The sequence below is a fragment of the Actinoallomurus oryzae genome, from assembly GCF_039541955.1.
GTDB classification, from domain to species: domain Bacteria; phylum Actinomycetota; class Actinomycetes; order Streptosporangiales; family Streptosporangiaceae; genus Actinoallomurus; species Actinoallomurus oryzae.
On record NZ_BAABHF010000050.1, the window covers coordinates 57,318 to 114,244 of the forward strand.

The window sequence follows — 56,927 nt, forward strand, 5'->3', positions numbered from 1 at the left end:
CCTCCTCCGCTCGCCGTGCGGTACCCGGTCGAAGGAACTCCGGATCCGGACTGTCGGTGGACCGGTGCGTTGTCGATCAGCGTCCCCTGTCCGCTGGGCAGCGTAAGCCCAGCCGGTCAGACGGCGGGCCTGTACGCACGCCACCTAAACCGAGGGCAGCGTCGGCTTATGAATTCGGACATAGCGGACATCAAGTATCTGGGCTGTCCGCGCAAGCGGCATCCGTCACAAGCCGTCGCCGGATCGGCGAGACCGTCGCCGATCGAAGTCCCGTCCATGGAGAGAGGTAGACGAGCGCGAGCTAAGAAACCAGTCCCGCAGCTCCAGCCGCGTTGCTTTCGAAGAGAGGGCCGGGCAACAGGAGCTCAGAGATTGTGGATGAGCCAGACGGAACCAGCGAACGTCAGCGACCGTCGCATCGACGAGACACCGTAGCCGCAGAACTCTTCAGGGCTTGCTTTGGCTGGTGTGTCCGTGGATCTCGGTGGTCCACTGCCGCGACGGCTGAGGTGATCACGATGCGTGACTTCCTAAGCGAATACCGCTATGGCTGACCAGAAGCTGACCGAATAGGCCGGACACCTCAAGAAAGATTTGTAGTCCACGCGAAAAGGAGTGGTGATGTCAGACGTCATCGGCGGCAGCCCGGAACAGATGCGAGAGCTTGCCCGTATCTTCGACAAGCATTCGGCTGGTCTTCAGGCCCTGATCAAGGACCTGAACGGCCGCACAGTCAACAGTACCGCCATCTGGAAGGGCGACCACGCCAACAAGTTTCGCGGATCGTGGCATGAGGCGAAAGCGTCGTTCGACAAGATGGCGCTCGCCCTGCAAGAGGCGCACAAGTTCATTAACAGCAAGGCGCAGAGCCTGGACGCCTGGCAAAAGTAGCTAGCCTTTAAGGGGGCCCGACATCAACGGGCCCCCTCGCAGGCTCGCTTTCCATCGAGACCGGCCTTCTGGAGAAAACGGTCAATGCCCAGCAAAGCGGAGATTGAGCGCTCAATTGCAACCCTAAAGCATCTAAAGGCGCAGTATGGAAATAGCCTGAAAAATGTCTCCGGTCAAGTTGGTGCATCATGGATGGGTGGCGGATCGATGAACTTCATCCAGTTGCTGAGCTATCATGACGGCCGAATAAATCGGGTTATTGATAGTGCCCTATCTGAACTGCAGCGCTTGAAAAAAAGCGCCTCCTAGTCTTCGTTCTGCTAGCTATCATAATTGCTCGAACCTATTAGTGGGTAAAGGCGATGGTTGCCAAAAACGACGGCGGCGCAAGCGACGAGGTCGATGTAAATATTGACGGCATGCGTGCCGTAGTAAAAAGGCTGCAAAGCGTAGAGGCGAAACTGCAGGCTCTCGGGCCGAAGTTCACTGCGGCGGTGCAGGGAACGGGGGTTGCAGATCCTGGTGGGCCAGTCGCAGCTGCCGCTGTGTGGCTGGCTAGCGAGATACCCGGCCTTGAGCAGAGAATTCGGCTGGCTACAGGAGATCCAGGGGCCAATGATCCTCTTGGCGGTATGGTTTCCGGCTGGGCAAAAATCGATGAATCTCTGATTACCAAGGAGACGGCACAACAAATCGCCAACAGGGGCGCTAATCTAGCCGACCAGATCTGGCAGCACTCCGACTCCCCGCAGGGGATTCCTAAGTCTCTGACAGATCAGCTAAAGAAGCAGCAGCTTAACCCCGATTTTGCGGCTGGCTTCTGGGCCAGACTAGGCCCGGAAAAAGCGGCAGACCTCATGGCAAGGCTGGCGCGCGATGGCCAGACCTGGCACGATGGCGGACGCAATGGCGATACACGTTCGCCGAAGCAGTATGACGCGGATCAGCAAGAAGCGCTCGAGGCATTGAGTGTCTCGTTGGGAACAGCGAGTCGAACTGCCGGGCAGATCCACCTAACCTCAGATTTTGGGCAGCGGATGGCTAAACACGGCCCCGAGGCGGCCGGCCAACTACTCCGCTCTGGGAAGTTCGACAAAAACTTTTTGTTGCAGGCGGCAACAGAAATCTATAATTGGCGCGTCCAGGGGGTTCGTAATCACCAGGCAGAGCCTAAAGCAGATACAGCGCTCCTTGTAGGTTCGGATAAACCGCCTGGTTCCTATGACCCCATGGTCAATGCACTGGCCGCGCTATCGCGCAACCTCGATGCGTCCCAGGCATGGTTCACGCCTCAACGTCTTCGGACCTTGCTCGGTGGTACTGGCAACAAAGATGAGAATGACACGGGACGCTCACATCTCCACCTTGGCGACGATGGGAAATCTCTGGGGGATTTCGTATCGGTCGCTGGCGCAGGAGTCAGGGACCGCGGCCCAAGAGGCCGACGTTCTGCTGAGGTAGCCGCTCAGACCGTTCATGAGGCGGCTAAATTGAACAACTTGCTCGAAGGTTTCAAACCCGGAATGGGTGAGGTTCTTTCCTCATACATCCACGACGTCGCACGGGCTTCGTGGAGTGGTGAACGAGGTCCCAATAATCAGACAGTGGCCCAAATGCTCGATCTAAAATCAGGACATCCGCACTGGACTACGGATGATCAGGGCGTGCAGGCTGGGGATCCTATCGGTGCGAACTTCGATATAAACGATCTTAGGAAAATACTTCCGCAAGTCGAAACAAATGACGACGCTTGGCGCTCCATATTGGCCGGTGCACGCCAGTACAGCGCAGGCTATCTGGGATATGCGGCGCGGCAATCCAGAACCGATGGCTCGGCGGTATTCCAAGAGGCCGAGAACAGGGTAGGTAGTGTGTTTGGCGTCCTCGGCTCGAAGCACGCTCTCGGAAAGATCGGTGAGGCCGCCGCCAGGGACCAGCGTCGTGCCGAGCTGCTCGGCTTGATAAAGAGCACGGTAGACATATGGAGCGTCACGGATATAGTTGGCAAGCTTCCTGGCGACAAAACAGCTGATTTCGTTGGGCTTGCTCGCGGTCAAATTGAAGATGCCGTGGTTAGCGGGCTTCTGCATCCCACAAAGTCAGGAGAACAAGCCAAGGCGGATACGACTGACGATGACCTGATTCAGCAGCTCCAAAATATGGCTGCCGGGGCGGCCAGCGACGGTGGCCTCCTCCATACTAAAAAGGACCGTAGTAAGTCCGGCCTCAACCTTGACCCAGCAAAATGGTTCAAGCACTACAGCAAGTTTCATCCTTTGCACGCGAAAGATGAAAAGTTCTTCGATGATCAAGATGTGATTATGCCACCCGAGGCCATGACTGCGGCGCAACGTGCAGCGTACAGCGAGTACCTGACTACAGCTCTCACGGGCCACAGCAGTAACCTTGAGAACGCTTACCGCAGCGCTTCGCAGAGTTGGACTAACTAATACGTAGGCGTACGACTGTCCGACACTCGGCGTTCGTCATGTAGATGGCCGAATTATGTAGCGCGATATCGCCGTAATCTCCGCTCTTTGGCATTCCGTAGCATGGAGGAAGCGTCGCTATGGGCGATATGTGGCCATCTTTGGTCATCCTGTAAAGCGACGTGTTCATGCGCACGATGTAGCCGTAGGTGCCAGCGGATATGATGTACGAAGCCGGGTTGTTCAGCTTTTTACTCAGAGCCTCAAGCGGTGCAGTCCCCGGGAGTGGCTCGAGTTCCGTGCCGTTTAGTCGCAGAAGCTGCTGACCCAGGATGAGAAGATGACCGTCCGCTCCGATGGCCAACGATGTAGAGAGGCGAATTGGGACGTCCGTGGACTTGGTCGCCTGCCTTATGGGTTTGGTGCTGCTTCCACCCACTTTTCCGGCGATAGTCCTGATCGCTCCAGAGCTATCTACTTCTCTTACGATGGACCGGTCTTCTTCTACTTTAACGGCAACATAGATCTTCTTGTGATCAGGCGTGACCGCAATCGAGATCGGATCGCCTAGTCGCACCTCTGTCGCCGGTCGTCCGTCCCCCTCTCGAACATCGTTCTTGCCATGTGCTATATCGACGCTCTTGTCGTCGGTGCCAGCGATGGTGAGTCTCTTTCCATCCACCGTAACTTCGCGTATGGCCTGGCGTTCTTCATCGGCTATGAACAAATTTCCCCGTGCGTCTGTCGCAATGTCCACCGGCTGTACCAATGGCGCCACCTGCGATTTGCCGGGCTCTTGGAACATTGTGTTTTTGTCGACGGCGATGCTTATAGGGCCGCCAGGAGGGAGGCGGTAGATTGCCGGCCGAAAAGGCTCACCAATGTATATGGTGCCATCCGGTGATACGGCGAGCATATTAGGGGAGTTGAACTGGGCCTCGGTGGGACGGCCGGTTTGCTCAGGCTTTATGTTGTAACCACCGCCCGCAATAACTACGAACTGTCCGACCTTCGCTTTAGGAGAGGAAGTCTTTTCGCTACTGCCCCCGCCTGTGCATGCAGCAGGCGATAGTCCGCAGATGAGCGCGGCGACGGCGTAGCGTATGACCCGAGAGCTGGTGGTAGTCATGGGGACTATTTTACGGATTTCGTCAACCACGTGCACTACAGGGAGGTCGTAGTTAGGCTCCATGCTTACCGATGGTTCCCCTGAGTGAAGGTGGTCGAGCGGAGACCTCTCCTGTGCACACTGAGGCCCTTGCTCCGGCAGGCAAGCATGGCTAAGCTTGCCACAGATCCTCTTCCTCTAATGATCGGCATGTGTCGACTTACGGCCAAGATGTGACATGTGCGCTGGTTTGGCAAATGCGGACGTCAGGTGGGTCTGAAGGTGGCCCCGATGTCCTAAAGAGGGACGGCGGCCTGAATAGGTGTCGTCTGTCCCGTGTTGGCGAGGACTCCTCTTCCTACGCTGCTGACGACGGTGTTATTTCGCGGAAGAGTTATGCCGAGAAGATCCCCGTCGTCCGCCGATCTCACCCCAAGAAGGAGCCCCGACCTTGATCGCCGTATGTCTGCGAGCAAACCGTTAAATACCCTCGCAAGATCGTCGCTGCTTCCAGCGATGATGATGCCCTGTTCGGCATCCCGGGCGCCTCGGAGGCGCATTGCCAGGGCGTCGTCCAAATCGCTGTCCCCGATCAGCTCGGCATCATCGACGACCAGTACATGGCGTTCCGTCCCGTACACCGCCGCCGCCACGGCACCGTCGCTGGCTTTTTCGTCGAGGACCGCCAGCACACCAGGCTTCTTTTCGAGATCTCGCAACGGGGAGCGGCGAGGACAGATCAGCACGACGGGTACGAGCCCCTCGCCGATATCGGGATCCAGAAGTGACTGCACCATCGTCATCAGGACCGTGGAGCGGCCGGAGCGCGGCGGGCCTGCCACTGTGAAGCCGGGGCCGTCGGCGAGAAGGTCCACGCCGATCGGTCCGAGCTCGTCTCCTCCCACGCCGACAAGGGCCCACAGCGGGGACGGTGCTTTGAATTCGGGATCGAGTGCCAAGGCCGATGCGAGAGTGGCGCGCACAGGTAGCTCGTCCACGTGCAGTGCCCGAAGGCTGCGCGGCGGGCGACCGTAGGTCTCCTCCGCGTCACGCGCGAGCCGCTGCAGGGCCGCCACCTGGGCGGTACCCGAGAGTTCGCCGTCGAGAAGGGCGATCTGTGACTCTCGGAGCGACGAGAGCCCAGGACCGACGACCTCCAGCGCGCGGCCGGATGGCATCTCGCCGGGCACATGACGTTCGTTGATGCCTGCGTAGTTGTAATCGTTGGGATCCGACATGCGCAGGATGAGGCGGTCATCGAACACGGTGGACACCTGGCCGGCCAGGCCAGAGCGGTCGCCGGTGAAGATCGCTCGTAGGCCGACGGCGGCGCCCTCGCGCAGCAGGCGAAGGATCGTGTCGATCAGGCGGCCGAAGTCGTAGTTCTCGAAGGTCGCGACGAAGCCTTCCCACCGGTCCAGCATCAGGACCATCCAGGGCAGGCGGTCCGGCGGTGCCGCCGCCGCGCGTTGTTCCGCCAGTGACGCGAATCCCGTCGCTGCCAGTACCTGCTGCCGCCGGGCCACCTCCGCATGCAGCCGGGCCAACAGTCGTTCCATGCGTTCGATCTGGTCGCGGCTCACCACCGCACCACAGTGGGGTAGGGCGACCAAAGGCAAAAGCGCGTTCGCGCCGCAGTCGATGGCGTACAGGTGGACGTCTGACGGTGCGCATGTCGATGCCAGCGAACCGGCCAGCGTTCGCAAGACGGTTGAGCGGCCTGAGCGGGCCGAGCCGGCCACGTACAGGTGACCGCCGTGCACCAGGTCCAGCGTCAGAGCCGACCGAGACTGCGACGACGGTAGATCCGTCAACCCGAACGCGAGCGGCGGCACATCGTCGGTATCGGCAAACACCGCCGGCAGGTCGTCAAGGGTCACGACCGGCGGCAGCGATGGCAGCCACGGTGCTGGCTGTTCCTCGATGCCCGCGTGGTAGCAGGCCTCGCCGATCGCCTCGACCAGGACCTTCAGGTCCGTCACCATGGTCGACTCGTCGGTCGGTACGTCCACCGGTAGCGGACGGCCTAGGCGGGGCCACGGCAGTGGCGTGACGCGCGCCGGGATCGACGACGTCGCGCTTCCCGGCCGTCGGCCGCCGATACGTGCTGCCTGGACCATTACCGGCGAACCGACGCCCGACCTCACGTAACACCGGCCCGGTGACGACTTAGAAATCCGTGCGGCCGCCGGATCGTCCAGCACGTCCGATGATTCGTCCGGATCCGTCACGCGCAGCGCGATGCGCAGGTTCGTGTTGGCTCGGATGTCGCCGGTCACCACGCCCGCGGGCCGCTGAGTGGCCAGGAGCAGGTGAACGCCCAAAGAACGGCCACGGCGGCCGATGTCCACCAAGCCCTCCACGAAGTCCGGCAGTTCACCCACCATCGCCGCGAACTCGTCGATCACCAACACCAGCCGCGGCATGCGAGTAGAAGCCCGCCGGTCGCCCGCGTCGAACAGTTCGCAGTAGTCCTCGATGTCCTTGGCGCCCGCGTGTAGCAGCAACTCCTCCCGCCGTCGCAGCTCGGCCCCCAAAGACTCCAGCGCACGCTCCGTCAGGTGACCGTCAAGATCCGTCACCATCCCCACCACGTGGGGCAACGACGCGCAGTCGGCGAAGGCGGCGCCGCCCTTGTAGTCGATCAGGACGAACGTCATCTCGTCCGGGCGGTTCGCCACCGCCAGGGACGCGATCAACGTCTGCAGGAGCTCCGACTTGCCCGCGCCCGTCGTCCCCGCGATCAGTCCGTGTGGCCCGTCCAAACGCAGGTCGACCGAGAACACCCCGTCAGAAGACACCCCGATCGGCACCACCGTCGTACGACCCCCGGACTGCCATGCCGCCTGGATCTGGGCCGCCGACGGTGTCGGCATGTGCAGAAGCTCCAGCAGGCGGGCCGACGACGGGATCATCGCCTCCGTGTCGTCGCGCGACACGTCTCGTACGGGCGCCAGAGCGCGGGCCAAACGGTCGCACCACGCCGGTGTCACCTGGTCGGCCAGGACCGCGCCTACCGAGTCCAGACCATTCCCGTGCAGACGTACGTGCGTCGGGCGGTCCCAGTCCCACACCGCGACCGCCGTGCACTCCTCCGGCAGCAGGCGTTCGTCGTCGTCGATACAGATCGCGTGCAGGCCGACCGACGGGCCGCCGCTCAGCACCTGCGGCATGCCCGGGACGCGGCGTAGCTGGCGGGCGCCGTCCAACACCAGCAGGATGTTGTACGGCCCGTCAACAGGAGCGCCGCCGCCGAAGCCCAGGCTGAGCGACGCCGACGGCTCAGCCGTACGGCGGCGCTCGGTGATGCGGATGGCCAGCTCCGTCACGCGGCGCGCCACCGTGTCCGGGTCGGCGCCGACCAGGGCGACGCAGTCCTCGCCCTCGCGCGGGGCGCAGTGCGGCAGCCAGCGCACCCAGTTCCAGTGCGCGCTGGCGGAAGGGTCCGCCGACAGTACGACGATCGCCAGATCGCGCGGGCTGTGCAGCGCGGCGGCCTGGGCGACCAGCCAGCGGGCCAGAGCCCGGGAACGGTCGCGGGCGCCCGACAGGCCGACCACGCCCAGCTCGGCCAGCGGCAGGGGGACGGGTACGGCATGGGCGACCGGGGCCGGCGGCATGACCGGCTCGTCGCCGCCGCCACGGCCGGGCTTGAGCTCGATGCGGGCGGGCAGGTCGGCCAGGCCGATGCGCAGGTGGAGGGTGTCCGGGTCGCCGACGCGGCGTTCCCACAGGCGGCGGCGCGGGCCGGTCGCGGTGAGCAGGACCTCGGCCGGGTCGGGGGCGAGGGCCCGCCACTCGGCCTGGTCGGCGCGGCGCATGCTCTCCAGCGCGCCCTCGAACTCCGCCTTCTTCGCGCGGTACTCCTTCAGCGCCTTCTTGTACGACTTGCGGCCATAGAGCCGGTCGGCGATCCACTCGCCGACCTGGATGACCGGGTACGCCAGCGCCATCAGCGCCCAGTACCACTGCCCGGTGAAGACGACCATGACGACGCCGGTCGCCGCGAACAGCAGCGAGCCCAGCAGCCGCAGGCGCTCGCGCTGCCCTTTTTCGGGCTCCTGCGGCACCTCGATGCGGCGCGGTCCGGACTGCGGGCGGATGCGCGGCGGCCGGTTGTAGGCGAGGCCGCCGTCGTCGAGCGGCGACAGGTGGGCGTCCGGCGCGGCGGTGAGGGCCAGCGTCAGCACGGTCGTGCCGACCGAGAGCACGCCGCCGGGCGGCCACTCCACCGTGCCCTCGAGAGGCACCTGATCGAGGACGCCCGAGCCCGACACGGTGACCCGGCGGGACTCGACCGTGACCGTGAGCGCGTGCGGGGGCACGGACGGGTCGGCGAGGCGTACGTCCACGTCGGGCGAGGTGCCGATGGTGGTCTGGCCGATGCCGAGGCGGTGGACGGGGCCGGCCGCCGGGCCGCCGCTCACGCGGATCTCGGCGATGCCGGTCGGCTCGCCGAGCACCGTCGCGGGCGCGGCGCCGGGGTGCACGGCGACGAGGGCGCCGTCGCGGAGGACCCGGCTCGCCGGGGCCGCGGGGTCGAGCATCCGGCCGCCGGCCCAGAGCGGCTGCGGCGGATCCTCCACCCAGCGGGCGCTCGGGAGGCGTACGACTTCCGCCATCGGTTCCTTGGCGGTGTCGGCGTTCAATGTGGCAATAAGTGACCGCGCAACGGTTCCGACCGTCATATCGGAATCGCCGTTGACGACTACGTCACGGGGACCTTGATCGGTCAGCGCCGTGAGCGAGATTCGCATTCACCCCTCCACATCCCCAGCGTGCGGGACCAGGATAGAGAGGAGGCAGGATGGGAGACAGCGGCTCGGGTCGAGTCGTTTCTTGATCACTTGACAAGCCGCAGGACTCGCTGCGCAAACAATCTGTCGTTCCCACATTGACGCGCGGCGTTATGAGGCGGAACGATGGTTCGCCGCGTCCCCGTCGAACGCGATCAGCCCCCGACAGCCGAATTGGCGGAGAGCCTGTGACCACGAGCAGTGATCGCAAGACCGACGGACGTCCCTCGCTCGGGACGGCCACCGGTCAGCGCATCCCCGTTCCCCGGCGGGAGCGCAAGCCCGCGATGGCGGCACTGGCCGTGCTGCTCATCGTCGGTGGTGCGCTGATCAGCGCGTACCTCGTCATGGCGAGCGGCCAGCGCGTCCCGGTGATCAGCATCGCCCAGCCGGTCGCGGCGGGTCAGCGGATCCCGGCGTCGGCGCTGCAGGAGGTGCAGGTCTCCTCGACCGGCGGCCTGGACTACATCCCGTGGGGTGACCGCACCAAGGTGACGCAGACCTTCGCGACGGTGACCCTGGTCAAGGGCGCGCTGCTCACCAACGGCATGATCTCCACCGGCTCCTCGGTCGCCAAGGGCACCGTCGTGGTCGGTCTCGCGCTGAAGCCGGGCCAGCTGCCCGCGGGCGGCCTCCAGCCGGGCGACCGCGTCGCGCTGTACGCCGTCTCCTCCCAGGGCGGCCAGAGCGGCACGCAGAGCGGCACCGTGCTCGCCCCGGTCGCCACGGTGTACGACGTGGTGCAGCCGGGCCAGAACGACATCCAGGCCGACCAGGTCGCGGTCTCGGTGACCGTCCCGGTCGACCAGGCGCCCCAGGTGACGCAGGCGTCCTCGGCCGGCGCCGTGGCGGTCGCGCTGCTGCCGGCCGGGGAGAAGGCCCCGCAGACGCCGCCGCGGCAGACGGCGCCCCGGCAGTCGACCACGCCCTCCGCGGGTGAGTCGCCCGGAAATCCGCCCGCGTCGCCGCGCGACCGATCGACGGGTAATCCCTGATGGGGCTTATCGCCCTCGCGGCGGACAAGGGGGCGCCGGGCGTCACGACCGCGGCGATCGCGCTGGGGGCCGTCTGGCCCCGCCCCGTCCTGCTCGCCGAATGCGACCAGGCCGGCGGCGACCTGGTGTACCGCCTGCCCGCCGAGGGCGGTGGCATGCTCAACCCGGCGCACGGCATGCTCAGCCTCGCCGCGACCGCGCGGCGCGGGCTGCGGGCCGAGCAGGTCTGGGAGCACACACAGCGGCTCGAGGGCGGGCTCGACGTCCTCGTCGGCCTGACCCGCGCCGAGCAGGCACAGGGCCTGACCTGGCTGTGGAGTCCTCTGGGCCGGGCCTTCGCCAACCTGCCGGGTGCCGATGTGGTGGCCGATTGTGGCCGTCTGGGCGCCGGAGCGGCCTTGACCGATCTGCTGCGTGAGGCGTCAATGATCGTGCTGTTCACGCGGGCGACGCTCGAACAGGTCGCTCACCTGCGTGAACGCATCGGTTCATTGTCGAATGACCTCGGTGGGCACTCCGCACCGCCGATCGGCATTGTCGTCGTCGCCGATCCGAGCGAATACCGCACCGCCATAGCGGAGGTCGGCCGGATCATTTCGAACGCGAAACTTCCCGCCGCCGTCCTCGGGGGTTTCGCGATGGATCCCAAGGGTGCTGAAATGCTGAGGGGCCAGTGGGGCGGGCGGCTCGACCGTTCACTGCTGATCCGTTCGGCACGACAGCTCGCGGGCGGACTCGCGACGCGGGTCGCGCCCACATCGGGGGTTGATCGCGAAGCGCAGGGAGTGGCAAGTGGACCACAGCCTCGTTAAGCGCCTTCGCCAGGACGTCGGGGCCCGGCTCGCCGACCAGCGCCGGCTCGACGCCGCGAACGGCGTCGCCCCGATGAATCCCGAGGACGAGCGGCAGTTCGCGCGCGCTCTCATCGGGCAAGTGCTGGAGGAGTTCGCACGGGCGGAGATCGCGGCGGGCCGGCGTCCGCCGAACGCCGAAGAGGAGGAGCAGCTCGCCGCCGGCGTGCACGCCGCGCTGTTCGGCGTCGGCCGCCTCCAGCCCCTTCTCGAGGACCCCGAGATCGAGAACATCGACGTCAACGGCTGCGACCGGGTGTTCATCGGGTACGCCGACGGCCGTGAGGTGATGGCCGAGCCGGTCGCCGAGTCCGATGAGGAGCTCGTCGAGCTCATCCAGATCCTGGCGGCCTACAGCGGTCTGTCCAGCCGGCCGTTCGACTCCGCCAACCCCCAGCTCGACCTGCGGTTGCCCGACGGTTCGCGGCTGTCGGCGGTCATGGACGTCACCGTACGTCCCGCGCTGTCGATCCGCCGCGCCCGGCTCGGCAAGGTGTTCCTCGCCGACCTGGTCGGGAACGGCACGATCAGCACGGAGATCGGCCTGTTCCTGCGCGCCGCGGTGGCCGCCCGCAAGAACATCATGATCGCCGGGGCCACCAACGCCGGAAAGACGACGCTGCTGCGGGCGATCGCCAACGAGATCCCGACCGCCGAGCGGCTCATCACCGTGGAGCGCGCCCTGGAGCTGGGCCTCGACCAGTTCGCCGAGCTGCACCCCAACGTCGTCGCGCTGGAGGAGCGGCTGCCCAACTCCGAGGGCCAGGGCACGATCACGATGGCCGAGCTCGTCCGCCGGTCGCTGCGCATGAACCCCTCACGCGTGATCGTCGGTGAGGTGCTCGGCGACGAGATCGTCACCATGCTCAACGCGATGACCCAGGGCAACGACGGCTCGCTGTCGACGATCCACGCGAACTCCTCCTGGGAGGTGTTCAACCGCATCGCGACGTACGCCCTGCAGTCCGACGAGCGGCTGCCGATCGAGGCGACGCACATGCTCATCGCGGGCGCCATCGACTTCGTCGTCTTCATCGAGAAGCGCAACGACTACGCGCACGGCGGGCGGCTGCGCCGGTTCGTCTCCAGCATCCGCGAGGTGACCGGCTGCGACGGCCGGGTGCTGTCCAGCGAGATCTTCGAGCCCGGCCCTGACGGCAGCGCCCGCGCGGCGGCGCCGATCGCCTGCGTCCAGGAGCTCGTGCCGTACGGCTACGACCCATCGCATGGAGCGGTCTGGTGACAGGGGCGTTCTCGGGGGGCCTCGCACTCGCGATCGTCGCGGGCGCGCTGATCGGTGGCGGCGTGATGCTGCTCATCGTGGCGATCCGCGGCGTACGCCCGCGGCCCGGCCGGCCGTCGGCGCGCAGCCGTGAGGAGATCGTCCGTACGCTGACGACCCGTACGGCGCTGGCGGTCGTCGCGGGCGTCCTCGTGCTCATCGTCACCCGGTGGCCGGTCGCCGGCATCGGCGCGGCGCTGCTCGTGCTCGGGTGGAACAGCATCGGCGGCGGCGCGGCCGAAGAGCGCCGCTCGATGGCGCGCCTGGAGGCGCTCGCCGCGTGGACCGAGTCGCTGCGCGACACCATCGCGGGCGCGGTCGGCCTCGAACAGGCCATTCCCTCATCGCTGCGCGCCGTGGCGCCGGCGCTCCGCCCGAAGGTGCAGGCCCTGGTCGACCGGCTGCACACGCGGGTGCCGCTCGCCGACGCCCTGCGGATGTTCGGCGACGACCTCGACGACGCGTCCGCCGACCTCGTCGTCGCCGCGCTGATCCTCAACGCGCGGCTGCGCGGTCCCGGCCTGCGCGACATGCTGGGCGCGCTGGCCGACTCCGCGCGGGCCGAGCTCGACATGCGCCGCCGGGTCGAGGCGAACCGCCGCACCACCCGCCGCAGCGTCCAGATCGTCGTCGGGGTCTCGGTGGGCACCGCGCTGCTGCTCGCCGTCGTCAACCGCACGTACGTCGCGATGTACGACTCCGTGACCGGACAGCTCGTGCTGGCGGTCGTGGTCGGGCTGTTCGCCGTCGGGTTCATCTGGCTGCGGCGCCTGGCGAAGTACGAGACGCCGCACCGGTTCCTGGCCGCGGCCGATTCCGATAAGCCGGATGTGCAGGACAAGCCGGGCGTGCCGGGCGAGGTGCCCGAGACCGTCGCGCGCTGGCAGGGGCAGACGCCCGCGGGCGGCAGCCCCACCGTGCCGGGCCCGCGAGGAGGTACCCGATGACCGTCGCCCTGCTGGCCGGCGCCTTCTTCGGACTCGGCGCGTACCTGCTGTTCCGCGCGCTCTTCCCGCCCCGTCCGGGCCTGTCCGCCCGGCTGGCCGCCTTCGACGCCGCGCGCCGGCGCGGGGAGGCCGAGCCGACCGGGCGCGGCGCGAGCACGGCCGAGCGGGTCACCGGGCTGCGCGCGCGGTTCGGCCGGTCGCTGGCCGCCTTCTACGAGGCGCGGGGCTGGCAGCAGCGGTCCGTACGCGCGGACCTGACGCTGCTGGACCGATCGTTCGAGGCGTTTCTGGCCACGAAGTTCCTGCTCGCGATCGGGGCGATCGTGTTCATCCCGATCCTCGTCGCCTACTTCGCCGTGCTGGGGCTCCACGTCGTGGTCGCCGTACCGGTGTGGCTCGGCCTCTTCTTCGCGCTGATCTTCTTCCTGCTGCCGGACATGCAGCTCCGTCAGGAGGCGGGCTCCCGCCGGCGCGACTTCCGGCACGCGGTCAGCGCCTTCCTCGACCTGGTCGCGATGAACCTCGCCGGCGGCCGTGGCGTGCCCGAGGCGCTGATGACCGCGGCGAACGTCGGCGACGGCTGGGCCGTACGCCGCATCCGCGACGCCCTGTCGAACGCCCGGATCACCGGGATCACGCCCTGGCAGGCACTGGGCCGGCTCGGTGACGACGTCAACGTCGACGAGCTGCGCGACCTGTCCGCCGCCCTGGCCCTGGTGGCCGACGACGGTGCGAAGGTGCGCCAGTCACTCTCCGCCCGCGCGGCCAGCATGCGCAGCCGTCAGCTCGCCGACATCGAAGGAAAGGCCGGTGAACGCTCCCAGTCCATGCTCGTCGCCCAGCTCCTGCTGTGCGCCGGTTTCCTGGTCTTCCTCGCCTACCCGGCGGTGATGCGCGTGGTCGCCTCATGACCGAGCGAGGGAATCAAAAGACTCGCACCTGTGGTCACCCCCTCCACGAAGGAGGATTCATGACACGTTCTCTGGCTGTTCCTTTCCCCCGACTGCGAGGTGAATCATGCAGTGGCTGAATCCGATGAACGACCCCCTCGTGACCTACATCCGGTCACACGTTGAAATGCGAATTCAACGGTTGCGTCAGGAGACCGACCGCACCCGTGGTGCGTCCGCCATCGAGTGGGCGATCATCACCGGAATTCTCGCTCTCATCGCCATCACCGTGGGCTGGGTCATCTACCGGCGCGTCACGGCCGCGGCGAACAAGATCAACGTCAACAACGGCCCCGGTAACTGACGCGGGGGCCACCAGATCACGGGGGCGCGCGGACGTGCGCGTCATGGCGGCGCCGTTCCTCCCGGCCGTTCTCGGGTCGGGGCGCCTGAAATGTGCGTACGCCGATATGCCGGTGTTTCCACGCTGAGAACGGCCCGTACCGGCGGCCGGTCACGGCCATCGGTAAATGGTTGACAGCTTTTAGAGCTAATTCGTAGGATTTGATGTGACAAGAATGCGCGGCAAGCATGGGGGCGGGAAGTACGGGGTGCGTACGGCCGGCCGCGCGTCGACCCGCGGGCGGCGCGATCGGGGTGCGAACACCCTCGAACTCGCCCTGCTGACGCCCGTTCTGCTTCTCGTCATTCTGTTCGTCGTCCAGTTCGCCCTCGTATTCAACGCCCGGCACGTCGCGCTCGCCGCCGCGCAGTCGGCCGCGCGGGTCGCCCGCGAGCAGCGCACGGGTGACTGGCGGTCGGCGGCGAGGTCGGAGGGGATCGACTACGTCAACAAGATCGGCCCGCAACTGCTGACGAAGGTGGATGCGGTCCCGGAGGAGAACGTGGGGGAGCACGTGCGCGGAGTCACCGTCGGCGGTTACGCCGTACCCGTCGTGCCGTTCTTCCGGTTCTACGTCAGCGAGCACTCGAGCGGCCCGGTCGAGTGCTACCGGCCCGACAACGGTCTCGACCAATGCGAATAGCCAAGAGACGCGACGCGGGGACGATGGCCCTCGAGCTGGCGCTGCTGACGCCGGTGCTCGTGGCCTTCATGATGGTCATGGTCGGGCTGGGCCGGGTGGTCGAGGCGCAGAGCCAGGTCGACGGCGCCGCCCGCGACGCCGCGCGGGCCGCCTCCCTCGCCCGTACGACCGCGGGCGCGAACAAGGCCGCGGAGAACGCCGCAGGCGAGACGCTCAGCGGCCGCAAGTGGTGCCGCCGGCTGCCGGACACCACGGTCGACTTCTCCCAGTGGCGCCGGGGCGGCCAGGTCTCGGTGGCGGTCCACTGCGACATCGACCTGACCGGCCTGTCGCTCATCGGCTTCCGGCCCTCCCGCACGATGACCGGCACCGCGACGGCGCCGATCGACACGTTCCGGAGGATCGAGTGAAAGCGCGAGGCGACCGGGGAACGGTCGCGCTGTTCACGACGATCTTCGCCGTGTTCGTGCTCGTCCTGGCCGGGCTGCTCGTCGACGGCGGCCTGACCATCCACGCCCGCCAGCGCGCCGCGGACATCGCCGAGCAGGCCGCCCGCGCCGCCGCGGACGACATCGACGTCGCCTACCTCCGCCGTACCGGTAAGGCGCGAATTCTGGCCACCGACGCCCCGTGCCGCCGTGCGCGGCTGCTCGCGAGCAAGTATCCCGAGGTGACGGGCCCGATCCAGTGCGACACTTCCGGCGGCGAGGCCGCGCGGGTGATCGTCCACATCCGGGTGAAGTTCCAACTGCTTAGCGCTTTCGGCTTCTCGGACATGACAATGTCCTCAGCGGCATCGGCCCATCCACAGGAGGGGATCTGACATCCCGGCCCCGCCCGGGCGGGGCTCGCCATCCGGTCCTACGCAGAGGAGTGAGCAGGTTGAGGTTCGCGGTTCGCCGGCCGGCCGTCCCGCGCGGCCACCGCCCGTCCGAGGGCGGCCTTCCCGTCTTGCGCGACGGGCACCTGACCCCGGCCCCGGCGGCGGACCGGTCGTGGCCCCGCGACGACCGCGGCCTGCCGGTCGCCGCTCCGGGCGGCGGGATGCTCGCGGCTTCGGCCCGCCGGGTGCTCGCGGCTTCGGGCCGCGGCACGTTCACCGGCCCGGGCCGCCGGACGCTGGCCCGTCTCCTTCTCACCCCCGCCGCCGGCCAGGAGACCTACGCCCCGGCCTCCGGCCTGCCGTGGGCGGCGAGCGTGCCGGCCGTCCGGCCGCGCCGTGTCCCGGCCGGCCTCCTGGAGCCCGCTCCGACGGCACGGCCCGTCCACGGTCCGCGCACGGCGGCCGTCGAAGAGGCGGAACCCGCGATCACGGGAGCGGCCGACCCGGAGGCGGCGTCGTACGGTCCGTGCTCAGTGGCCGTGGTGGAGTCGGACCGCGGGTCGCTCGCGGGTTCGGGCGGTGGGTCGCTCGTGGCTACGGGTGGCGGGTCGCTCGTGGCTTCAGACCGTCGGATGCCCGCAGGGCCAGGTCGTCGGACGCCGGCCCGTTTCCTCGTCGCTCCCGCCGATGACGTCGAGCGTCCTGGCGACCGGGGAGCGTACGCCTCGCGTGTCCTGGTGGGGCGGCCGGTGGTCCGCCGTGCCGAACCGGGCGTTCTTCACCTGGGTGAGGTCACCGCCGGGCTGCTGGCGCGGCATGTCTCCCGAGGGCGGCCGGCCGCTGCCCGGCGTCCGGCGCTGAGCACGCCTTCGGCGGCTTCCGAGCTTCCACCTTCGGCCGTCTCCGAGATTCCGAGGAGGGAGCGGCGTTCTCTCCCCGGCCGGCGGGCCGGAGTCCTGACGCCGCGCGTCCGATGAGCTCGATCCAGCGGCCCCCGGTCCGCATCGACCGCGGGCGGAGCGCCGGTGACGTCCTGGCCGGGGTCCTCGCGATGGCCGCGCTCGCGGCGTTGCTTCTCGGGGTCCCCTTCGCCCTGCTGACCTTCTTCGGCTCGCCCATCCCGCACAAGCTGCCCTCGACCGAGACGCTCACCCAGCGGCTCGACGCGACGGCGCTCATGCACGTGCTGGTCATCGTCGTGTGGCTCGCCTGGATCCAGCTGACCGCGTGCGTGCTGGTCGAGGCGTACGCCGGGATCCGCGGTGTCGGCGTGCCGGCCCGTGTGCCGCTCGCCGGTGGCCCGCAGGCGCTCGCGCACCGGCTGGTCGTCGCGGCGCTGCTGCTGTTCACCGCGACCACGGCGGTCATGCCGGTGATCACCGGTGTCCGTTCGACGCACATCCAGCAGCACGTGACGCCCCAGCACCGCGAGCCCCCGCGCACGGCCGAGCCCGCGGCCGACCAGGACCAGGGCCAGAGCCAGAGCCAGGACAACCCGGCCCTGATGGAGAAGAACGCCGTCCGGAAGATCTACCGCGTCCGCCCGCCGGCCGGACGGCACCACGAGAGCCTGTGGGAGATCGCCGAGAAATGTTTGGGCGACGGCCGGCGCTACCGCGAGATCTACTCGCTCAATAAGGGCAAGCTGCAGCCCGACGGCACGCGTCTCACCATGGCCAGCCTGATCCGCCCCGGCTGGGTGCTCGACATGCCCGCCGACGCGACCCACGTGGAGATCATCGATAAGGGCCCGCACGACGGGCAGCACGAGCACGGCGTCCCGCACTCGCAGGTTCCGGGCGGCGTCCACCACCACGGGTACGTCGACACCGAGCAGCAGGCCGTCGAGGCCGCGCGGCACGCCGCGCAGCAGGAGGCCCGCGACGACCGCGCCGACCGCGAGGCCGGCCGGCCCCCGATCGACGAGGGACCGGACGTGACCGTCCCCGGCGATCCGGCGCAGGAACCGCCCGCCCAGCAGCCCCCGGCGCAGCAGCCGCCCGCGCACACGCCGCGGCACGAACGGCCGCCGGAGCAGGAGCCGACGGGGCAGCCCTCCGTCCACGCGCCCGCGTTCGGCTGGCCGCAGGAGCTGGCCGTGGCATCGCTCCTGGCGGCCGGCCTGCTCGCCGGGCTCGGCCGGCGGCGGCGCGAGCAACTCTGGCGGCGCGCCTTCGGCACGATGATCGCCCGCCCGGAGGGCGAGGCGGCCACGGCCGAGCACGCGCTGCGCCTCGGCGCCGACACCGAGGCGACCCGCCTGCTCGACCTGGGCCTGCGGCAGATGTCGGCCGCGCTCGCCGCCGACGACCGTACGCTGCCCACCGTGTACGGCGTGCACCTCGGCGCCGACAGTCTCGACCTGTGGATCGCCCCGGCCGACCGCAACCCGCCCGCGCCCTGGCAGGAGTACGACAACGGCCAGGTGTGGCGGCTGAGCGCGACCGCGCTCGACGGCATGGCCACCGCCGACTTCGCCGACGTGCTCGCGCCGTACCCGGGTCTGGTCTCCATCGGCACCAACGAGACCGGCCGCATCCTCGTCGACCTCGAGGCGGCGCACGGCCTGATCGCGCTGCACGGCCCCGACGACGTACGCCGCGCGGTCCTCGCCGCGGTCGCCGTCGAGCTCGCCACCAACCGCTGGTCGGACCACATGCGGATCACGCTGGTCGGCTTCGACGAGGAGCTGGCGCTGGTCGCGCCCGACCGCATCCGCGTCGTACGGTCGCTGGCCGAGGCGCTGCCCGAGCTGGAGGGGCGGAGCGAGGAGGTCCGTCAGGCGCTCGCGGCCTCGGGCGCCGACTCCGTGCTGACGGGCCGCTGCCGCGGAGTGTTCGGTGAGGCGTGGATGCCGCACTACCTGATCATGGCCGAGCCGCCCACACCGGAGGAGGCCGAACGGCTGGTGGCGCTCGCCCGCACCGGCCAGCGCATGGCGGCCGGCTACATCGTCGCCGGCGACACTCCGGGCGCGACCTGGACCTGGGACGTCGCCGCCGACGGCCGGCTGCGCGCCGGTGTGCTCGGCTTCGACGTCGACGCGCAGCTCGTGCCCGAGCCGCACTACCGCGCGGTCGTCGAGCTGTTCCGCACCGCCGGACGCACCGAGGGAGTGCCGTACGGCGACCCGGACGACCCGCCGCCCGCGACGCCGCTCGGCGGCGAGACACAGCCCGCGGTCGACATCCGCCTGCTCGGCCCGATCGAGATCGACGCGCCCGAGCCGCTCGACGAGAGCCGCCGCGCGATCTGCACCGAGGTGCTCGTCTACCTCGCGACGCACGGCGAGGGCGTGCACCCGACCGTGCTCGGCGGCGCGGTCTGGCCGCGCGGCGTGTCGGCGAGCGTCCGGGACGCGACCGTCGCACGGGTCGCCGACTGGCTGGGGCGCGACTCGCGCGGCCGGCCGAACCTCTACTACGACGAGCGCGGCCGGATCCGGCTCGGCTCGGAGGTACGCGTCGACTGGGAGACGTTCCGCTGGCTCATCTGGCGGTCCGCGGCCGAGCCGGCCTCGGAGCTGGCGTACATGGCGTACGCGCTGGACCTCGTCCGTGGCCGCCTGATGGACGGCCGTCCGCGCGGCCGTTACGGCTGGCTGGCCGCGGAGGACTTCGAGTACGAGGCGACCGCCCGTGTCGCCGACGTGGCGCACCGGCTGGCGCTGATGAAGCTGGACGAGGGCGACGCGCGGGGCGCCGTGGCGGCGGCACGCGCGGGCCTGCGGCTGGCGGAGGGCGACGAGGGCCTGTGGCGCGACCTGCTCCGCGCCACCCACGCGACAGGCGACGCGGCCCAGCTCCGCGACGTGGTCGACGAGCTCCGCGGACGCGTCGCGGCCGACCCGTACACCGACCAGATGCAACCCGAGACCGAGGCACTGGTCGACGAGCTCCTGCCCCAGTGGCGCGGCGTCGCCGCCGGCGGCACCGGCTGACGCCCCGGCCGGACGCGGCGACCCGCCCGGCAACTCTTGAGTAGGTCAAGAGTTGTCTGTATAAAGTGATCGTGCAAGAGACGTCTGAGGACAGGTTCTTTCGTGAGCTCGGTAGCGCCTGGGCCGAGCTGCGGCAGGCGTTCGCCCGGCATGTCGGGATGAGCGCTCAGCGCGTGCAGGTGCTCGTGCGGTTGCGGCGTGCGGGCGAGACCAGCCACAGCGACCTGCGTCAGGCGCTGGGCGTCGACGGGGCGAGCGTCACCCGGCTGGTCAAGGAGCTCGAGGCCGAAGGGCTCGCCGGGCGCCGCCTCGACCCGGCGGACAACCGCTACACCCTGGCCGCGCTGACGCCCGCCGGCGAACGGCTGGCCGCCGAGCTGGAGCGGTCCCACCAGGAGTACCAGGAGCGGCTGCTCGACGGCGTCAGCGCGCAGGAGCGGGAGGCCGTGCTGCGCGTCCTGCGGCGCGTCCGCGCGAACGTGACCGGACAGGAGACCCCATGACGGAGCCAGGTGCCGAGCAGGTGCGGTCCGCGGCCCGGCGGATGTACGCGGCGTTCAACGCCCACGACCACGCCGCCGCGACCGACATCTTCACGGCGGACTTCTACAGCCATCCGATGGGGACCACGGGGCCCGACAGCGTCACGCGGTCCTGGCAGCGGTTCCACGAGGCGTTCCCCGAGGCCCAGGTCGTCGTCGAGGACATGGTCGTCGAGGGTGACACCGCCGCCGTCCGTACGAGTGTGCGCGGCGTTCCCGGGCAACCGCCGCCGACCATGCTGGAGATCTTCCGGGTGCGCGACGGTCGCATCGCCGAACTGTGGGGCCTGTCCTCCCTGCGGCGCGCCTGACGAGCCGGACCGGGTCAGCGGTAGTTGCCGGTGTGGCCGAGGGAGAAGCGGCCGGGCTGGGGATGGACGCACAGGCCGTGCGGGCCCGGGCCGACCGTGATCCTGCGCAGCGGGCGGCCCGTACGGGTCGAGAAGGCGTAGACCGCGTCGTTCGCCTTCGCCGACAGCCACAGCACCCGTCCGGTCGCGGACACGCCGCCCATGTCGGGTGACACCGGCACGCGCCAGCGGGCGGTCACCCGGCGGCGAGCGAACGAGATCAGCGACACCGTCCGGGCGCCGCCGTTGGTCACGTACAGCACGCGGGCGTCGCGGCTGGGGTACAGGCCGTGGGCGCCCCGGCCCGTACGGATGAAGCCGCTCTTGCGGAAGCGGGCCGCGTCGACCAGCCACACCCCGCCCCGCGCGGCGTCGGCCACGTAGAAGGTCCGCCCGTCCGGCGACAGGCGGACGTCCTGGGGGTCGGCGCCGCGCGCCAGCCTCAGGGTGCCGGCCGCCCGGTGCCGCCGCAGGTCCACCCGGACCAGCCGTCCGGACCGCGCGCACCCGACGACCAGCGTGTCACCGGTCGCGGAGAAGTCGGCGCGGGTCAGGCCCGCGCACGGCATCCGCAGCGTGCGGCGGTGCCGCATCGTGTGCGGGTCGCGGACGTCGATGCGTCCGCGCCGGGAGTCCAGCAGGAAGGCCTCACGACCGTCGACGGAGAAGTACAGGTCCGACGGCGCGGCCACCGGCACGGTACGGCCCGCCCTTCCGGTGCGGGGGTTGATCGGCACCAGGCCGCGCGGTGAGGTCACCCACAGCGTCTTCAGGTCCCACGACGGCACGACCTGCTGCGGCGCGCGGCCGACCGGGATCCGCCGCAGCACGCGGTAGGTCGCCGGATCGATGACCTCGACCGCCGCGCCGCGCGCGTCCGGGACGTACACCCGGCGGGGCATGCCGCGAACGGCCGGGCTCAGCATCCCCGCCCGGGTCGCGGCGTAGACGTCCGGCGGCGCGTCGGGCAGGTCACCGCGCTGGTCGACCACGGGAGGCGAGTGCGTCGGCCGGACGTACGGCACGGGCGCGCCGAGCCCGGCGACCGGGGCATCGGGTCCGGGCCGACCGCGGAACGGCACCGGCGACCGGCACCCGCTTAACAGCCCGGCGAACACGACGAGCGCCAGCGGCATGGCGACCGTGCCACCGGGCGTTCGTCGGGACTTCCCCACAAAGGACGGACTCTACTCGCTCGGCGACGGATTGTAAGCGGTTAACCGCGAAGAGGAAGCAGTGTCGTCGGGGGAGACGCGAAGTGCGCGCACAGCGGCCGCGGGTGCCGGGCGACGGCGGGGCCATGGGGTGGGCCCTGGTCAAGAGGACGCGGCAGGATCGAACGGGTTGAGCGTCCGCACGCCGGTCCGCTCGACGTCCTTGACGTTCCGCGTGACGAACGTCCAGTCGTTGACGTACGCCGTGGCCGCCATGAGACCGTCGGCGACCGGCAGCGGACCCGACGCGCTGAGGACAGGTGCGAGCGCGGCGGTCTTACGGCCGGTCGGGCAGGGCCGAGGCGCGCCAGGCGCCGGGGCCGTGGGGCAGCGGGCGGCGCAGGCGCCGGGAGGGGTCCGACCAGGCCGAGCGCGGCTGTGGCGCGGGCGGTGCGGCCGCCGCACGGGCGCGCGCGGTCAGCACGGCGACCAGCGCGGCGATCTCCTCCGGCGTCGGATCGCCCCGGACGACCTGCAGGAACGGCGCCATGGGGACCTCCATCTACAGCGGGATGTTGCCGTGCTTCTTCGGCGGCAGCGTCTTGCGCTTGTCGCGGAGGGCGCGCAGGGCCCGGACGATCTGACCGCGTGTCTCCGACGGCTTGATCACCGCGTCGACGTAACCGCGGTCGGCGGCGATGTAGGGGTTGGCGAGCGTGTCCTCGTACTCGGTGACCAGCTCGGCGCGGCGCGTGTCCGGGTCGTCGGCGGCGGCCAGCTCCCGCCGGTACAGGATGTTGACCGCGCCCTGCGCGCCCATCACCGCGATCTGCGCGGTCGGCCACGCCAGGTTGACGTCGGCGCCCAGGTGCTTGGAGCCCATGACGTCGTACGCCCCGCCGTAGGCCTTGCGGGTGATCACCGTGACGAGCGGCACCGTCGCCTCGGCGTAGGCGTACAGCAGCTTGGCGCCGTGCCGGATGATGCCGTTCCACTCCTGGTCGGTGCCGGGCAGGAACCCGGGCACGTCCACGAAGGTCAGCACCGGGACGTTGAAGGCGTCGCAGGTGCGCACGAACCGGGCGGCCTTCTCGGAGGCGTCGATGTCGAGCGTGCCGGCCAGCTGCATCGGCTGGTTGGCCACGATCCCCACCGAGCGGCCCTCGACCCGGCCGAATCCGCACACGATGTTCGGCGCGAACAGCGGCTGCACCTCGAGGAACTCGCCGTCGTCCAGCACGTGCTCGATCACGGTGTGCATGTCGTACGGCTGGTTCGGAGAGTCCGGGATGAGGGTGTCCAGCTCGAGGTCCTCGTCGGAGATCTCCAGGGGCGCGGGCGTGTCGTACACCGGCGCGTCGGACATGTTGTTCGACGGCAGGTAGGACAGCAGCGCCTTGACGTAGTCGATGGCGTCCTGCTCGTCCGAGGCCTGGTGATGGGCCACGCCGGACTTGGTGTTGTGCGTGTGCGCGCCACCGAGATCCTCGAACGTCACCTCCTCGCCCGTGACCGTCTTGATCACGTCGGGACCGGTGATGAACATGTGCGAGGTCTGGTCGACCATGACGATGAAGTCGGTCAGGGCCGGGGAGTACACCGCGCCGCCCGCGCAGGGGCCCAGCACCAGCGAGATCTGCGGGATCACGCCGGAGGCGTGGGTGTTGCGCTTGAAGATCTCGGCGTACAGGCCGAGGGCGACGACGCCCTCCTGGATGCGCGCGCCGCCGGAGTCGTTGATGCCGACGACCGGGCAGCCGGTCTTGAGCGCGTGGTCCATGACCTTGACGATCTTCTCGCCGAACACCTCGCCGAGCGATCCGCCCGCGACGGTGAAGTCCTGGGAGAAGATCGCGACCGGCCGGCCGTCGACCGTGCCGTGGCCGGTGACGACGCCGTCGCCGTACGGGCGGTTCTTCTCGACTCCGAAGCCGTGGGCGCGGTGCCGCGCCATCTCGTCGAACTCGACGAAGGACCCCTCGTCGAGGAAGGCGTCGATCCGCTCGCGGGCGGTCATCTTGCCCTTGGCGTGCTGCTTCTCGACCGCACGCGCGGACCCGGCGTGCACCGCCTCGTAGCGGCGCCGTTCCAGATCGGCGATCTTCCCCGCCGTCGTGTGGATGTCGATCTCGGCGGCGGGCAGTGGCTCTGGGGCTTGCGTGGCCATCTCGCCAGAGTAGCCAGCCGGTCTTGAGCGCCGCTGATGGGGGTTGATCTCAGCCCGCGAGACGCCATCCGGCGCACCGACCGTGACTGGCTACGCTGAATCGCGTGTCGACTCGAAACTCCGCCCGCGAGCAGATGCCGGAGCCGCTGCGCGCCGACGTGCGGTTGCTGGGCTCCCTTCTCGGACAGGTCCTCGTCGAGTACGGCGGACAGGACCTGCTGGACGACGTCGAGGCCCTGCGGCACGCGGTGATCGCCGCGCGCAGGGACGAGAAGGACGTCGACGACGTGGCCGCCATCGTCAGCGGCTGGCCGCTGGACCGCGCCGAGCTCGTCGCGCGCGCGTTCACCGTCTACTTCCACCTGACGAACCTCGCCGAAGAGCACCAGCGGATCCGTACGCTGCGCGAGCGCGACACCGGCGAGGAGCCGCTGCGCGAGTCCGTCGCCGACGCGGTCCGCCGGATCGGCGACGAGCGCATCGGCCGGCTCCTCGACGATCTGGAGCTGCACCCGGTCCTCACCGCGCATCCGACCGAGGCGCGCCGCCGCGCCGTGGTCACCGCCATCCTGCGCATCAGCGCCCTGCTGCGCGAGCTGAACGACTCCCGCGCGGGCAGCGGCGAGCGTGAGGAGATCACGCGGCGGCTGCTGGAGGAGATCGACCTGCTGTGGCGCACGTCGCCGCTGCGCCGCACCAAGCCGGACCCGCTCGATGAGGTCCGTACGGCGATGGCGATCTTCGATGAGACGCTGTTCCGCGTCGTCCCGACGATCTACCGGTCCCTCGACACGGCGCTGGCGCCGGGCACCGGCGCGCGGCCCCCGCTGGCCCGCCCGTACCTGCGGTTCGGCAGCTGGATCGGCGGCGACCGCGACGGCAACCCGTACGTCACCGCGCAGATCACCCGCGAGGCGATCGGCATCCAGGCCGACCACGTCCTGCGCGCCCTCGGCGCCGCCTGCACCCGGGTCGGCCGCACGCTGACCACGCACGAGGGCACCACGCCGGCCTCGGCGGCCCTGCGCGGCGCGCTGGCGGGCGCCCGCGCGTCCCAGCCGGACCTGATCGCCGACATCGGCAAGCGTTCGCCCGGCGAGCCGCACCGCCAGCTCCTGCTCTACGCCGCCGAGCGCATCGAGGCGACCCGGAAGCGCAACGCCGACCTGGGCTACCGCGCGCCGGCCGACCTGCTCGCCGACCTGCGCATCGTGCAGGACTCCCTGGTCGAGGCCGGTGCCGTACGCCAGGCGTACGGGGAGCTGCAGCACCTGATCTGGCAGGTGGAGACGTTCGGTTTCCACCTCGCCGAGCTGGAGGTCCGCCAGCACTCCGGCGTGCACGAGCAGGCGCTGACCGAGATCCGCGCGGGTGGCGAGCTGAGCGAGCAGACCGAGGAGGTCCTCGACACGCTGCGCGTCATCGCCTGGGTGCAGGAGCGCTTCGGCGCCGACGCCTGCCGCCGGTACGTCATCTCCTTCACGCGTACGGCCGAGGACATCGCCGCCGTCTACGAGCTGGCCGAGCACGCGGCCGTCGGCGGCAAGCCGCCGGTGCTCGACGTCGTGCCGCTGTTCGAGACCGGCGAGGACCTCGACCGCTCCCCGGCGGTGCTGGACGGCATGCTGCGCCTGGCGCCCGTACGCCGCCGGCTGCTGGAGACCGGCCGCCGCCTGGAGGTCATGCTCGGCTACTCCGACTCGGCCAAGCAGCTCGGCCCGACGACGGCGACGCTGAAGCTGTACGACACGCAGGCGGCGCTGGCCTCGTGGGCGGCGCGCCACGACATCCGGCTCACGCTCTTCCACGGTCGTGGCGGCGCGCTCGGCCGTGGCGGCGGCCCGGCCAACCGTGCGGTGCTGGCCCAGGCGCCCGGCTCGGTCGCGGGGCGGTTCAAGGTGACCGAGCAGGGTGAAGTGATCTTCGCCCGGTACGGCCACAAGGAGATCGCCCGGCGGCACGTCGAGCAGGTGACCAGCGCGGTCCTGCTGGCCTCCACGCCCGGCATCGAGGAGCGCGCGCTGGAGGCGGCCGAGCGGTTCCGCCCGCTGGCCGACCGGATCAGCGCGGCGGCCGAGCAGACGTACCGGTCGCTGGTCGAGGCCGAGGGCTTCGCCGACTGGTTCGCGTGCGTCAGCCCACTGCACGAGATCGGCGGCCTGCGCCTCGGCTCGCGCCCGTCGCGGCGCAAGGCGACCGCCTCGCTGGAGGACCTGCGGGCCATCCCGTGGGTGTTCTCCTGGACCCAGACGCGGGTCAACCTGCCGGGCTGGTACGGCCTGGGCAGCGGGCTGGCCGCCGCGGACGACCTGGACGAGCTGCGCGAGGCCTATGCCTCGTGGCCGCTGTTCGCCGCGCTCCTGGACAACGCGGAGATGAGCCTGGCCAAGACCGACCGGGCCATCGCCGAGCGCTACCTCGACCTGGGCGACCGGCCGGACCTCGCCGCGGCGGTGCTGGCGGAGTACGACCGCACTCGCGCCCTCGTGCTCCAGGTCACCGGCCACACCCGGCTGCTGGAGGACCGCAACGTCCTGTCCCGCGCCGTGGAGCTGCGCAACCCGTACGTGGACGCGCTGTCCCACCTGCAGCTGCGTGCGCTCCAGGAGTTGCGCGCGGGGATCGAGGACGACGCCCAGCGGGCGAAGGTCGAGGACCTCCTGCTGCTCGCCGCGGCCGGTGTCGCCGCGGGTCTGCAGAACACGGGATGATCCCGGCCGAACAGGCGGTTGACTGACGTCATGGGCATCAGGCAGGCCGAGGCCCCCGACCGCGCTGCGGTGGAGGCGATCGTACGCACGGCCTACGAGCCGTGGGTCGAGGCGATCGGCGCGGTTCCGCTCCCGATGGTCGCCGACTACGGCGACCTCATCGAGCGGGGCCGCGTCCACGTCCTCGAGAACGGCGAGGTCGACGCGCTGATCGTGCTGGAGACCGACGGCGACGTCCTGCTGGTGGACAACGTCGCGGTCCGGCCCGACCGGCAGGGACGCGGCCTGGGGCGGCGGCTCATGGCGTTCGCCGAGTTCCGGGCCCGGTCGCTGGGCCTGTCCGCGCTGCGGCTCTACACGAACGAGAAGATGGTCTCCAACATCGGGCTGTACGAGTCGCTGGGCTACCGTGAGACGGGACGAGAGTCTCTGAACGGCCGACATGTGGTGCACATGCGCAAGCAGTTGTAGCACCGGTAAAAGGAAGCAACCCGGGACGGAGAGCTCTGTTTAACCTAGAGTCAGGGGTGATGACTGTTCGCGACCCAGTGCCTCACCTCTCGCCGCTTCCGCGGTTCGCCATCCTCGTGGATGTCGGATACCTCTACGCCGCGGCGGGTGACCTGCTGTTCGGCATCTCCTCCCGGCGGTCCTACCGGGTGAACGCCGAAGGACTGATCAAGGCGCTGGAGGATCGCGCCGCCGCCTGCATGCGCGGTGAGCTGCTGCGCGTCTACTGGTTCGACGCGGCGCGCGACCGCGTGCCCACGATCGACCAGCGGGTCGTGGCGCCGCTGCCCCGGGTCAAACTCCGCCTCGGCAACCTCAACAAGCACAACCAGCAGAAGGGCGTCGACGCCCAGATCCGTGAGGACCTGGAGACGCTCGCCCGGCACGGGGCCGTCACCGACGCGATCCTCATCGCCGGCGACGAGGACATGGTGCCCGCGGTGGAGGCGGCGCAGACCTACGGCGTCCGCATCCACCTGTGGGGCGTCGAGCCACCGTACGGCACCAACCAGGCCGAGCGCCTGATCTGGGAGTCCGACACCGTCGACGTGGTGGACGCCGAGTTCGTCAAGCCCTACTTCGAGCTCGACACCACGCGGGAGGAGACCGAGGAGGCGCCCGCCGCGCCCCCGATCCCGTCGCCCACGGCGGTGTTCGGCGGACGCCCGCCCCGGCCGGTGCCGACTCCGGCGTCCGTGCGCCAGCAGGTCGCCCAGGCGGGCTCGGTCGCCAAGCTCGGTCCGTCGCGCCAGCAGATGGAGGAGATCGGCGAGCACATCGCACACAAGTGGATCCTCACCCGGGGCCGCGACAACATCCGTGACCTGCTGCCCGGCAAGATGCTGCCCACGGTCATCGACAAGGAGCTGCTGATCGAGGGCGAGAAGGAGCTCGGCTACTCGCTGCGCCCGTACAAGGAGGCGCGCGACTGGCTGCGCGAGGGGTTCTGGGCCCGCGTCTACCGCGAGTTCGAGTTCGGCGTCGGCGTCTCGGGCAAGGACCCGCGCTGACCGATCACCTCGCGCGCGAGTGCGGGGTCACCAGGGGACGACGCCCTCATCGTCGAAGAAGCCGCCGCGCGGTCCGTCATCCGGCAGGGTGGCGAGCCGGATCGCGATCGCGGCACCCTGCTCGGGCGTCCGCTGCGCGTTGAAGCCGGTGAAGTCGGTCGCCACGTAGCCGGGGCAGGCGGCGTTCACGATGACATTCGTGTCGGCGAGCCGGCGGGCGTACTGTGCCGTGACGCTGTTGAGCATCGACTTCGACGGTGCGTACGCGGCCATGATCGGGCCGGTCCGCAGCGTCAGCGAGCCCATGTTGCTCGAAATGTTGACGATGCGCGGCGAGTCCGCGCGGCGGAGCAGCGGGAGCATCGCGTTCGTCACCCGGACGATCCCGAACACGTTCGTCTCCAGGACGGTGCGGACGACGTCGAGGTCGAGCGTTGTCGGGTCCTGCGCGCCACCGTCGGTCCGGCCGCCGATGCCCGCGTTGTTGACGAGCACGTCGAGCCGCCCCGCCGTCCGCTCGATCGTGACCGCAGCCGCTGCGACGCTGTCGTCGGAGGTGACGTCGAGGGCGACCCCGAACGCGTCGACGCCCGCCGCACGCAGCCGTTCGACGGCCGCCTCGCGCCTGGCATCGTCGCGAGCCCCCACCGCGACCGTGAAGCCGATCGCCCCGAGGCCCTGGGCGATGGCGAGACCGATTCCCTTGTTCGCGCCGGTGACCAGCGCGGTCTTCGTGTCGTTCACTCGATCGATGTTCGGCGAGCGGCGCACTCGTCGTCCAAGACCGCCTCAGTCGGCTGTGATACTCACCGGGTATCAGTCGGTAGGCTGCCCGCGTGGACGATCTCGAGACCCGCGAGCTCAGATACTTCGTCGCGGTCGCCGAGGAACTGCACTTCGGGCGCGCCGCCGACCGGCTCGGGATGGCACAACCGCCGCTCTCGCGCGCGATCCGCCGGCTGGAGCGGCGGCTCGGCGTCCAGCTCTTCGAGCGGGACCGTCGTGGCGTGGCGCTCACCGGCGCCGGGGCAGTGCTGCTCCGGGAGGCCGGAGCGGCGCTCGACGCGGTCGCGGCCGCCGCGCGCCGGACCCGGCGCGCCGGGGACGCGAAGCGGTCGCTGGTGCTCGTGACGAAGGCCGGGGCGTCCCACGAGCTGCTGCGCCGGCTCCTCGACACGCTCGCGAACGAACCCGGTGCGGCACCGGTCGAGGTCCTGCTGTGCGAGGTCGGCGAGCAGGCGCGGCTGCTCCGCGACGGGCACGCCGACGTGGCGATCATGCATCGCCCGTTCGACGACCTCGCCGGGTTCGACACCGAGGACCTCTATGTCGAAGGCCAGGTCGCGATCCTTCCCGCGGGGCATCCGCTCGCGTCGCGAGATCAACTCACGCTGGCGGAGGTCCGCGACGTGCCGGACCTGCCGATCGCTCGATGGCCCCGGCTCGACGGGTCCTACCCGGACGGGCCCGGGCCGGAGGTGCGCACCCAGTTGCAGCTCGCCCAGCTCGTGGCGCTGGGCAAGACGCTGCTCGTCATCCCCGCCTCCAGCCGTGCCTGGCAGTGGCCCGAACACGTCGCGGTGCCCGTCGTCGACGCGCCGGACGTCACCACGGTGATCGCCTGGCCGCCGAGCAGCCGCTCCCCGGCGGTCGCATCGCTCGTCCGCTCGGCGACCATGCTCCGCGACACCGCGCCGCCTTCGCTCGCAGGCCGTGTCCCGCCCGGCTCGCCGGGTCCGTCCAGGAGCGACGCCCGTCCCTGAGGACGGGGAGCACGTCAAATCCTCTAGGGTTTCTCCTGTGAGTCACTCCCCGTACACCGACCTTGACCGGCCGCCACTGAACGCGCGGGCGCTGAACCGCGCGCTGGTCCGGCCCGGCGGGCTCTGGCGTGAGATCCGCGTGGTGCAGGAGACCGGGTCGACCAACGCCGACCTGGCGGACCTGGCCCGCGAGGGCGCCGAGCCGGGTCTGGTGCTGGTCGCGGAGGCGCAGACGTCGGGCCGTGGCCGGATGGGCCGCACGTGGTCGGCGCCGCCGAGGTCGGGTCTGGCGTTCTCCGTCCTGCTCCCGCAGGAGGAGTCCGTCACGCGGCTGGGCTGGCTGCCGCTGGTGGCCGGCGTCGCGGTCGTGTCGGCGCTGCGGGGGTTCGCCGAGGTCGAGGGCGTCGGCCGCGGCCGGATGGCCGAGGCCACGCTCAAGTGGCCCAACGACGTGCTGATCGGCGACCGCAAGCTGGCCGGCATCCTGGCCCAGCGGGTGGAGACCGGGGTGGTCGTGGGCATCGGGCTGAACGTCAGCCTCCGTACGGACGAGCTGCCGGTCCCGACCGCGACCTCGCTGGTCATCGAGGAGACGCCCGCCGACCGCGATCCGCTGCTCCGCGCGATCCTGCGCGCGCTGGAGACCCGCCACGACGAGCTTCGTACGCGCGGGGAGGCGCCGCTGCGCGAGGCGTACCGGGCGATGTGCGGCACGCTCGGCCGGCGGGTGCGCGTCGAGCTGCCCGACGGTTCGGCGCTCGTCGGGGAGGCCACCGACGTCGAGGAGGCCGGCCGTCTGGTGGTCCGTACGGACGATGGCGAGCATCTTCTCAATGCGGGAGATGTCGTACATGTCCGGTAGTTGACGTCAACTGGACCGGCCCCCACCGCGCCGGTTTAATGATTAAGTAATCCGTCCCCCCGGAGGTTCTTGCATGGCCAGTGTTGCGGAGGTCAAGGGCGCCATCGCCCAGGCCGGCGAAGAGGCGGAGCAGGCCGTGCAGCTGCTCGTCGAGGCCGGTGGCCGGGCCGAGGCCGCACTGCAGTTCCTGGTGGCCGTGGCGCAGGGCAGCGAGCACGACGCGCTGGAGGGTTCCCTGGGGGCGATGGGGCAGGCGGTGGAGAGCATCGGCGAATGCCAGGCGCAGATCGCCGCAGCGGTGGAAGAGGCCAACAAATACTCCGACGGGCTTTGAGTCGACCGACGCGCGTGCACCGTTCCAGGACCCAAAAATGACATTAAAGCCCGCTGAGCTCCTCGCTGCGGTGCGGCAGGACGTCCGGCGAGCACGCGCGACGATCCGCGCGCGCAGGGACGACCTCGACGAGACGATCGCCGGGTCGGAGGCCGCCGTCGAACGCGCCCGCGCGGAGGCCGAGGCGACGAGCGGCCCGGAGACCGAGACGGTCCTCGAACGCTGGCGGCGGTACGCCGGCGAGGTCGCCCCCGGTGCGGCCTCGGCCCCGTGGACCCGGTGGCCGTCCGAGCCGGAGCCGAGCGACGACGGACCCTGTCTCTACCGCGTCGGGTCGATCGACGGGCGGATCCCCGCGCTCGTGCCGCTGCTGGACGCCGGCCACCTGCGCGTCGCCGGCGACGACCTGGCCACCGCCGACGCGATCGTCGACTCCCTGCTGGTCCGCATCGTCGCGACGACGCGGCCGGGCACGGTGCGGATCAGCCTGTACGACCCGCGTCGGCTGGGCGCCGGCCTCGGCGGCTTCCACGCGCTGTCCCGGCCCGGCCTGCTCACGGTGTACGGCGTCGAGGAGCTGAAGGACCTCCTGGGGTCGCTCGACCGCGACATCCGGCGGATCCAGCGCGACGTCCTGGGCGGCGGGCACGCCTCGCTCGCCGAGCTCGCCGCCGCCCAGAACGGACGGCGGCCGGAGCCCTGGCGGGTGGTGATCGTGCAGGCCCCGGTGCGCGGCCTGCGCGACGACGAGATCGCCCACCTGGAGAGCGTGATGCACGCCGGTGCCGCCTGCGGCATCCACGTGATCTGCCGCGACGTCGCGCTGGAGCACGCACCCGGCCTGGAGACGATCGAGGTCGGCGCGGACGGCACGGTGCGGACGTCGATGACCGGCGACCTGGACGTCGCCGCCGAGCCGCCGCCGCCCGAGCTCGTCCGCGCGGTCTGCGAGCGCGCCGCCCGGTGGGTCGGCATCGAGCGCGACCCGCCGCGCTTCGCCGAGCTGCTGCCGCCACGGGTGTGGGAGGAGTCGTCGGCGCCGGGCGTCCGCGCGCCGATCGGCGAGGACGTCGACCGGTACGAGGCGGTCGAGGTGCTGCTCGGCGACGACCCGGTGCACGCGCTGGTCGGCGGGCCGCCGGGCTCGGGCAAGACCAACTTCCTGTACGCCCTGATCGGCTCGCTGGCCGCCCGCTACAGCCCGGACGAGCTGGAGTTCTACCTGCTCGACTTCAAGGAGGGCGTGTCGTTCGCGCGGCTGGCCAGCGGGCGCACCGACAAGACGTGGCTGCCGCACGCCCGGCTCATCGGCGTCAATATCAACCAGGACCGCGAGTTCGGCCTGGCGCTGCTGCGCTTCCTCGGCCACGAGCTCGAACGCCGCGGCGCCGCCGCACGCGAGCACGAGGTCACCAAGATCGAGGAGCTGCGCGCCGCCGACCCCGACGGCCACTGGCCGCGCATCGTCGCGGTGATCGACGAGTTCCAGGTGCTGATCCAGCAGTCCGGCCGGCTCACCGACGAGTCGCTGTACCTCCTCAACGACCTCGCCCGCCGCGGCCGGTCGCAGGGCATCCACCTGGTCCTCGCCAGCCAGAACGTCGGCGGCGTGCAGGCCCTCTGGGGACGCGGCGCGATCCTCGACCAGTTCACGCTGCGCGTCGCGTTGCCCAAGGCGCGGCGCATCCTGGCCGATGACAACCTCGCCGCCCAGCAGGTCGCGCGGTTCTGCGCCGTGGTCAACGCCGAGTCGGGGGCGCGGCAGGCCAACCGCGTGGCCCGGCTGCCCGACGCCGGGGCGCCCGGCACCTTCGACAAGCTCCAGCGCGAGCTGTGGCAGCAGCGGCCCGAGCAGCTCGCGCCGCCGCGCATCTTCGACGGCGCCCACGTGCCCGAGCTGATGAGCGTGCCGGTCCGGCCGCCGGGCGAGGGCGTCGTGGGCCAGCTGATCGACCTGGCCGGCAGCGCCGCCACCGTGCGCTTCGACCGCAACCCGGGCCGCAACCTCGCGGTGATCGGCACCCGCGCCGACGAGGCGTACGACGTGCTGTCCTCGGCGGTGATCTCCCTGGCCCGCGGGCACGCGCCCGGGTCGGCGGAGTTCGCCCTGTTCGAGGGCGAGGCGGACCCCCGCGTCGCGCGGCTGGCACGCTGGCTCGCCGACGAGGGGCACCGGGTGGAGGTCGTGACCGAGCTGCCCGAGCCGGGCGACCGGCCGGTGCCGGTGTACTTCGCGCTGTTCGCGGTGGATGCCGCGACCGCGCGCTCGGCGCCGCTGCGCGCCGCGGTGCGGCGGCTGGCCGAGCACGGGCCCGACGGCCAGATGCACGTGCTCGGCTGGTGGCGCACGGTCGACCGGCTGCGCTCCGACGTCGTGGAGCGCACCGGCCCGGTGCGCACGGTCGATGCGTGGGTCGCCCTGGACGTACGCGACAGCGAGCTGACACCGCTGCCGGGCGGGCAGTTGCAGAGCTGGACTCCGCGGAAGCGGCGTGCGCTCTTCTACGACCAGCGCACCGGCAGCGCGCCACAGCCGATCATCCCGTTCACCGTACTGAGCGACCAGGGTGAGTGACGCGATGACGCACGAGCGAGCGGCGTGGGCGGCCGAGGGACGAGGTGGCCCGCGGAGTGAGTGAGGAGCGCGAGCGATCCATGAGCACGCACCAGGTGGTCGACCCGCTGGCGGCGCGGCGGGCGTACAAGGAGCTGGCGGCCGAGGCGGGCCGGCTGCTGCACGCCGCCGACGACGCCCGGCGGCGGCTGGCCGAGGCCGAGGAGCGGCGCACCGCGACGTACGCCTCGGTCGAGCAGGAGTGGGCGCATCTCGACGGTCTCGAGGAGCGCGCGGCCGGCATCTGGCGGGAGCTGACCACGCGGTTCGGCCCGCACGTGACCGGGCCGCTGCCCGAGCCGGCCGACCGGATCGCACGCGGGCCCGACGCCGAAGTGCTGCTGAACGACGCGCGCCGGCGGGTGCGCGAGCCGGTCGACCACCCCCTCGCCGGCCGCTACGCCCGGATGGGCGTGCTCGGGTTCGCCGTCGCGGTGATCCTGACGCTGGTCGGGCTCGAGGTGAGCATGGCCCTGCACGGCGCGGGCCGGGTGCGGTGGTTCGCCGCCGGACTGCCGGCGCTGCTCGCGCCCTGGCTGGGCCACCTCGCGGCGAACGGCTGGATCCGCTACCGCACGTCGCACGAGGAGCAGGAGTACGCGGTGGACACCGCGATCGCGGGGGCGATCGGCGGCGGGACGGTGTGGCTGTTCGCCCTGACGTTCATCATCATCCGCGTCGCCACCTGAGCGACCCTTTCATTGTGTTCACGGCACGCCGCCCAGGCGATTTCTGTCAAGATATCCGCCATGGGTCTTCCGAAGAATTCGTTGACCGAGGATGAAAGGATCATCCTCGAATTTCATCCTCACTGGTCGACGCTCGTTTCGACGATCTTCTGGGCGATCGTCACGGTCGTCGTGGCGGGGGTGATCATTTTCTTCATCCCGGACGGGGACTCTCAGACGCTCATCCGTCTGATCGTCGCGGCCGTCGGCGTCGTGGCGATCATCGTGGTCGGCTTTCTGCCCTTCCTGCGCTGGGTCACGACCAGCTACACGCTGACGAACCGCCGGTTCGTGATGCGCCACGGCATCCTGTCCCGCTCCGGCCGCGACATCCCGCTGACCCGCGTGAACGACGTGTCCTTCTCGCACAGCCTGATCGAGCGGATCTTCGGCACCGGCACGCTCGTGGTCGAGTCCGGCGGTGAGAACGGCCAGCTCGTCCTCAAGAAGATCCCGCGGGTCGAGTACGCCCAGAACCAGCTGTACCGCCTCGTCGAGGAGCTGACGGACGGCGACGGCATCCGCCCGTGACCGTGGTCACGAGGCGATGAGCGAACTGCCGGGGCCGCGTCGGCTTGAGGAGCTGCTCCTCGGTGGTGAGCTGCGCTACACCAGGCTGGAGGCGATCCAGGCCGCCGGGGTGTCGGAGGAGTTCGCCCGGCGGCTCTGGCGTGCCCTGGGGTTCCCGCACGTCCCCGACGGCGTGGTCGCCTTCACCGAGGGCGACGTGGCCGCGCTCGCCGGGGTCGCCGGGCTGCGGGCCAGTGGCATGCTCGACGAGGAGATCACGCTCCGCATGTCCCGCGCCGTCGGGCAGACGATGGCGCGGCTCGCGAAATGGCAGGTCGACATCCTCGTCGAGACGATGACCGACCCGCTCGAACCACCGGACCCCGAGACCCTGCGGGTGATCACGGCCAACGCCGAGAGCCGCCTGGCCGATCTCGAACCCCTGATCACGCATGCCTGGCGCCGGCAGCTCGCCGCCGCCGGCGCACGGCTGCTCGCCGCGCAGGACACCGAGGAGCTCCAGACGCGGGCGGCCGTCGGTTTCGCCGACCTGGTCGCGTTCACCCGTACGAGCCGCGACCTGGACGAACGCGAGCTGGCCCGGCTCGTGGAGCGGTTCGAGGAGACGGCCTCGGACGTCGTCGCCGAGCACGGCGGGCGGCTCGTGAAGACCCTCGGCGACGAAGTGCTGTTCAGCGCCGACACCGCACGGACCGGTGCCGAGATCGGCCTGGCCGTCGCGGAGGCGGTACGCGAGGACGAGGGCATCCCCGACGTGCGGGTCGGCATGGCGTACGGCCCGGTGCTGCCGCTGCGCGGCGACGTGTTCGGCACCACGGTGAACCTCGCCAGCCGGCTCACCGCGATGGCCCGCCCGGGCACGGCTCTGGTCGACGCGGGCATGGCCGGAGAGCTGCGCGAGGACGACGCGTACGACCTGACGCGCATCACCCGCCGCCGCGCCCACGGCCTCGGCATGGTCCAGCCGTACGTCCTCCGGCGCCGATAGATCCGGATCGGCCGGGAACGCGGCCACGGCCGCGCGCGTCGGTAGTCATGATCCAATACTTGATCCGCCCGTCACGCCGACATCTGTGGAGGCTTCTCGTATGACCGACGCCCAGTACCCGCCCGCCGCGGTCGAACTGCGTGCGCGCGCCCTGGCCGCGCAGCGCGAAAGCCGGTGGGCGGAGGCCGAGGCGCTGTTCCGTCAGGCTTTCGAGGCCGGGCACCCCGTCGCCGCGTACGAACTCGGTCTCGGCCTGCTCGACCATGGCGACCGCGACGGGGCGAACGCATGGTACCGGCGCGCCGCCGAACAGGGCGTGCCCGCCGCCGCCTTCGAGATCGGCTACGAGGAGCAGCGCCAGGGCGACCTGGGCGAGGCCGAGCGGCTGTACCGGCAGGCCGCCGACGGAGGTCACCGCAGCGGGATCCTCAACCTGGGGGTGCTCCTGGAGAACCGGGGCGACCTGTCCGAGGCCATGGACCTCTACCGCCGTGCCTGGGACCTCGGCGAGCACAGGGCCGCGTTCAACATCGGCAAGATCCACGATGACGACGGCAAGGGCGATCTCGCGCTGGCCGCCGAGTGGTACGAGCGTGCGGCCGAGCGGGGCAACGCGGGCGCCGCGTACAACCTCGGGCACGTCCGGCGCGACCAGGGTGACGAAGCCGCGATGGTGAAGGCCTGGCAGCGGGCCGCGGAGCTCAAGCATCCCAAGGCCGCCTACAGCCTCGGGCTGATATTCAGGGAGAAGGGCGACAAGGAATCGGCCGTCGTGTGGCTGCGCCGGGCGGTGGAGGACTTCGCGCACAGGGCGGCGGCCGGGAAGCTCGCTGACATCTACGAAAGGGACGGCGACCGGGACCGGGCCCGGTTCTGGCGGGATGTCCCGTACGGGCTCGGCGCCTACAGCCCGGAGTTCGAGGCGTTCGCGAGCGAGGGCGCGGTCGCGGCGATCCACCGGCAGGACGTGCTGGGCGAGGCCCTGGGCGACGGCGACGTCAGCTTCGACGTCGACGAGCGGACGCTGACCACGGGGGGCCGCACCTACCACGGTGTCACGCTGCTCGGCAGCTTCTCGCACCTGGACCGGTCGTGGCTGTGGGCGTGGGCCAACGATCACTACCAGGACGACCACCCGGCCGTGGAGCCGCTGCGCGCCGTCCGCGAGTACGGCCGGGACCACGACATCGCCGAGTTCACGGTCGGGCGCCTCGACCTTTCCGGGTTTCCGAATCCGCACCAGGCCGGGACCACGGTGGCGATCGCCGCGGGGGCGCTGCTGGGCGGCAACGGCGTGCACAGCTGCGGGATCAACGATGGGCAGGGCTCGGCGTACTTCCATCTCGACGATCCGGAGCTGCCCGTCGCCGCCTACGATCCGCTCGCCGCCCCGCGTCTGGTGACGAGGGCCGTCGAGGTCTTCCCGTCCGATCCCCGCCGGGTCGTCCGGGGTCTCGTCGCCCACTACGGCTCGCGGATCGCGGAGGGCCCGAACGTGATCCAGGGGCACTTCCCGGACGGTCACACCCTCACGGTCGGGTTCTCCTCCGACGGGCTCGTCAGCGGCATCACCTCAAAGCACGACCCGTCCTAGCACCTGCGATCCGTCCACACGCCAGTCGATGACCGTTCATGGAGATTTCCCTCATGACCGATGACCAGTACCCGCCCGCGGCGGTCGGACTCCGTGAGCGTGCGCGAGAGGCCGAGCGTGAGGGCCGGTGGGCGGAGGCCGAAGAGTTGTTCCGGCAGGCGGTCGAGGCCGGAGACCCCGTCGCCGCGTACCACTTCGGCAACGGCCTGGCCGACCGCGGTGACGACGCCGGGGCGGAGACCTGGTACCGGCGTGCCGCCGAGCAGGGCGTGGCCGCCGCCGCCTTCGAGATGGGTTACCTGGAGGAGAGCCGGGGCGACCAGGACGAGGCCGAGCGATGGTACCGGCGGGCCGCCGACGGCGGTGACCGAAGCGGAACCCTCAACCTCGCGGCGCTCCTGGAGAACCGTGGGGACCTGCCCGCCGCCATGGATCTCTTCCGCCGTGCCTGGGAGCTGGGCTCCGACAAGGCCGCGTTCAACCTCGGCAGGCTCTACGACGACGGCGGCGAGGGCGATCTCGCTACGGCCGCGGAGTGGTACGAGCGCGCCGCCGACCGGGGCAATGCGGGCGCCGCCTACAACCTCGGGCACGTCCGGCGGGATCTGGGCGACACGGAGGCGCAGGTGGCGGCATGGCGGCGGGCCGCGGACCTCGGCGAGCCCAAGGCCGCCTACAGCCTCGCGGTCGAGTTCAGGCGTCAGGGCGACCAGGAGTCGGCCGCCACGTGGCTGCGGCGGGCGGTGGAGGAGTTCGGCGACGCGACCGCCGCCGGCGTGCTCGCCGAGTCGTACGAAGGGCGCGGTGACCGGGACCTGGCCGTGTTCTGGCGGAATGCCCTGTACGGGCTCGGCACCTACAGTCCGCGGTTCGAGGCGTTCGCGAGCCAGGGCTCGGTCGCGGCGATCCACCAGCAGGACCTGCTGGGCGAGGCCCTGGGCGACGGCTACGTCAGCTTCGACGTCGATGAGCGGACGCTGACCACCGGGGGTCGCACCTACCACGGCGTCACGCTGCTCGGCAGCTTCTCGGACCTGGACCGGACCTGGCTGTGGGCGTGGGCCAACCAGCACTACGGCGACGACCATCCCGCCGTCGGGCCGCTGCGGGCCATCCGCGAGTACGGCCGCGACCACGACCTCCCCGAACTCACGATCGGATGCCTGAACCTGTCCGGCTTCCCGCAACCACACCAGGCCGCGACCACGATGGCCATCGCCGCGGGCGCGCTGCTCGGCGGCAACGGTGTCCACAGCGTCCGGATCAACGACGGCAGGGGCTCGGTGTACTTCCACCTCGACGATCCGGAGCTGCCCGTCGCCGCCTACGACCCGATCAAGGCCGCGGGCCTGGTGATGAGGGCCGTCGAGGTCTTCCCGTCCGACCATCGCCGGGTCGTCCGGGGCCTCATCGCCCACTACGGCGGGATGATCGCCGAGGCTCCGGACGTGATCCAGGGGCGTTTTCCGGAGGGCCACACCCTCACGGTCGGCTTCACCTCCGACGGGCTCGTGAAGGCCATCACGTCCGAACGCTAGCCCCGCGTCAGGCGCAGGCGGCGTAGAGGACGTCGCGGAGGCCGGGCACGTCCTCCTGGTCGCCGCGCCAGACGAGACGCAGGCTCAGCGCGGGGGCCGGCAGGTCGAGCCGGGTGAGGGTGCCGGCGTCGCGGGCGGACGCCACCGCGAACTCCGGAAGCAGCGCGACGCCGAGGCCCTGCTCGGCCCAGGCGCGCATCACCGGGACACCGCCGGTCCAGACGCGCTCCGGGCCGGGACCCACGACCCGGTCCGCGGCCATGAGGAACGAACAGTTCGGGGCGTTGACGAGCAGGCGTTCCTCCGCCAGGTCGGCCGGGGTCAGGCCGGCGCGCCCGGCCAGCGGGTGGCGCGGGGCCGCGACGAGGGTGAGCGGCACCTCGTCCACGTCGAGGAAGGTCAGCGGCTCCGGCGGGGTGGGGAAGCCCAGGTCGCCGAGGGCCTCACCGGTGTCCAGGACCAGGGCCGCCTCCAGCCGCCCCGCGATGACGTCCGCCAGCAGGTCGGCGCGGCTCACGCTGGGGCGTACCTCGACCTCGACGCCGGGGCGGCGCTCGGCGAGCCGGGCCAGCACGCGGGGCACGTACGTGGCGGCGATGGTCTCCAGCGCGCCGAGCCGTACCTGCCGGGACCGCCCGGCCACCTCGGCGCGCGCCTGTTCGGCCTGGGCGAGGAGGCGGCGGGCCCAGACCAGCAGCCGCTCGCCCGCCCCGGTCGGCCGCATCCCCGTCGGGGTCCGCTCGAACAGCGGCACCCCGAGCGACCGCTCCAGGGCGCGGATCTGCGCGGACACGCTGGAGGGCGCGCGGTCGAGCGCGACGGCGGCGTCGGTCACGGTCCGGTGGCGTACGACGGCCTCGAAGATCCGTAGCTGGTGGAACTCCATGGCCATCGCAACCCCGCCGTGGCGTTCGGAAATTCCGAACGGGCGTGCGGACGGGCCGGTGGAGCGCGCGCGGCCCGATCCGGACAGTGGGGCGCATGACCACTCTGAGATCTCCCGCCCGGGAGACGACCGGGCACGGGCTCGCGCTCTTCGGCATCGCTCTGGGCTACTTCATGGTGCTGCTCGACATGACCGTGCTGTCGGTGGCCGAGCCGGACCTGGCCGCCTCGCTGCACACCTCGGTGTCCGGCCTGCAGTGGGCGACGACCGGCTACACCGTGGTGTTCGGGGCGCTGCTGCTGTCGGCGGGGGCCGTGGCCGACCGGTACGGGGCGCACCGGGTGTTCCGCGTCGCGGTCGCGGTGTTCGGGCTCGGCTCGCTGCTGTCGGCGTTCGCGCCGGCGCTGGGCGTCCTCATCGCGCTGCGGGTGGTGCTCGGCGTCGCCGGTGCGGCGTGCGTGCCGGCGTCGATGGCGATGATCGCGCGGCTCTACCCGGTGCCGGCCGAGCGCACCCGGGCCGTCGCGGTCTGGGCGTCCGTCAGCGGCGCCGCGGTCGCGGCGGGCCCGATCGCCGGCGGCGTGCTGGTCGACCTCGTGGGCTGGCGTGCGATCTTCTGGGTGAACGTGCCGATCGCGCTGGCCGTCCTCGCGCTGGTCGCGGGGCCCGCGGTGCACTGCCCCCGCGGCGACCGGCGGATCGACTGGGCGGCCCAGCTCGCCGCCTGCGCCGTGCTGGCGCTGCTGACCGACGCGCTGATCGCCGCCGGCGCCCGCTCCTGGGCGCACGTGGCCGGGTCCGGGGCGGCCACGGTGCTCGCTGCGGCCGGGTTCGCCGTCCTGGAGCGGCGCAGCGCGGCGCCGGTGCTCGACCGGGTGCTGCTGCGCGCGCGTGGGGTACGGGCCGGGCTGGCGGCCGGGGCGGCGGTGAACTTCGCCCTGAACGGTGGCCTGTTCGTGCTGCCGCTGCTGCTCCAGGAGCAGCGGCACCTCGGCGCGGCCGTCAGCGGGCTGGCCTTCCTGCCGCTCACCCTGCCGTTCGTGGCGAACCCGCCGGTGACCGGCCGGATCGTCGCGCGGGTCGGACCCCGTCCGCCGATCCTGGCGGGGATGACGCTGCTGACGCTGGGCGGTGCCGCGCTCGGCTGGGCGGTCGCCGCCGGGGCCGGGTACGCCGTGCTCGCCGCCGGGCTGCTGCTGACCGGGTTCGGCGTCTCGCTCGTGCTGCCCTCGCTGGTCGCGGCCATCCTCGACGTCGCGCCGGAGGGGACGGCCGGCGCGGCGGGCGGGACGCTGAACGCCGTACGCCAGACCGGGGCGACGCTCGGGGTCGCCGCCATGGGTGCCGTGCTCGGCCACGGGACGGAGTACGCGCTGTTCCTGTCCGCCGGGGTGTGCCTCGTGGCGGGCGCCTGGTTCGCCCTCGCCGGCGACCGGCGCTGAGCGCGTGATTCCGGGCGGCGCGGGCGCGCATTACATTGGCGGGCAGGAGGTGGGATTTCATGAGCGACCTGCCCGCCCGGATCTCGCTGCGTGAAGTGGGGCCCCGCGACGGTCTGCAGAACGAGGAGCCGGTACCGACGGAGGCCAAGGTCGAGCTGATCGACGCCCTGTCGCGTACGGGCGTCGGCCGCATCGAGGCCGTGTCGTTCGTGCATCCGAGGGCGATCCCGCAGATGGCGGACGCCGACGAGGTGTGGAGCCGGGTGCGCCGCGCCGGCGACGTACGCTACTCGGCCCTGGTGCCCAACCTCCGTGGTGCCGAGCGCGCGCTGGACGCCGGCTTCACCGAGCTGGAGGTCGTGGTCTCGGCCTCCGACACGCACAACCGCAAGAACGTGGGTCGCTCCACCGAGGAGTCGCTCGACGACATCACCAAGATCATCGATCTCGCGCACGGCCGTGGCGCCACCTGCCAGGTGATCGTCTCCACCGCGTGGGGCTGCCCGTACGAGGGTGACGTGCCGGTCGAGCGGGTCGTCGCGACCGCCACGCGGGCGGTGCGCGACGGGGCGGACAGCGCCTCGTTCGGCGACACGACCGGCATGGCGACCCCGGCGCGCGTGACCCGGCTGGTCGGGGAGTTCCGCATGGCCAACCCCGAGACCTCGCTCAACCTGCACTTCCACAACACCCGGGGCACGGGCCTCGCGAACGTGCTCGCGGCGCTCCAGCTGGGCGTGGCCGACTTCGACGCCAGCGTCGGTGGCCTGGGCGGCTGCCCCTACGCCCCCGGGGCGACCGGGAACATCGCGTCCGAAGAACTGGTTCACATGGTGGAGGACATGGGCGTGGCCACGGGCGTCGACCTCGATGCCCTCATCGACGTCGCCGCGAGGGCGGAGACGATGGTCGGCCACACGTTGCCCTCACAGGTGCTGCGCGCGGGCCCCCGGAGCCGCACGATCTCTCCCTGAGCGATCGGGCCGCCTGGGTAGCAGGAAGGTAAGCCCCCGTTGGCTTCAAGTTCAGATTGGACGGGGAGCATATCTGTCATGAGTGTCGAAGCCGGACAATTCTCCGAGGTGGAAGGCGAGTTCCCCGAAGACCGGTTTCTTGATCGCGAGGAGAGCTGGCTGCGGTTCAACCAGCGTGTGCTGGACCTGGCCGGCGACCCCGATCTTCCCCTGCTCGAACGCGTCCGCTTCCTCTCGATCTTCGCCAGCAATCTGGACGAGTTCTTCATGGTCCGGGTGGCCGGGCTGACCCGGCGCATGGCCACCGGGATCGCCGTGCAGACCGCGAGCGGCCGGCAGCCGCGCGAGGTGCTCGCCCGCACCTCCGAGGTCGCCCACGAGCTGATGCTCCGGCACGCCGCCTGCTTCCACGACGAGATCCTGCCCGCCCTCGCCAAGGAGGGCATCGAGATCCTGCGCTGGGATGAGCTGGCCGACACCGAGAAGGAGGAGCTCCACCGCCTGTTCCGGCGGCGGATCTACCCCGTGCTCACGCCACTCGTCGTCGATCCGGCGCACCCGTTCCCCTACATCTCCGGCCTGTCGCTCAACCTCGCCGTCGTCGTCCGCGACCCCGAGACCGAGGAGACGCTCTTCGCCCGGGTCAAGGTGCCGCCGCTGCTGCCGAGATTCCTGGAGGCGTCACCGTCGCGGTTCGTCCCGCTCGAGGACGTGATCGCCGAGAACCTCCCGCAGCTGTTCACCGGCACCGAGATCCTCGAGCACCACGCGTTCCGCGTCACCCGCAACCAGGATCTCGAGGTGGACGAGGACATCGCGGAGAACCTCCTCCAGGCGCTGGAGCGCGAGCTGCTGCGCCGCCGCTTCGGCCCGGTCGTCCGGCTGGAGGTCGAGGAGTCGATCACCCCGGAGGTGCTCGAACTGCTGACCACCGAGCTCGGCCTGGACGAGAGCTCGGTCTACCGGGTGCCCGGCCCGCTCGACCTCGGCGGCCTCGACGCGATCGCCGACCTGGACCGCAGCGAGCTGAAGTACCCGCCGTTCGTGCCCTCGGAGGCGGCCCTCCCGCACGACACCGACATCTTCGCCACGCTGCGCGACCACGACGTGCTCGTGCACCACCCGTACGACTCGTTCACGACGAGCGTCGAGCGGCTCATCGAGGACGCCGCCGCCGACCCGCAGGTGCTGGCGATCAAGCAGACGCTCTACCGGACGAGCGGCGACTCGCCGATCATCGACGCGCTCATCGACGCGGCCGAGGCGGGCAAGCAGGTCGTCGTGGTGGTGGAGATCAAGGCGCGGTTCGACGAGCGCGCCAACATCACCTGGGCACGCAAGCTGGAGCAGGCCGGCTGCCACGTCGTCTACGGCTTCGTCGGCCTCAAGACGCACTGCAAGCTGGCCCTCGTCGTCCGCGAGGAGTCCGACGGGACCCTGCGCCGCTACTGCCACATCGGCACCGGCAACTACAACCCCAAGACCGCCCGCATCTACGAGGACTACGGCCTGCTCACCGCCGACCCGCAGGTGGGCGAGGACGTCACGGACCTGTTCAACCACCTCACCGGCTACACGCGTGACACCGAGTACCGGCGGCTCCTGGTCGCGCCGTACTCCCTGCGCGCCGGCCTGGTGAGGCGCATCGAGCGGGAGACCGACAACCAGCTGCGAGGCCGGCCAGCGCGCATTCGCTTCAAGTGCAACGCCCTCGTGGACGAAGTGATCATCGACGCGCTGTATCGCGCGTCGCAGGCGGGCGTGCCGATCGACATCTGGGTGCGTGGCATCTGCGCGCTGCGGCCCGGCGTGAGCGGGCTGTCGGAGACGATCCAGGTGCGCAGCGTCCTCGGCCGCTTCCTGGAGCACTCGCGCATCTACGCCTTCGAGAACGGCGGCGAGCCGGAGGTGTGGATCGGCAGCGCCGACCTCATGCACCGCAACCTCGACCGCCGCGTCGAGGTGCTCGTCCGCGTCACCGACCGGAACCACTGCGCGGACCTGCTGGGCCGCTTCGACCTGGCGATGGGCATGGACACCCAGTGCTGGCTGCTGAACGAAGACGGCGACTGGACCCGGCACGGAGGCTCCACGCACATCCAGACCCACCTCATGCGGACGCGGCGATGGAGGACCGTCGATGGGTGATGGCCCCGACCCGATCCGGGCGGCGGGCGCCGTCCTGTGGCGGCCCGGAGAGAGCGGTCCCGAGGTCGCGCTGGTCCACCGGCCCAGGTACGACGACTGGTCCTTTCCCAAGGGCAAGGCCAAGGACGGCGAGCACGTGCTCCGTACGGCCGTACGCGAGGTCTGGGAGGAGAGCGGCGTCCGGCCGGTCCTGGGCCGCCGCCTGCCCGCGCGCGAGTATGAGAAGGAGCGCCGGCCCAAGCGCGTCGACTACTGGGCGGCCACCGGAGATGGCGGCGACTTCCGCCCGAACGAGGAGATCGACCGGGTCGAGTGGCTGCCGGTGCCCGAGGCCGAGCGGCGGCTGAGCTACGAGCACGACGCCGACCTGCTGCGCGAGTTCGCCTCCGGCCCCAGCCGGACCACGCCGTACATCGTGCTGCGGCACACCTCGGCCGGTGACAAGCGCGCGTGGGACGGCGACGACGGGCTGCGGCCCCTCGACGAGCGCGGTCGTGCCGGGGCCGCCGCGCTGGCCGAGACGCTGGCGGCGTACGGCCCGGCCCGGGTGTTCAGCTCCGCGACCGCGCGCTGCGTGGAGACCGTGCTGCCGTACGCCGCGCGGATGAGCACCGACATCCGTACCGACTGGGCGTTCTCGATGGGCACGCCGATGGGCGCCTCGAAGGAGGCGGGCGGCCGGTTCGCCCGGCTCATCGGCGAGGGCGTCGCGGCGCTCGTCTGCACCCATGGCGAACTGGTGCCCGAACTGGTCGAGCGCGCCTGCGAGACGCTCGGCGCGCCCGCGCCGGAGGATCCCCGGCTGCCCAAGGGCGGCTTCTGGGTGCTGCACGTCGCCGACGGCGCGCTCGTCTCAGCGGAGCGGCACCGCTTCTGACCGAGCGAAGCGAGGGAAGCGAATACGCGCGGCGGCGGTCACCTCCTCCGACGAAGGAGGATTCCTGAGCGATGTGATACTTCTCGTACATCATCGGCGGGCGAAAGGGTGTGTGATCGGATGCCGCACGAGGTACGAGGGGTCGTCGCGCGTTCCAAGGGCGCGCAGGTCGCCATCGAGACGATCGTCGTCCCCGACCCGGGGCCCGGCGAGGCCCTGGTCGAGGTCCGGTCCTGCGGCGTGTGCCACACCGACCTGCACTACCGCGAGGGCGGCATCAACGACGAGTTCCCGTTCCTGCTCGGCCACGAGGCCGCCGGTGTGGTCGAGGCGGTCGGCGAGGGCGTCACCGACGTCGCGCCGGGCGACTTCGTCATCCTCAACTGGCGCGCGGTCTGCGGGCAGTGCCGCGCCTGCCTGCGCGGCCGTCCCTGGTACTGCTTCGCGACGCACAACGCCGCGCAGAAGATGACGCTGACCGACGGCACCGAGCTCTCACCCGCCCTGGGCATCGGCGCGTTCGCCGAGAAGACCCTCGTGCACGCGGGTCAGTGCACCAAGGTGAACCCCGCCGCCTCGCCCGCCGCGGCCGGGCTGCTGGGCTGCGGCGTCATGGCCGGCCTCGGCGCGGCGATCAACACCGGCGGCGTGACGCGGGGCGACTCGGTCGCGGTCATCGGCTGCGGCGGTGTCGGCGACGCCGCGATCGCCGGGGCACGCCTGGCCGGCGCCGCGAAGATCATCGCCGTCGACATCGACGACCGGAAGCTGGAGTGGGCCCGCGGCTTCGGCGCCACCGACACCGTGAACTCCCGCGAGACCGACCCGGTCGAGGCGATCCGCGCGCTGACCGGCGGCAACGGCGCCGACGTGGTGGTCGAGGCCATCGGCCGGCCCGAGACGTACGAGCAGGCGTTCTACGCCCGCGACCTGGCCGGCACGGTCGTCCTCGTCGGCGTGCCGACCCCCGAGATGAAGATCGAGCTGCCGCTGCTGGAGGTGTTCGGCCGCGGCGGGGCGCTGAAGTCCTCCTGGTACGGCGACTGCCTGCCCTCCCGCGACTTCCCGATGCTCGTGGATCTCTACCTCCAGGGCCGCCTCGACCTCGACGGCTTCGTCTCCGAGACCATCGGCCTGGACGAGGTCGAGGAGGCGTTCGGCAAGATGGAGCGCGGCGAGGTCCTGCGCTCGGTGGTGAACCTGTGATCGGTCATCTCGTCACCTCCGGGACGTTCAGCCTCGACGGCGGCACCTGGGACGTCGACAACAACGTGTGGCTGGTCGGCGACGACCGCGAGGTGCTCGTCATCGACGCCGCGCACGACGCCGACGCGATCGCCGCCGCGGTCGGCGACCGCCGCCTGACCGCGATCGTCTCGACCCACGCCCACAACGACCACATCGACGCCGCCGCCGAGCTGGCCGGCCGTACGGGCGCGCCGATCCTGCTGCACCCGGACGACATGGTGCTGTGGCGGATGACCTACCCCGACCGCGAGCCGGACCGCGCCCTCGCGGACGGCGACGAGCTGACCGTGGCCGGCACGACCCTGCGGGTGCTGCACACGCCGGGCCACGCCCCGGGCGCGGTCTGCCTCTACGCCCCGGACCTGGGCACGGTCTTCACCGGCGACACGCTGTTCAACGGCGGCCCGGGCGCGACCGGGCGCTCCTACTCCGACTTCGGCGTGATCATCGACTCGATCCGCGACCGCCTGCTGACCCTCCCGCCGGACACCGTCGTACGGACCGGGCACGGCGACACCACGACGATCGGCGACGAGGCGCCGCACCTCGACGAGTGGATCGCCCGGGGCCACTGAGGTGGCGAGCCTGGAGGACGCGGAGCGGATCGCCTCGGCGCTGCCCGAGGTGACCGAGGGCACGCGCTACGGCAACCGCACGTGGCTGGTCCGCGGCAAGGGTTTCGCCTGGGAACGCCCGTTCAGCAAGGCCGACCTCAAGCGGTTCGGGGACGCCACCCCGCCGGACGGCCCCATCCTGGCCGTCCGGGTCGAGGACCTCGGCGACAAGGAGGCCGCGCTCGCCGCACACCCGGCGTCCTTCTTCACGATCCCGCACTTCGACGGGTACGCCGCCGTGCTCATCCAGCTCCGCCGCGTGGGCGAGAAGGAGCTGGCCGAGGCGATCGCCGACGCCTGGCTGGCCTGCGCGCCGCGCACGCTCGCGAAGGAGTACCTGGGTCGGTCGCCGGCGTAGCGCTCGGGCGCCCACCAGGCCCGTCACCCGGTCAGGGACGGGTGGGCGGGTGAGGGGTCTCGTTGGTCCAGCCCGCCTTCAGATAGGTCATCCCCGTGTGTCCTACTCCCGTGATCGGGCTCTGGGAGAGGAGCACCGCGCCCGCCGGGTCGACCAGGTATCGAGTGCCGTGGATGATGAGCGCGTACCCCGATCGCCCCTGCTCGTCCTTTGCCCGGCCGGCGTCCTTGACGTCCGGTCGTCCGGCCAGCGCGCGGAAGGCCGCCGCCCTGGTCTTCGGTGTGGCCGGCGCCTCGGCCAGCAGCTCGGCGAGCAGGTCGTCGGTGTAGGCGTCGATGTCCTTCTGGCGCCAGAGGGGGGAGACGGACCGGGCGACGCCGTTCGCCCACTTCTCGATGCCCTTCGTGGTGGTGGGCAGTTTCCTGATCTGGTTGAGGGTGAACATGTGGTCCGCCACCTCGAAGGGACGCGGCGACTTCTTCTTGCTCCGATAGACCGTCCCCGGCTTGCCCGCCCCGTCGCGGCCCTCCAGGATCAGCAGTCCCCCCCAGTAGTAGCCGTCCTTGCCGTACCAGCTGTCGTCGATCTCCTTGGTGGACTGCACCTCCCGAAGCACGCTGACATGCCAGTACGCGCCGTCGGCGGCCGGCTGCCGCTCCGCGTTGGTCGCCGCGGCCAGCAGCACCTGCCGTGTGGACGGCAGGGTGGTGGAGGGGGAGCGCTTCACGGGCCGGGGCGCGGGCGTGGAGCCGCCGGAGACCGCGAAGACGGCGGCCCCGGCGGCGGCGGCGAGGCCTCCCACGACGGCCGTCCACCGGGCGAACCCGCGAGCGCGCACGCTCCGGGTGCCCACCCGTGGTGCCGCGGACGGGGAGTCGATGGCCGCCAGCAGCCGCTCCCGGCCGGTGTCCAGACGCTGCCGGGACGGGATCGGGGCGTCGGCACGCATCGTACGCACCAGATCGAGATCGTTCACGGCCGGCACCTCAGCTTTCCTCTGTAACGAACATGGGGTTCCCGTCGCCGAGCGCGACACGGATCTTCCGCCGAGCGCGGTGCAGCCGTGACCGCACCGTTCCCACGGAGGTGCCCAACGCCTGGGCCGGGCCGGCGTTTCTCGAACGCCCGGTAGAACGTCTCGGCGGTGACGTCATCGGCGAGATCGTCACCCAGCCTGCGGGCGACGTAACGGCTGATGTGGGCCGCGTGCCGCTCATACAGCGCGGCGAACACCCCGGGCTCCCGCCAGGACCGCTCGATGACAGCGGCGTCGCTCGCGCCGTGTCGGGTCGGCACAGTCATACGGCTCCTGTCTCTCGCAGCCGGGGATCCGGCCGTACGCGGGTGTGCGCTTCACCCGCTTTTCCCCGAACCTGCGATCGAGTTCCCTCGAGGAGCCGCCGCCGTAAGAGACGCCGGAATCTTCGGCACCGGCGTGTTCGGCGCGGTGCCGGTCGGTGGCATGAGCCGTGGCCGGCGCGAGCCGGTCCTCAGTCGTCGTCGGAGCTTCTCGGCGGAGCGTAGCGCTGGAGGTAGAGCTGTTCGCCGAGCGTCTCCAGCAGCTCCAGCTCGGTCTCCAGGTAGTCGACGTGCTCCTCTTCGTCCTCGAGGATGCGTTCGAAGATGCGCGCCGAGGTGACGTCGCCCCGCGAGCGCATCAGCTCGATGCCGGGCCGCAGCCGTCCGATGGCCTCCATCTCGATGGCCAGGTCCGAGCGGATCTGCTCGGGCACCGTCTGGCCGATGCGCAGCGGGTTGATCCGCTGGTAGTTGGGCAGCGCCGACAGCATGAGCAGGCGGTCGGTGAGGGTCTCCGCGTGCCGCATCTCATCGAACGACTCGGCCCTGGTGTGCTCAGCCAGCGCGGTGTACCCCCAGTGCTCCTGCATCTTCGAGTGCAGGAAGTACTGGTTGATCGCCGTGAGCTCGGCCGTCAACTGCTCGTTGAGCAGGTTGATGACGTCGATGTCGCCTTCCATGTCTCCCAATCGTGGCACGCGCACGGCAAAGCGCGGGCAATACCCCGCCATACGCGCTGATCAGGCGGCCGCTTCGACGGCCTCCCCGGGCTCCGCCGGGGTCTCCCTGAGCATCGCGCAGATGCGGTTGACGCACGAGCCGCAGCCCGGCCGCATGCCGCACGCCGCCCGGACCTCCTTGGCCGTACAGGCCCCGGCCGCCATGTGCTCGCGCACGACGTCCTCGGTGACGGCGTGGCAGACACAGACGTACATGGCGGGGGAACCTCCGGGGGACGAGGCGATTAGGTAAGGCTCCCCTAAGCTAACGCACGGACCCGGGCTTTGGCCAATCTTCGCTGGTCAGATGCAATGTAGCGTGCGTCACAAAGCCTGTCCGCGCGACGCGGCCCCGCGCCGCGGGCGGACGCGGGGCCGTCGAGCACATGGCGGTCAGTGGCCGGAAGGAGGGTTGGGGGCCTCGTTGGTCCAGCCGGCCTTCAGGTAGGTCGTCGCCCCGTACTTCCCATCCGCGGTGGTGCTTTCGGAGAGCAGCGTCGCGGTGGACGGGTCGATCAGGTACCGAGTGCCGTCGATCCTCAGCGCGTATCCCGTGCGTCCCTCTTCGTCCTTGGCTCTGCCGGCGTTCTTGACGAACGGTCGGCCGGCCAATGCCCGAAAGGCCGCCGCCCGGGTCTGGGGTGTCGCCGGCGCCTCGGCCAGCAGTTGGATGAGCAGGTCGGTGGTGAAGCCGTCGATGTCATACTGGCGCCAGTCGGGCGAGACATGCCGGGCGACGCCGCTCGCCCACTTCACGATGCCTCTCGTGGTGGTGGGCAGCCCCTTGATCTCGGCGAGGGTGAACCGGCGATCGGACAGCTCGAAGGGGCGTGAGGACTTCTTCTTGTCCCGGTAGATGCTCGCCGGCCCGCTCGGCCCGCCGGTGCCGTCCAGGGTCAGCGTGCCCTGCCAGTAATAGCCGTCCTTGCCGTACCAGTCCTCGAGAATCTGCTTGTGGTCCACCTTGCCGACACGCACCTCCCGAAGCGTTCTGACGCGCCAGTAGGCGCCGTCGGTGGCCGGCCGCCGCTCCGCGCTGGTCGCGGCGGCCAGCAGCATCTGGCGCGTGGACATCGTCCTGCCACCGTTGATGGGGGTGGACGATGAGCCCGGCGCGGGCGGAGCCCCGGCCGGCCCGCTGTCGTGGCCGACGGCGACGAAGGTGACCGCGGCGGCCACGGCGACGGCCGTCAGGGCCGAGGCCAGGAAGACGGGCCATCGCTTCGGGGACCGGCGCGGGGCCTGCTCGGCCGACCGCAGATCTTGGTGGATCCGGCTCATCACGAACTCCTGGAGTCGTTGGTGACGGTCGCGCGGCAGGTCCCGCTCCACCGGCCCCGGCAAGAGCCGGGCCAGTTCGGCACGTTCGTTCGGGTCGGGCTGAGTCGAGGTGCCGTTCATCGCGTGTTCTCCTGGGCGGACCGGACCGCGGTTCCGCGGTCGCCTTCTCCCTGTCCGTGGCCGGCGTGCGGTTCCCGATCTCCTTCGGGCGGCCGAAGTCTTCCGGCGGTGACGAGCTTGTCGAGCCTCCTGCGTGCTCTGGACAGCCGGGAACGCACCGTGCCGACCGGAACGCCGAGCGCTTCGGCGGCCTCGGCGTAGTCGAGCCCGGCCCACACGCACAGCGCGAGCACCTCACGCTCGGGCTTGCGCAGCGCCGCCATGGCCGTACGCACCAGGGCGAGCCGTTCGCGGTCATCGATGCGGGTGGTCACCTCGTCGGCGAAGTCCGGTGCCGCCTCCTGCTTCGGAAGTCGCGCCAGTGCGCCGTCATGCCGCCGGGCGGTGCGGCGAACGTTACGCGAGACGTTCGTGGCGATGCCGAGGAGCCAGGGGCGCAGCGACCCGCCGTCGGCACCGGCGTCGACCCTGTCACGCAGACGCCATGCCTCGAGGAAGGTCAGTGACACCACGTCCTCCGCCGTCGACCAGTTCCCCGTCAGCCGGAAGGCGTGGTTGTAAACCGAGCGAACATGTTCGTCGAACAGCTCTCGGAACGCATCCGGGTCCCCGGCGTTGACACGGGCACGCATACTCATCTCCACACACACCGCCTGTCCGCCCGCACCACCGAGTTCCTGTGGTCTATCTCACACGTGGTCGGTCGAGGAGCGGCCTCCGGAGTTCCGGAAGGAGCCACGAGCGTGTGCCCCCGGGCGGGGTTGAGTCGATCACCTGGGGGAAATGGACCGATGTGATGCGTATTTGGCCAGGTGACCCCTATCCCTTGGGGGCCACCTATGACGGCGCGGGCACGAACTTCTCCGTCTTCTCCGAGGCCGCCGACAGGGTCGAACTCTGCCTGTTCGACGACGCCGGCGAGGAGACACGGATCCCCCTCACCGAACTCGACGGCTCCGTCTGGCACGGCTACGTGCCCTGGGTCGGCCCCGGCCAGCGGTACGGCTTCCGGGTGCACGGCCCCTACGACCCGGCCCAGGGGCTGCGCTGCAACCCCGCCAAGCTGCTGCTCGACCCCTACGCCAAGGCGGTCGAGGGCGACGTGGAGTGGAACGAGGCGCTGTTCGCCTACCGGTTCGCCGATCCGGGCGTGCGCAACGACGACGACAGCGCCCCGTACATGCCCAAGAGCATCGTGGTCAACCCGTACTTCGACTGGGGCGACGACCGCGCGCCGCGCACGCCGTACCACGAGACGGTGGTCTACGAGGCCCACGTGAAGGGCCTGACCCGGCGGCATCCGGAGGTCGCCGAGGCGGAGCGCGGCACGTACGCGGCCCTGGCGAACCCGGTGATGATCGACTACCTGCGGGGGCTCGGCGTCACCGCGATCGAGCTGATGCCGGTCCACCAGTTCGTGCACGACGACGCACTGCTCCAGCGCGGCCTCACCAACTACTGGGGCTACAACAGCCTCGCCTTCTTCGCCCCGCACAACGGGTACGCGGCGAGCGGTTCGCGCGGCGAGCAGGTGCAGGAGTTCAAGCTGATGGTGCGAACCCTGCACCAGGCGGGGATCGAGGTGATCCTCGACGTGGTCTACAACCACACCGCCGAGGGCAACCACCTCGGGCCCACGCTGGGGTTCCGCGGCATCGACAACCGCAGTTACTACCGGCTCGTCGACGGCGACCCGCGCTACTACATGGACACCACCGGCACCGGCAACAGCATCAACGTCCAGCACCCGCACGCGCTTCAGCTGATCATGGACTCGCTGCGTTACTGGGTGACCGAGATGCACGTGGACGGCTTCCGCTTCGACCTCGCCTCGACGCTGGCGCGCGAACTGCACGCCGTGGACCGGCTGTCCGCCTTCTTCGACCTGGTGCAGCAGGACCCGGTCGTCTCCCAGGTCAAGCTGATCGCCGAGCCGTGGGACGTCGGCGAGGGCGGCTACCAGGTCGGCAACTTCCCCCCGCTGTGGACCGAGTGGAACGGCAAGTACCGCGACTCGATCCGCGACTTCTGGCGCGGCACCGACGGCATGCTGCCGGAGTTCGCGCGCAGGTTCACCGGCTCCAGCGACCTGTACGCCGACGACGGCCGCCGGCCGCTCGCCTCGATCAACTTCGTCACCTGCCACGACGGCTTCACGCTGCACGACCTGGTCTCCTACGACCACAAGCACAACGAGGCCAACGGCGAGGACAACCGCGACGGCACCGACGACAACCGCTCGTGGAACCACGGCGCCGAGGGGGAGACCGACGACGCCGACATCCTCGCGGTGCGGGAGCGGCAGAAGCGCAACTTCCTGGCCACGCTCCTGCTGTCGCAGGGTGTGCCGATGATCTCTCACGGCGACGAGCTGGGCCGTACGCAGCGCGGCAACAACAACGCCTACTGCCAGGACAACGAGCTGACCTGGGTCGACTGGACCGACCAGCCGGAGAGCGGCGCGCTGCGGGAGTTCGTCCGTCGGCTCACCACGCTGCGCCGCGAGCACCCGGTCTTCCGCCGCCGCCGGTTCCCCTCCGGGGACAACGTCCAGTGGTTCACCCCCGAAGGCGGGTCCATGACGGACGGTGACTGGCAGACCGCGTACGCCAAGGCGGTCACGATCTTCCTGAACGGCGACGCGATCACCGAGCCGGACCGGCGCGGCGAGCCGGTGCAGGACGCCTCGTTCCTCCTGCTGATCAACGCCTCCGACCGCGACCTGACGTTCACCGTGCCCGAGGCGCACCGGGGGCTGTGGACGACGGTGATCGACACCACCACCAGCTTCATGCTCGAAGACGAGGAGACCGCGCCGATGACAGGCGACAAACCGTTGGTCGAGGCACGCTCGATCCAGGTGCTCCAACGTGTCTAAGGTGCCGACCGCGACGTACCGGCTGCAGCTCAGGAGGGGGTTCGGGTTCGCCGAGGCCGCCGAGCTGGCCGGCTATCTGGCCGCCCTCGGCGTCTCCCACGTGTACCTGTCGCCGATCCTCCAGGCCGCTCCGGGCTCCGCGCACGGGTACGACGTCGTCGACCACTCCCGCCTCGCGGAGGACCTGGGCGGTGACGACGCGTTCCGCGAGATGGCCGCCCGCCTGCGCGAGCACGGCCTGGGCATCGTGATCGACCTCGTGCCCAACCACATGGCGATCCCGGCGCCGGAGACGCTCAACCCGGCGTTCTGGGACGTGCTGCGCCACGGCCCGGACTCGCCGTACGCGCGGTGGTTCGACATCGACTGGTCCGAAGGGGCGGTCGTGCTGCCGGTGCTCGGCTCGCCGGAGGACGAGCCCGAGAGCGACGGCGACGTCGTCCGCTACCACGACCACGTCTTCCCGCGCGGGGGCCGCTACCGCCTCGGGTACTGGCGCGACACCGAGCCGAACTACCGGCGCTTCTTCGACGTCTCCACGCTCATCGGGCTGCGCCCGGAGGATCCGGAGGTCTTCGACCGTACGCACGCGCTGCCGCTGCGGCTGCTGCGCAGGGGGCTGGTCGACGGTCTGCGCATCGACCACCCGGACGGCCTGGCCGACCCGCGCGGCTACCTGCGCCGGCTCTCCGGCCGCGCGAGGCCCGGCACCTGGATCGTCGCCGAGAAGATCCTCATCACCGACGAACGGCTCCCCGAGGACTGGCCGTGCGCGGGCACCACCGGCTACGACGCCCTCGGCATGGTCGGCGGGCTGTTCCAGGACCCGGCGGGCGAGGGGCCGCTGACCGAGGCGTACACCGCCCTCACCGGCGGCCCCGGCGACTTCGAGACGGTCGAGAGGGAGGCCCGCCGGTACGCGGCCGAGCGCCTGCTCGTGCCCGAGGTCGACCGGCTCGCCGGCCTGCTCGCCGAGATCCTGCCCGGCGACGACCCGGCGGCGCTGCGCCGGGCGCTCGTCGAGCTGCTCGTCGCGATGCCCGTCTACCGCACGTACGTGGTGCCGGGCGAGGAGCCGTCAGCGCGCGACCTGGAGATCGTCGCCCAGGCCGCCGCCGGGGCGCGCGCCGCGCTGCCGGACGGCGAGCTGCTCGACCGGGTGGTCCCGCTGCTGCTCGGGCTGGCGGGCCGCGACGCGCTGCGTGACGAGTTCGTCGTCCGGTTCCAGCAGACGTCCGCGCCGATGATGGCCAAGGGCGTGGAGGACACGGCGTTCTACCGCTGGTCCCGGCTCGCGGCGCTGAACGAGGTCGGCGGCGACCCCGTGCGGTTCTCGGTGCCGCCCGAGGAGTTCCACGCGTACTGCGCGGAGGTCGCGGAGCAGCGGCCCGGCACGATGACCACGTTGTCGACGCATGACACGAAGCGGCAGGAGGACGTACGCGCGCGGCTGGCCGTGCTCAGCGAGCTGCCCGGCGACTGGGCCGAGGCGGTCGGGCGGTGGCGCGCCCGGGCGCCCGACAGCCCCCTCGACCCCGACCTGGACTACCTGATGTGGCAGACGATCGTGGGGGCGTGGCCGCTGTCCGGGCAGCGGCTCAAGGAGTACCTGACCAAGGCCTCGCGGGAGGCCAAGACGCGTACGGCCTGGGTCGACGGCGACCCCGCGTACGAGGAGGCGGTGCTCGCCCACGTGGACGCCGTCCTCGCCGACCCGGAGCTCGCCGACGACATCGAGGGGTTCGTGGCGCTGCTCGCACCGTACGCGCGGGCGAACTCTCTGTCCCAGAAGCTCGTGCAGCTCACCATGCCGGGCGTGCCCGACGTGTACCAGGGCTGCGAACTCGCCGGGCTGTCGCTGGTCGACCCGGACAACCGGCGTCCGGTGGACTACGTGCGCCGCCGCGAACTGCTCGCCGACCTGGACGCCGGGACGGTGCCGGCCGACCTCGGCGGGGAGAAGCTGCTCGTCACCTCGCGCGCCCTGCGGCTGCGGGACGAGCACCCCGAGTGGTTCTCCGGCGGCCACGAACCGCTCGCCGCCCAGGGGCCGGCGGCCGAGCACGCCGTGGCGTTCCGCCGCGGCGGCGCCACCACGGTGGTGACCCGGCTGCCCGCCGGCCTCGACGCCCGCGGCGGCTGGGACGACACGCATCTGCCGCTGCCCGGCGGTCCCTGGCGCGACCTGCTCACCGGCCAGTCGTACGTCTCGCCGGCGCCGCTCACGGGCCTGCTCGGCATGCTCCCCGTCGCACTCCTGGTCGAGGCCGGATGAGGTACGAGGTGTGGGCGCCGGACGCCGTGAACGTCGAGGTGGAGACCGGTGGCCGCCGCCACGCCATGGCCCCCTCGCCCGTACGGCGGGGCTGGTGGACCGCCGAGGCCGAGGGCGAGGACTACGGGTTCGTGATCGACGGGAGAGGGCCTTTTCCCGACCCGCGGTCGCGGTGGCAGCCGGACGGGGTGCACGGCCTGAGCCGGGTCTACGACCACGGCGCGTTCGCCTGGACCGACGGCGCGTGGCGTGGGCGACCGCTCGCCGGCGGCATCCTGTACGAGCTGCACGTCGGAACCTTCACGCGGGACGGCACGTTCGACGCCGCCGTCGAGCGCCTGGACCACCTGGTCGCGCTGGGTGTCGACGCCGTGGAGCTGATGCCGGTCGCGGCCTTCCCGGGCCGGCACGGCT

At 70.8% G+C, this 56,927-nt stretch carries 51 protein-coding genes (1 of these 51 only partly in view); 37 read left to right on the forward strand and 14 right to left on the reverse strand.

Translation table 11 applies throughout. The annotated features are described in order from the left end of the window. Positions 1-621: 621 nt before the first annotated feature. From ABEA10_RS42080 to ABEA10_RS42090, 3 genes are all read left to right on the forward strand, one after another. A complete protein-coding gene (locus ABEA10_RS42080; protein WP_345473846.1) occupies positions 622-891 on the forward strand; it encodes a WXG100 family type VII secretion target in 270 nt (89 codons plus the stop codon). Positions 892-975: 84 nt separating this feature from the next. Continuing rightward, a complete protein-coding gene (locus ABEA10_RS42085; RefSeq protein ID WP_345473848.1) occupies positions 976-1,200 on the forward strand; it encodes a hypothetical protein in 225 nt (74 codons plus the stop codon). 53 nt (positions 1,201-1,253) lie between these two features. Continuing rightward, a complete protein-coding gene (locus tag ABEA10_RS42090; RefSeq protein ID WP_345473850.1) occupies positions 1,254-3,341 on the forward strand; it encodes a DUF6571 family protein in 2,088 nt (695 codons plus the stop codon). Here ABEA10_RS42090 and ABEA10_RS42095 read toward each other — a convergent pair. After that, positions 3,334-4,449 carry an NHL domain-containing protein gene (locus tag ABEA10_RS42095; RefSeq protein ID WP_345473852.1) on the reverse strand — a complete coding sequence of 372 codons (1,116 nt, stop codon included), beginning with the start codon at positions 4,447-4,449 and terminating at the stop codon, positions 3,334-3,336. The genes ABEA10_RS42090 and ABEA10_RS42095 overlap by 8 nt on opposite strands. Positions 4,450-4,724: 275 nt before the next feature. Further along, entirely contained in the window at positions 4,725-9,050 is a 4,326-nt protein-coding gene (locus ABEA10_RS42100) for a type VII secretion EssC family protein (protein WP_345473854.1), read from the reverse strand. A 362-nt stretch (positions 9,051-9,412) separates the two neighbouring features. On the opposite strand from ABEA10_RS42100, the gene ABEA10_RS42105 reads away from it, so the two are divergent. The 9 genes from ABEA10_RS42105 to ABEA10_RS42145 all read left to right on the forward strand — a co-directional run bounded on the left by ABEA10_RS42105 (position 9,413) and on the right by ABEA10_RS42145 (position 16,058). Further along, complete coding sequence (locus tag ABEA10_RS42105; RefSeq protein ID WP_345473856.1) at positions 9,413-10,219, forward strand: CpaB family protein; 807 nt, start codon at positions 9,413-9,415, stop codon at positions 10,217-10,219. Next, complete coding sequence (locus tag ABEA10_RS42110) at positions 10,219-11,031, forward strand: hypothetical protein (RefSeq protein ID WP_345473858.1); 813 nt, start codon at positions 10,219-10,221, stop codon at positions 11,029-11,031. The genes ABEA10_RS42105 and ABEA10_RS42110 overlap by 1 nt, the downstream gene beginning before the upstream one ends. Beyond that, entirely contained in the window at positions 11,012-12,313 is a 1,302-nt protein-coding gene (locus ABEA10_RS42115) for a TadA family conjugal transfer-associated ATPase (protein ID WP_345473860.1), read from the forward strand. Before ABEA10_RS42110 ends, ABEA10_RS42115 begins: the two co-directional genes overlap by 20 nt. Next, entirely contained in the window at positions 12,310-13,299 is a 990-nt protein-coding gene (locus ABEA10_RS42120) for a type II secretion system F family protein (protein ID WP_329251181.1), read from the forward strand. Before ABEA10_RS42115 ends, ABEA10_RS42120 begins: the two co-directional genes overlap by 4 nt. Beyond that, positions 13,296-14,210 (forward strand): type II secretion system F family protein, encoded by a 915-nt coding sequence (locus ABEA10_RS42125; RefSeq protein ID WP_345473863.1) that lies wholly within the window; start codon positions 13,296-13,298, stop codon positions 14,208-14,210. The genes ABEA10_RS42120 and ABEA10_RS42125 overlap by 4 nt, the downstream gene beginning before the upstream one ends. A gap of 139 nt (positions 14,211-14,349) precedes the next feature. Continuing rightward, positions 14,350-14,553, forward strand: a complete 204-nt coding sequence (locus ABEA10_RS42130) for a hypothetical protein (RefSeq protein WP_329251187.1) — start codon at positions 14,350-14,352, stop codon at positions 14,551-14,553. A gap of 214 nt (positions 14,554-14,767) precedes the next feature. Further along, positions 14,768-15,235, forward strand: a complete 468-nt coding sequence (locus ABEA10_RS42135; protein WP_329251189.1) for a TadE/TadG family type IV pilus assembly protein — start codon at positions 14,768-14,770, stop codon at positions 15,233-15,235. Next, positions 15,226-15,645, forward strand: coding sequence for a TadE family protein (locus ABEA10_RS42140; protein WP_345473864.1), 420 nt, complete (start codon positions 15,226-15,228; stop codon positions 15,643-15,645). Before ABEA10_RS42135 ends, ABEA10_RS42140 begins: the two co-directional genes overlap by 10 nt. After that, positions 15,642-16,058: a pilus assembly protein TadG-related protein gene (locus ABEA10_RS42145; RefSeq protein ID WP_329251195.1), complete on the forward strand. Its 417-nt coding sequence runs from the start codon at positions 15,642-15,644 to the stop codon at positions 16,056-16,058. The genes ABEA10_RS42140 and ABEA10_RS42145 overlap by 4 nt, the downstream gene beginning before the upstream one ends. 620 nt (positions 16,059-16,678) lie before the next feature. On the opposite strand, the gene ABEA10_RS42150 is transcribed toward ABEA10_RS42145, so the two are convergent. Beyond that, positions 16,679-16,876: a hypothetical protein gene (locus ABEA10_RS42150; protein ID WP_345473867.1), complete on the reverse strand. Its 198-nt coding sequence runs from the start codon at positions 16,874-16,876 to the stop codon at positions 16,679-16,681. Positions 16,877-17,031: 155 nt separating this feature from the next. Here ABEA10_RS42150 and ABEA10_RS42155 point away from each other — a divergent pair, with 155 nt between their 5' ends. From ABEA10_RS42155 to ABEA10_RS42165, 3 genes are all read left to right on the forward strand, one after another. Continuing rightward, positions 17,032-19,998, forward strand: a complete 2,967-nt coding sequence (locus ABEA10_RS42155; RefSeq protein ID WP_345473869.1) for a bacterial transcriptional activator domain-containing protein — start codon at positions 17,032-17,034, stop codon at positions 19,996-19,998. 71 nt (positions 19,999-20,069) lie between these two features. Continuing rightward, complete coding sequence (locus tag ABEA10_RS42160; protein ID WP_345473871.1) at positions 20,070-20,501, forward strand: MarR family winged helix-turn-helix transcriptional regulator; 432 nt, start codon at positions 20,070-20,072, stop codon at positions 20,499-20,501. Then, positions 20,498-20,851 (forward strand): ester cyclase, encoded by a 354-nt coding sequence (locus ABEA10_RS42165; RefSeq protein WP_345473873.1) that lies wholly within the window; start codon positions 20,498-20,500, stop codon positions 20,849-20,851. The genes ABEA10_RS42160 and ABEA10_RS42165 overlap by 4 nt, the downstream gene beginning before the upstream one ends. A gap of 14 nt (positions 20,852-20,865) precedes the next feature. On the opposite strand, the gene ABEA10_RS42170 is transcribed toward ABEA10_RS42165, so the two are convergent. The 3 genes from ABEA10_RS42170 to ABEA10_RS42180 form a co-directional block, all read right to left on the reverse strand. Further along, positions 20,866-22,065, reverse strand: coding sequence for a YncE family protein (locus ABEA10_RS42170; RefSeq protein WP_345473875.1), 1,200 nt, complete (start codon positions 22,063-22,065; stop codon positions 20,866-20,868). A gap of 316 nt (positions 22,066-22,381) precedes the next feature. Further along, the gene (locus ABEA10_RS42175; RefSeq protein ID WP_425551030.1) at positions 22,382-22,594 is read right to left on the reverse strand and encodes an acyl-CoA carboxylase subunit epsilon; all 213 of its coding nucleotides are present in this window, start codon (positions 22,592-22,594) and stop codon (positions 22,382-22,384) included. A gap of 12 nt (positions 22,595-22,606) precedes the next feature. Further along, on the reverse strand, positions 22,607-24,211 hold the full coding sequence (locus tag ABEA10_RS42180) for an acyl-CoA carboxylase subunit beta (RefSeq protein WP_345473876.1): 1,605 nt from the start codon (positions 24,209-24,211) through the stop codon (positions 22,607-22,609). 134 nt (positions 24,212-24,345) lie between these two features. On the opposite strand from ABEA10_RS42180, the gene ABEA10_RS42185 reads away from it, so the two are divergent. Genes ABEA10_RS42185 through ABEA10_RS42195 form a run of 3 tightly spaced genes read left to right on the forward strand, consistent with a single transcriptional unit; the run spans position 24,346 to position 28,442 of the window. Then, on the forward strand, positions 24,346-26,922 hold the full coding sequence (locus ABEA10_RS42185; RefSeq protein WP_345474043.1) for a phosphoenolpyruvate carboxylase: 2,577 nt from the start codon (positions 24,346-24,348) through the stop codon (positions 26,920-26,922). Between the two features lie 30 nt (positions 26,923-26,952). Then, positions 26,953-27,393, forward strand: coding sequence for a GNAT family N-acetyltransferase (locus ABEA10_RS42190; protein WP_329251223.1), 441 nt, complete (start codon positions 26,953-26,955; stop codon positions 27,391-27,393). Positions 27,394-27,452: 59 nt separating this feature from the next. Next, positions 27,453-28,442, forward strand: a complete 990-nt coding sequence (locus ABEA10_RS42195; protein WP_329251228.1) for an NYN domain-containing protein — start codon at positions 27,453-27,455, stop codon at positions 28,440-28,442. A 27-nt stretch (positions 28,443-28,469) separates the two neighbouring features. Here the strand turns inward: ABEA10_RS42195 and ABEA10_RS42200 are convergent, their stop codons facing one another. Then, entirely contained in the window at positions 28,470-29,195 is a 726-nt protein-coding gene (locus ABEA10_RS42200) for an SDR family oxidoreductase (protein WP_345474045.1), read from the reverse strand. 83 nt (positions 29,196-29,278) lie between these two features. On the opposite strand from ABEA10_RS42200, the gene ABEA10_RS42205 reads away from it, so the two are divergent. The 9 genes from ABEA10_RS42205 (at position 29,279) to ABEA10_RS42245 (ending at position 39,394) form a co-directional block, all read left to right on the forward strand. Then, positions 29,279-30,205, forward strand: coding sequence for a LysR family transcriptional regulator (locus tag ABEA10_RS42205; RefSeq protein ID WP_345473881.1), 927 nt, complete (start codon positions 29,279-29,281; stop codon positions 30,203-30,205). 37 nt (positions 30,206-30,242) lie between these two features. Then, positions 30,243-31,067 (forward strand): biotin--[acetyl-CoA-carboxylase] ligase, encoded by an 825-nt coding sequence (locus ABEA10_RS42210; protein WP_345473883.1) that lies wholly within the window; start codon positions 30,243-30,245, stop codon positions 31,065-31,067. Between the two features lie 73 nt (positions 31,068-31,140). Next, on the forward strand, positions 31,141-31,401 hold the full coding sequence (locus ABEA10_RS42215) for a hypothetical protein (protein ID WP_285579353.1): 261 nt from the start codon (positions 31,141-31,143) through the stop codon (positions 31,399-31,401). Between the two features lie 37 nt (positions 31,402-31,438). Further along, positions 31,439-33,976 carry an FtsK/SpoIIIE domain-containing protein gene (locus ABEA10_RS42220; RefSeq protein ID WP_345473886.1) on the forward strand — a complete coding sequence of 846 codons (2,538 nt, stop codon included), beginning with the start codon at positions 31,439-31,441 and terminating at the stop codon, positions 33,974-33,976. Between the two features lie 80 nt (positions 33,977-34,056). Beyond that, on the forward strand, positions 34,057-34,704 hold the full coding sequence (locus ABEA10_RS42225; protein ID WP_345473889.1) for a hypothetical protein: 648 nt from the start codon (positions 34,057-34,059) through the stop codon (positions 34,702-34,704). A gap of 81 nt (positions 34,705-34,785) precedes the next feature. Then, complete coding sequence (locus ABEA10_RS42230) at positions 34,786-35,274, forward strand: PH domain-containing protein (RefSeq protein WP_329251244.1); 489 nt, start codon at positions 34,786-34,788, stop codon at positions 35,272-35,274. A gap of 16 nt (positions 35,275-35,290) precedes the next feature. Next, a complete protein-coding gene (locus ABEA10_RS42235) occupies positions 35,291-36,262 on the forward strand; it encodes an adenylate/guanylate cyclase domain-containing protein (RefSeq protein ID WP_345473890.1) in 972 nt (323 codons plus the stop codon). A 100-nt stretch (positions 36,263-36,362) separates the two neighbouring features. Further along, positions 36,363-37,856 (forward strand): tetratricopeptide repeat protein, encoded by a 1,494-nt coding sequence (locus ABEA10_RS42240; RefSeq protein WP_345473891.1) that lies wholly within the window; start codon positions 36,363-36,365, stop codon positions 37,854-37,856. A gap of 53 nt (positions 37,857-37,909) precedes the next feature. Beyond that, positions 37,910-39,394 carry a tetratricopeptide repeat protein gene (locus tag ABEA10_RS42245; protein ID WP_345473893.1) on the forward strand — a complete coding sequence of 495 codons (1,485 nt, stop codon included), beginning with the start codon at positions 37,910-37,912 and terminating at the stop codon, positions 39,392-39,394. A 7-nt stretch (positions 39,395-39,401) separates the two neighbouring features. On the opposite strand, the gene ABEA10_RS42250 is transcribed toward ABEA10_RS42245, so the two are convergent. Continuing rightward, positions 39,402-40,286, reverse strand: a complete 885-nt coding sequence (locus ABEA10_RS42250) for a LysR family transcriptional regulator (RefSeq protein WP_345473895.1) — start codon at positions 40,284-40,286, stop codon at positions 39,402-39,404. A gap of 89 nt (positions 40,287-40,375) precedes the next feature. Here ABEA10_RS42250 and ABEA10_RS42255 point away from each other — a divergent pair, with 89 nt between their 5' ends. The 7 genes from ABEA10_RS42255 (at position 40,376) to ABEA10_RS42285 (ending at position 47,941) form a co-directional block, all read left to right on the forward strand. Next, the gene (locus ABEA10_RS42255) at positions 40,376-41,722 is read left to right on the forward strand and encodes an MFS transporter (protein ID WP_345473897.1); all 1,347 of its coding nucleotides are present in this window, start codon (positions 40,376-40,378) and stop codon (positions 41,720-41,722) included. Between the two features lie 59 nt (positions 41,723-41,781). Then, complete coding sequence (locus ABEA10_RS42260; RefSeq protein WP_345473899.1) at positions 41,782-42,696, forward strand: hydroxymethylglutaryl-CoA lyase; 915 nt, start codon at positions 41,782-41,784, stop codon at positions 42,694-42,696. A gap of 78 nt (positions 42,697-42,774) precedes the next feature. Further along, a complete protein-coding gene (locus tag ABEA10_RS42265; RefSeq protein WP_345473901.1) occupies positions 42,775-44,844 on the forward strand; it encodes an RNA degradosome polyphosphate kinase in 2,070 nt (689 codons plus the stop codon). After that, positions 44,837-45,721 carry an NUDIX domain-containing protein gene (locus tag ABEA10_RS42270; protein ID WP_345473903.1) on the forward strand — a complete coding sequence of 295 codons (885 nt, stop codon included), beginning with the start codon at positions 44,837-44,839 and terminating at the stop codon, positions 45,719-45,721. The genes ABEA10_RS42265 and ABEA10_RS42270 overlap by 8 nt, the downstream gene beginning before the upstream one ends. Positions 45,722-45,841: 120 nt before the next feature. Beyond that, positions 45,842-46,927: an S-(hydroxymethyl)mycothiol dehydrogenase gene (locus ABEA10_RS42275; RefSeq protein WP_345473905.1), complete on the forward strand. Its 1,086-nt coding sequence runs from the start codon at positions 45,842-45,844 to the stop codon at positions 46,925-46,927. Next, on the forward strand, positions 46,927-47,544 hold the full coding sequence (locus tag ABEA10_RS42280; protein WP_345474047.1) for an MBL fold metallo-hydrolase: 618 nt from the start codon (positions 46,927-46,929) through the stop codon (positions 47,542-47,544). Before ABEA10_RS42275 ends, ABEA10_RS42280 begins: the two co-directional genes overlap by 1 nt. 1 nt (position 47,545) lies before the next feature. Further along, a complete protein-coding gene (locus ABEA10_RS42285; RefSeq protein ID WP_345473907.1) occupies positions 47,546-47,941 on the forward strand; it encodes an MmcQ/YjbR family DNA-binding protein in 396 nt (131 codons plus the stop codon). 31 nt (positions 47,942-47,972) lie between these two features. Here ABEA10_RS42285 and ABEA10_RS42290 read toward each other — a convergent pair whose 3' ends face one another. From ABEA10_RS42290 to ABEA10_RS42315, 6 genes are all read right to left on the reverse strand, one after another. Beyond that, complete coding sequence (locus tag ABEA10_RS42290; RefSeq protein ID WP_345473909.1) at positions 47,973-48,917, reverse strand: CU044_5270 family protein; 945 nt, start codon at positions 48,915-48,917, stop codon at positions 47,973-47,975. Positions 48,918-48,927: 10 nt separating this feature from the next. Next, entirely contained in the window at positions 48,928-49,158 is a 231-nt protein-coding gene (locus ABEA10_RS42295) for a sigma factor-like helix-turn-helix DNA-binding protein (protein WP_345473911.1), read from the reverse strand. A 273-nt stretch (positions 49,159-49,431) separates the two neighbouring features. Further along, complete coding sequence (bfr, locus tag ABEA10_RS42300) at positions 49,432-49,920, reverse strand: bacterioferritin (protein WP_345473913.1); 489 nt, start codon at positions 49,918-49,920, stop codon at positions 49,432-49,434. 60 nt (positions 49,921-49,980) lie between these two features. Further along, a complete protein-coding gene (locus ABEA10_RS42305; RefSeq protein ID WP_345473915.1) occupies positions 49,981-50,175 on the reverse strand; it encodes a (2Fe-2S)-binding protein in 195 nt (64 codons plus the stop codon). A gap of 177 nt (positions 50,176-50,352) precedes the next feature. Continuing rightward, positions 50,353-51,360 carry a CU044_5270 family protein gene (locus ABEA10_RS42310; RefSeq protein WP_345473916.1) on the reverse strand — a complete coding sequence of 336 codons (1,008 nt, stop codon included), beginning with the start codon at positions 51,358-51,360 and terminating at the stop codon, positions 50,353-50,355. Beyond that, a complete protein-coding gene (locus tag ABEA10_RS42315; RefSeq protein WP_345473917.1) occupies positions 51,357-51,992 on the reverse strand; it encodes an RNA polymerase sigma factor in 636 nt (211 codons plus the stop codon). Before ABEA10_RS42315 ends, ABEA10_RS42310 begins: the two co-directional genes overlap by 4 nt. 161 nt (positions 51,993-52,153) lie before the next feature. On the opposite strand from ABEA10_RS42315, the gene glgX reads away from it, so the two are divergent. The 3 genes in view from glgX to treZ are tightly spaced (each overlapping or abutting the next) and all read left to right on the forward strand, a layout consistent with a single transcriptional unit that may run on beyond the window. Continuing rightward, complete coding sequence (gene glgX, locus ABEA10_RS42320) at positions 52,154-54,238, forward strand: glycogen debranching protein GlgX (protein ID WP_345473919.1); 2,085 nt, start codon at positions 52,154-52,156, stop codon at positions 54,236-54,238. Further along, entirely contained in the window at positions 54,231-56,513 is a 2,283-nt protein-coding gene (gene treY, locus ABEA10_RS42325; protein WP_345473920.1) for a malto-oligosyltrehalose synthase, read from the forward strand. The genes glgX and treY overlap by 8 nt, the downstream gene beginning before the upstream one ends. After that, positions 56,510-56,927: the start of a malto-oligosyltrehalose trehalohydrolase gene (gene treZ, locus ABEA10_RS42330; RefSeq protein ID WP_345473922.1), read on the forward strand. It continues 1,286 nt past the right edge of the window; 418 of the gene's 1,704 nt are visible here — the first part of the coding sequence; its start codon is at positions 56,510-56,512; the stop codon falls past the right edge of the window. The genes treY and treZ overlap by 4 nt, the downstream gene beginning before the upstream one ends.

What these genes read in the sequence shown, in the direction of transcription:
- ABEA10_RS42315 (WP_345473917.1), bottom strand. Translation starts at nt 51,992, where the DNA reads ATGCGTGCCCGTGTCAACGCCGGGGACCCGGATGCGTTCCGAGAGCTG.
- ABEA10_RS42260 (WP_345473899.1), top strand. Translation starts at nt 41,782, where the DNA reads ATGAGCGACCTGCCCGCCCGGATCTCGCTGCGTGAAGTGGGGCCCCGC.
- ABEA10_RS42140 (WP_345473864.1), top strand. Translation starts at nt 15,226, where the DNA reads ATGCGAATAGCCAAGAGACGCGACGCGGGGACGATGGCCCTCGAGCTG.
- ABEA10_RS42150 (WP_345473867.1), bottom strand. Translation starts at nt 16,876, where the DNA reads ATGCCGCGCCAGCAGCCCGGCGGTGACCTCACCCAGGTGAAGAACGCC.
- ABEA10_RS42095 (WP_345473852.1), bottom strand. Translation starts at nt 4,449, where the DNA reads ATGACTACCACCAGCTCTCGGGTCATACGCTACGCCGTCGCCGCGCTC.
- ABEA10_RS42090 (WP_345473850.1), top strand. Translation starts at nt 1,254, where the DNA reads ATGGTTGCCAAAAACGACGGCGGCGCAAGCGACGAGGTCGATGTAAAT.
- ABEA10_RS42310 (WP_345473916.1), bottom strand. Translation starts at nt 51,360, where the DNA reads ATGAACGGCACCTCGACTCAGCCCGACCCGAACGAACGTGCCGAACTG.
- ABEA10_RS42295 (WP_345473911.1), bottom strand. Translation starts at nt 49,158, where the DNA reads ATGAGCGGCACGCGGCCCACATCAGCCGTTACGTCGCCCGCAGGCTGG.
- ABEA10_RS42255 (WP_345473897.1), top strand. Translation starts at nt 40,376, where the DNA reads ATGACCACTCTGAGATCTCCCGCCCGGGAGACGACCGGGCACGGGCTC.
- ABEA10_RS42185 (WP_345474043.1), top strand. Translation starts at nt 24,346, where the DNA reads ATGCCGGAGCCGCTGCGCGCCGACGTGCGGTTGCTGGGCTCCCTTCTC.
- ABEA10_RS42155 (WP_345473869.1), top strand. Translation starts at nt 17,032, where the DNA reads ATGAGCTCGATCCAGCGGCCCCCGGTCCGCATCGACCGCGGGCGGAGC.
- ABEA10_RS42190 (WP_329251223.1), top strand. Translation starts at nt 26,953, where the DNA reads ATGGGCATCAGGCAGGCCGAGGCCCCCGACCGCGCTGCGGTGGAGGCG.
- ABEA10_RS42265 (WP_345473901.1), top strand. Translation starts at nt 42,775, where the DNA reads ATGAGTGTCGAAGCCGGACAATTCTCCGAGGTGGAAGGCGAGTTCCCC.
- ABEA10_RS42235 (WP_345473890.1), top strand. Translation starts at nt 35,291, where the DNA reads ATGAGCGAACTGCCGGGGCCGCGTCGGCTTGAGGAGCTGCTCCTCGGT.
- ABEA10_RS42240 (WP_345473891.1), top strand. Translation starts at nt 36,363, where the DNA reads ATGACCGACGCCCAGTACCCGCCCGCCGCGGTCGAACTGCGTGCGCGC.
- bfr (WP_345473913.1), bottom strand. Translation starts at nt 49,920, where the DNA reads ATGGAAGGCGACATCGACGTCATCAACCTGCTCAACGAGCAGTTGACG.
- ABEA10_RS42080 (WP_345473846.1), top strand. Translation starts at nt 622, where the DNA reads ATGTCAGACGTCATCGGCGGCAGCCCGGAACAGATGCGAGAGCTTGCC.
- ABEA10_RS42100 (WP_345473854.1), bottom strand. Translation starts at nt 9,050, where the DNA reads ATGGCGGAAGTCGTACGCCTCCCGAGCGCCCGCTGGGTGGAGGATCCG.
- ABEA10_RS42220 (WP_345473886.1), top strand. Translation starts at nt 31,439, where the DNA reads ATGACATTAAAGCCCGCTGAGCTCCTCGCTGCGGTGCGGCAGGACGTC.
- ABEA10_RS42250 (WP_345473895.1), bottom strand. Translation starts at nt 40,286, where the DNA reads ATGGCCATGGAGTTCCACCAGCTACGGATCTTCGAGGCCGTCGTACGC.
- ABEA10_RS42305 (WP_345473915.1), bottom strand. Translation starts at nt 50,175, where the DNA reads ATGTACGTCTGTGTCTGCCACGCCGTCACCGAGGACGTCGTGCGCGAG.
- ABEA10_RS42175 (WP_425551030.1), bottom strand. Translation starts at nt 22,594, where the DNA reads ATGGCGCCGTTCCTGCAGGTCGTCCGGGGCGATCCGACGCCGGAGGAG.
- ABEA10_RS42195 (WP_329251228.1), top strand. Translation starts at nt 27,453, where the DNA reads ATGACTGTTCGCGACCCAGTGCCTCACCTCTCGCCGCTTCCGCGGTTC.
- ABEA10_RS42180 (WP_345473876.1), bottom strand. Translation starts at nt 24,211, where the DNA reads ATGGCCACGCAAGCCCCAGAGCCACTGCCCGCCGCCGAGATCGACATC.
- ABEA10_RS42110 (WP_345473858.1), top strand. Translation starts at nt 10,219, where the DNA reads ATGGGGCTTATCGCCCTCGCGGCGGACAAGGGGGCGCCGGGCGTCACG.
- ABEA10_RS42270 (WP_345473903.1), top strand. Translation starts at nt 44,837, where the DNA reads ATGGGTGATGGCCCCGACCCGATCCGGGCGGCGGGCGCCGTCCTGTGG.
- ABEA10_RS42085 (WP_345473848.1), top strand. Translation starts at nt 976, where the DNA reads ATGCCCAGCAAAGCGGAGATTGAGCGCTCAATTGCAACCCTAAAGCAT.
- ABEA10_RS42165 (WP_345473873.1), top strand. Translation starts at nt 20,498, where the DNA reads ATGACGGAGCCAGGTGCCGAGCAGGTGCGGTCCGCGGCCCGGCGGATG.
- ABEA10_RS42135 (WP_329251189.1), top strand. Translation starts at nt 14,768, where the DNA reads ATGCGCGGCAAGCATGGGGGCGGGAAGTACGGGGTGCGTACGGCCGGC.
- ABEA10_RS42125 (WP_345473863.1), top strand. Translation starts at nt 13,296, where the DNA reads ATGACCGTCGCCCTGCTGGCCGGCGCCTTCTTCGGACTCGGCGCGTAC.
- ABEA10_RS42275 (WP_345473905.1), top strand. Translation starts at nt 45,842, where the DNA reads ATGCCGCACGAGGTACGAGGGGTCGTCGCGCGTTCCAAGGGCGCGCAG.
- ABEA10_RS42245 (WP_345473893.1), top strand. Translation starts at nt 37,910, where the DNA reads ATGACCGATGACCAGTACCCGCCCGCGGCGGTCGGACTCCGTGAGCGT.
- ABEA10_RS42225 (WP_345473889.1), top strand. Translation starts at nt 34,057, where the DNA reads ATGAGCACGCACCAGGTGGTCGACCCGCTGGCGGCGCGGCGGGCGTAC.
- ABEA10_RS42215 (WP_285579353.1), top strand. Translation starts at nt 31,141, where the DNA reads ATGGCCAGTGTTGCGGAGGTCAAGGGCGCCATCGCCCAGGCCGGCGAA.